Source organism: Vibrio hangzhouensis (assembly GCF_900107935.1).
Lineage (GTDB): Bacteria > Pseudomonadota > Gammaproteobacteria > Enterobacterales > Vibrionaceae > Vibrio > Vibrio hangzhouensis.
Genome location: NZ_FNVG01000025.1, coordinates 1 through 57671, shown reverse-complemented (window position 1 = coordinate 57671; position 57671 = coordinate 1). Strand labels below are relative to the sequence as shown.

The 57671-nt window shown below is 48.5% G+C and carries 55 protein-coding genes, 1 tRNA gene and 1 rRNA gene (1 of these 57 running past the window's edge); 44 read left to right on the top strand and 13 right to left on the bottom strand.

From position 1 onward, the window contains the following. Positions 1-349, top strand: partial view of a RidA family protein gene (locus C4S60_RS19395; protein WP_103881991.1) — the 3' portion only. 8 nt of this gene lie to the left of the window's left edge; 349 of the gene's 357 nt are visible here — the last part of the coding sequence; the start codon falls outside the window, past its left edge; the stop codon is at positions 347-349. 167 nt (positions 350-516) lie between these two features. On the opposite strand, the gene C4S60_RS19390 is transcribed toward C4S60_RS19395, so the two are convergent. Further along, a complete protein-coding gene (locus C4S60_RS19390) occupies positions 517-1245 on the bottom strand; it encodes a redoxin family protein (RefSeq protein ID WP_103881990.1) in 729 nt (242 codons plus the stop codon). A gap of 142 nt (positions 1246-1387) precedes the next feature. Here C4S60_RS19390 and oxyR point away from each other — a divergent pair, with 142 nt between their 5' ends. Next, the gene (gene oxyR, locus C4S60_RS19385; RefSeq protein ID WP_103881989.1) at positions 1388-2275 is read left to right on the top strand and encodes a DNA-binding transcriptional regulator OxyR; all 888 of its coding nucleotides are present in this window, start codon (positions 1388-1390) and stop codon (positions 2273-2275) included. Between the two features lie 63 nt (positions 2276-2338). On the opposite strand, the gene C4S60_RS19380 is transcribed toward oxyR, so the two are convergent. Further along, positions 2339-4984, bottom strand: a complete 2646-nt coding sequence (locus tag C4S60_RS19380) for a penicillin-binding protein 1A (RefSeq protein WP_103881988.1) — start codon at positions 4982-4984, stop codon at positions 2339-2341. A gap of 146 nt (positions 4985-5130) precedes the next feature. Here C4S60_RS19380 and pilM point away from each other — a divergent pair, with 146 nt between their 5' ends. The 18 genes from pilM (at position 5131) to C4S60_RS19290 (ending at position 25204) form a co-directional block, all read left to right on the top strand. Next, positions 5131-6123 carry a pilus assembly protein PilM gene (pilM, locus tag C4S60_RS19375; RefSeq protein ID WP_103881987.1) on the top strand — a complete coding sequence of 331 codons (993 nt, stop codon included), beginning with the start codon at positions 5131-5133 and terminating at the stop codon, positions 6121-6123. Beyond that, on the top strand, positions 6110-6697 hold the full coding sequence (locus tag C4S60_RS19370; RefSeq protein WP_160111388.1) for a PilN domain-containing protein: 588 nt from the start codon (positions 6110-6112) through the stop codon (positions 6695-6697). Before pilM ends, C4S60_RS19370 begins: the two co-directional genes overlap by 14 nt. Then, the gene (locus C4S60_RS19365) at positions 6698-7300 is read left to right on the top strand and encodes a type IV pilus inner membrane component PilO (protein ID WP_103881985.1); all 603 of its coding nucleotides are present in this window, start codon (positions 6698-6700) and stop codon (positions 7298-7300) included. Beyond that, complete coding sequence (locus C4S60_RS19360; RefSeq protein WP_103881984.1) at positions 7287-7787, top strand: pilus assembly protein PilP; 501 nt, start codon at positions 7287-7289, stop codon at positions 7785-7787. The genes C4S60_RS19365 and C4S60_RS19360 overlap by 14 nt, the downstream gene beginning before the upstream one ends. Before the next feature lie 14 nt (positions 7788-7801). Beyond that, positions 7802-9490, top strand: a complete 1689-nt coding sequence (locus tag C4S60_RS19355) for a type IV pilus secretin PilQ (protein WP_425275146.1) — start codon at positions 7802-7804, stop codon at positions 9488-9490. Positions 9491-9684: 194 nt separating this feature from the next. Next, positions 9685-10203 (top strand): shikimate kinase AroK, encoded by a 519-nt coding sequence (gene aroK, locus C4S60_RS19350; protein WP_103882003.1) that lies wholly within the window; start codon positions 9685-9687, stop codon positions 10201-10203. 31 nt (positions 10204-10234) lie between these two features. Next, a complete protein-coding gene (gene aroB / locus C4S60_RS19345) occupies positions 10235-11320 on the top strand; it encodes a 3-dehydroquinate synthase (protein WP_103881983.1) in 1086 nt (361 codons plus the stop codon). A gap of 97 nt (positions 11321-11417) precedes the next feature. Then, positions 11418-12869, top strand: coding sequence for an SPOR domain-containing protein (locus C4S60_RS19340; protein WP_103881982.1), 1452 nt, complete (start codon positions 11418-11420; stop codon positions 12867-12869). Between the two features lie 131 nt (positions 12870-13000). Next, a complete protein-coding gene (locus C4S60_RS19335) occupies positions 13001-13825 on the top strand; it encodes a Dam family site-specific DNA-(adenine-N6)-methyltransferase (RefSeq protein WP_103881981.1) in 825 nt (274 codons plus the stop codon). 102 nt (positions 13826-13927) lie between these two features. Beyond that, positions 13928-14605, top strand: coding sequence for a ribulose-phosphate 3-epimerase (rpe, locus tag C4S60_RS19330; protein WP_103881980.1), 678 nt, complete (start codon positions 13928-13930; stop codon positions 14603-14605). Positions 14606-14619: 14 nt separating this feature from the next. Then, entirely contained in the window at positions 14620-15300 is a 681-nt protein-coding gene (locus C4S60_RS19325) for a phosphoglycolate phosphatase (RefSeq protein WP_103881979.1), read from the top strand. A 158-nt stretch (positions 15301-15458) separates the two neighbouring features. Further along, positions 15459-16475 (top strand): tryptophan--tRNA ligase, encoded by a 1017-nt coding sequence (gene trpS / locus C4S60_RS19320; protein ID WP_103881978.1) that lies wholly within the window; start codon positions 15459-15461, stop codon positions 16473-16475. 303 nt (positions 16476-16778) lie between these two features. Beyond that, entirely contained in the window at positions 16779-19394 is a 2616-nt protein-coding gene (locus C4S60_RS19315; protein WP_103881977.1) for an ExeM/NucH family extracellular endonuclease, read from the top strand. 183 nt (positions 19395-19577) lie between these two features. Then, positions 19578-20159 carry an aminodeoxychorismate/anthranilate synthase component II gene (locus C4S60_RS19310; RefSeq protein ID WP_103881976.1) on the top strand — a complete coding sequence of 194 codons (582 nt, stop codon included), beginning with the start codon at positions 19578-19580 and terminating at the stop codon, positions 20157-20159. 385 nt (positions 20160-20544) lie between these two features. Beyond that, positions 20545-21756, top strand: a complete 1212-nt coding sequence (locus tag C4S60_RS19305; protein ID WP_103881975.1) for an aspartate aminotransferase family protein — start codon at positions 20545-20547, stop codon at positions 21754-21756. Positions 21757-21832: 76 nt separating this feature from the next. Continuing rightward, entirely contained in the window at positions 21833-22852 is a 1020-nt protein-coding gene (astA, locus tag C4S60_RS19300) for an arginine N-succinyltransferase (RefSeq protein ID WP_103881974.1), read from the top strand. A gap of 92 nt (positions 22853-22944) precedes the next feature. After that, positions 22945-24402, top strand: coding sequence for a succinylglutamate-semialdehyde dehydrogenase (astD, locus tag C4S60_RS19295; protein ID WP_103881973.1), 1458 nt, complete (start codon positions 22945-22947; stop codon positions 24400-24402). A gap of 10 nt (positions 24403-24412) precedes the next feature. Further along, positions 24413-25204, top strand: coding sequence for a DUF1338 domain-containing protein (locus C4S60_RS19290; RefSeq protein WP_103881972.1), 792 nt, complete (start codon positions 24413-24415; stop codon positions 25202-25204). A gap of 70 nt (positions 25205-25274) precedes the next feature. On the opposite strand, the gene crp is transcribed toward C4S60_RS19290, so the two are convergent. From crp to C4S60_RS19265, 5 genes are all read right to left on the bottom strand, one after another. Beyond that, positions 25275-25907 (bottom strand): cAMP-activated global transcriptional regulator CRP, encoded by a 633-nt coding sequence (gene crp / locus C4S60_RS19285; RefSeq protein WP_004410522.1) that lies wholly within the window; start codon positions 25905-25907, stop codon positions 25275-25277. A 243-nt stretch (positions 25908-26150) separates the two neighbouring features. After that, positions 26151-27020: a phosphoribulokinase gene (locus C4S60_RS19280; protein ID WP_103881971.1), complete on the bottom strand. Its 870-nt coding sequence runs from the start codon at positions 27018-27020 to the stop codon at positions 26151-26153. Positions 27021-27141: 121 nt separating this feature from the next. Then, positions 27142-27354, bottom strand: a complete 213-nt coding sequence (locus C4S60_RS19275) for a YheU family protein (RefSeq protein ID WP_103881970.1) — start codon at positions 27352-27354, stop codon at positions 27142-27144. Positions 27355-27401: 47 nt separating this feature from the next. Continuing rightward, positions 27402-28379: a hydrolase gene (locus C4S60_RS19270; protein ID WP_103881969.1), complete on the bottom strand. Its 978-nt coding sequence runs from the start codon at positions 28377-28379 to the stop codon at positions 27402-27404. Then, entirely contained in the window at positions 28376-29764 is a 1389-nt protein-coding gene (locus C4S60_RS19265; protein WP_103881968.1) for an aminotransferase-like domain-containing protein, read from the bottom strand. Before C4S60_RS19265 ends, C4S60_RS19270 begins: the two co-directional genes overlap by 4 nt. A gap of 118 nt (positions 29765-29882) precedes the next feature. Between C4S60_RS19265 and C4S60_RS19260 the strand changes: the two genes are divergently transcribed. Further along, positions 29883-30479 carry a LysE family translocator gene (locus tag C4S60_RS19260; RefSeq protein WP_103881967.1) on the top strand — a complete coding sequence of 199 codons (597 nt, stop codon included), beginning with the start codon at positions 29883-29885 and terminating at the stop codon, positions 30477-30479. Here C4S60_RS19260 and C4S60_RS19255 read toward each other — a convergent pair. Then, a complete protein-coding gene (locus C4S60_RS19255; protein WP_103881966.1) occupies positions 30469-30948 on the bottom strand; it encodes a TIGR02444 family protein in 480 nt (159 codons plus the stop codon). The genes C4S60_RS19260 and C4S60_RS19255 overlap by 11 nt on opposite strands. Further along, positions 30948-32867, bottom strand: coding sequence for an ABC transporter ATP-binding protein (locus C4S60_RS19250; RefSeq protein ID WP_103881965.1), 1920 nt, complete (start codon positions 32865-32867; stop codon positions 30948-30950). The genes C4S60_RS19255 and C4S60_RS19250 overlap by 1 nt, the downstream gene beginning before the upstream one ends. 199 nt (positions 32868-33066) lie before the next feature. Here C4S60_RS19250 and kefG point away from each other — a divergent pair, with 199 nt between their 5' ends. The 8 genes from kefG (at position 33067) to rplI (ending at position 38754) form a co-directional block, all read left to right on the top strand. Continuing rightward, a complete protein-coding gene (kefG, locus tag C4S60_RS19245) occupies positions 33067-33681 on the top strand; it encodes a glutathione-regulated potassium-efflux system ancillary protein KefG (RefSeq protein WP_103881964.1) in 615 nt (204 codons plus the stop codon). Next, positions 33665-35461, top strand: a complete 1797-nt coding sequence (gene kefB, locus C4S60_RS19240; protein ID WP_103881963.1) for a glutathione-regulated potassium-efflux system protein KefB — start codon at positions 33665-33667, stop codon at positions 35459-35461. Before kefG ends, kefB begins: the two co-directional genes overlap by 17 nt. A 24-nt stretch (positions 35462-35485) precedes the next feature. Next, positions 35486-35689, top strand: coding sequence for a YheV family putative zinc ribbon protein (locus C4S60_RS19235; protein WP_103881962.1), 204 nt, complete (start codon positions 35486-35488; stop codon positions 35687-35689). Positions 35690-35823: 134 nt separating this feature from the next. Further along, complete coding sequence (gene slyD, locus C4S60_RS19230) at positions 35824-36381, top strand: peptidylprolyl isomerase (protein ID WP_103881961.1); 558 nt, start codon at positions 35824-35826, stop codon at positions 36379-36381. Positions 36382-36453: 72 nt separating this feature from the next. Next, complete coding sequence (locus tag C4S60_RS19225) at positions 36454-37395, top strand: isoaspartyl peptidase/L-asparaginase family protein (protein ID WP_103881960.1); 942 nt, start codon at positions 36454-36456, stop codon at positions 37393-37395. Positions 37396-37583: 188 nt separating this feature from the next. Continuing rightward, positions 37584-37964 carry a 30S ribosomal protein S6 gene (gene rpsF / locus C4S60_RS19220; RefSeq protein ID WP_103881959.1) on the top strand — a complete coding sequence of 127 codons (381 nt, stop codon included), beginning with the start codon at positions 37584-37586 and terminating at the stop codon, positions 37962-37964. Between the two features lie 76 nt (positions 37965-38040). Continuing rightward, on the top strand, positions 38041-38268 hold the full coding sequence (rpsR, locus tag C4S60_RS19215; RefSeq protein ID WP_000090472.1) for a 30S ribosomal protein S18: 228 nt from the start codon (positions 38041-38043) through the stop codon (positions 38266-38268). 33 nt (positions 38269-38301) lie between these two features. Continuing rightward, a complete protein-coding gene (gene rplI / locus C4S60_RS19210) occupies positions 38302-38754 on the top strand; it encodes a 50S ribosomal protein L9 (protein ID WP_103881958.1) in 453 nt (150 codons plus the stop codon). Between the two features lie 64 nt (positions 38755-38818). Here the strand turns inward: rplI and C4S60_RS19205 are convergent, their stop codons facing one another. Continuing rightward, positions 38819-39586 carry a DUF481 domain-containing protein gene (locus C4S60_RS19205; protein WP_103882002.1) on the bottom strand — a complete coding sequence of 256 codons (768 nt, stop codon included), beginning with the start codon at positions 39584-39586 and terminating at the stop codon, positions 38819-38821. A 177-nt stretch (positions 39587-39763) separates the two neighbouring features. On the opposite strand from C4S60_RS19205, the gene C4S60_RS19200 reads away from it, so the two are divergent. Both C4S60_RS19200 and alr read left to right on the top strand, forming a co-directional pair. Continuing rightward, positions 39764-41158 carry a replicative DNA helicase gene (locus C4S60_RS19200; RefSeq protein WP_103882001.1) on the top strand — a complete coding sequence of 465 codons (1395 nt, stop codon included), beginning with the start codon at positions 39764-39766 and terminating at the stop codon, positions 41156-41158. Positions 41159-41179: 21 nt separating this feature from the next. Next, positions 41180-42268, top strand: coding sequence for an alanine racemase (gene alr, locus C4S60_RS19195; RefSeq protein ID WP_208623289.1), 1089 nt, complete (start codon positions 41180-41182; stop codon positions 42266-42268). Between the two features lie 42 nt (positions 42269-42310). On the opposite strand, the gene C4S60_RS19190 is transcribed toward alr, so the two are convergent. Next, positions 42311-42733 (bottom strand): secondary thiamine-phosphate synthase enzyme YjbQ, encoded by a 423-nt coding sequence (locus tag C4S60_RS19190; protein ID WP_103881956.1) that lies wholly within the window; start codon positions 42731-42733, stop codon positions 42311-42313. A 305-nt stretch (positions 42734-43038) separates the two neighbouring features. Here C4S60_RS19190 and pgi point away from each other — a divergent pair, with 305 nt between their 5' ends. Beyond that, a complete protein-coding gene (gene pgi / locus C4S60_RS19185; protein ID WP_103881955.1) occupies positions 43039-44691 on the top strand; it encodes a glucose-6-phosphate isomerase in 1653 nt (550 codons plus the stop codon). Between the two features lie 62 nt (positions 44692-44753). Here the strand turns inward: pgi and C4S60_RS19180 are convergent, their stop codons facing one another. Further along, positions 44754-45227, bottom strand: coding sequence for an RDD family protein (locus C4S60_RS19180; RefSeq protein WP_103881954.1), 474 nt, complete (start codon positions 45225-45227; stop codon positions 44754-44756). 190 nt (positions 45228-45417) lie between these two features. Here C4S60_RS19180 and C4S60_RS19175 point away from each other — a divergent pair. From C4S60_RS19175 to C4S60_RS19155, 5 genes are all read left to right on the top strand, one after another. Then, positions 45418-45502 (top strand) — tRNA-Leu (locus C4S60_RS19175). A gap of 546 nt (positions 45503-46048) precedes the next feature. Continuing rightward, entirely contained in the window at positions 46049-46852 is an 804-nt protein-coding gene (locus tag C4S60_RS19170) for a nucleotidyltransferase domain-containing protein (RefSeq protein ID WP_103881953.1), read from the top strand. 201 nt (positions 46853-47053) lie between these two features. Next, positions 47054-48004, top strand: coding sequence for a helix-turn-helix domain-containing protein (locus C4S60_RS19165; protein WP_103881952.1), 951 nt, complete (start codon positions 47054-47056; stop codon positions 48002-48004). Positions 48005-48034: 30 nt separating this feature from the next. Next, positions 48035-48805, top strand: a complete 771-nt coding sequence (locus C4S60_RS19160; protein ID WP_103881951.1) for a hypothetical protein — start codon at positions 48035-48037, stop codon at positions 48803-48805. A 124-nt stretch (positions 48806-48929) separates the two neighbouring features. Then, entirely contained in the window at positions 48930-50183 is a 1254-nt protein-coding gene (locus C4S60_RS19155) for a cyclic di-GMP phosphodiesterase (protein WP_103881950.1), read from the top strand. Positions 50184-50194: 11 nt separating this feature from the next. Here C4S60_RS19155 and C4S60_RS19150 read toward each other — a convergent pair whose 3' ends face one another. Further along, on the bottom strand, positions 50195-51481 hold the full coding sequence (locus tag C4S60_RS19150) for a polysaccharide deacetylase family protein (RefSeq protein WP_425275147.1): 1287 nt from the start codon (positions 51479-51481) through the stop codon (positions 50195-50197). 191 nt (positions 51482-51672) lie between these two features. On the opposite strand from C4S60_RS19150, the gene C4S60_RS19145 reads away from it, so the two are divergent. The 7 genes from C4S60_RS19145 to C4S60_RS19115 all read left to right on the top strand — a co-directional run. After that, positions 51673-51978 (top strand): PTS sugar transporter subunit IIB, encoded by a 306-nt coding sequence (locus C4S60_RS19145; protein WP_103881948.1) that lies wholly within the window; start codon positions 51673-51675, stop codon positions 51976-51978. 38 nt (positions 51979-52016) lie between these two features. Then, positions 52017-53342, top strand: coding sequence for a PTS sugar transporter subunit IIC (locus C4S60_RS19140; protein WP_103881947.1), 1326 nt, complete (start codon positions 52017-52019; stop codon positions 53340-53342). Positions 53343-53372: 30 nt separating this feature from the next. Then, entirely contained in the window at positions 53373-53684 is a 312-nt protein-coding gene (locus tag C4S60_RS19135) for a PTS lactose/cellobiose transporter subunit IIA (RefSeq protein ID WP_103881946.1), read from the top strand. Between the two features lie 4 nt (positions 53685-53688). Continuing rightward, the gene (locus tag C4S60_RS19130; protein WP_103881945.1) at positions 53689-55005 is read left to right on the top strand and encodes a 6-phospho-beta-glucosidase; all 1317 of its coding nucleotides are present in this window, start codon (positions 53689-53691) and stop codon (positions 55003-55005) included. 36 nt (positions 55006-55041) lie between these two features. Then, entirely contained in the window at positions 55042-55761 is a 720-nt protein-coding gene (chbG, locus tag C4S60_RS19125; RefSeq protein ID WP_103881944.1) for a chitin disaccharide deacetylase, read from the top strand. A gap of 139 nt (positions 55762-55900) precedes the next feature. Continuing rightward, positions 55901-56917, top strand: a complete 1017-nt coding sequence (locus C4S60_RS19120) for a LacI family DNA-binding transcriptional regulator (RefSeq protein WP_103881943.1) — start codon at positions 55901-55903, stop codon at positions 56915-56917. Positions 56918-57523: 606 nt separating this feature from the next. After that, positions 57524-57671, top strand: a 16S ribosomal RNA gene (locus C4S60_RS19115); the annotation flags it as partial.

The following is a 57671-nucleotide window of genomic DNA, read 5'->3' as shown; positions in this document are numbered from 1 at the left end:
ACGCCTTCATACCAAAGAGCGCATGAGCCGTATCGTTAAACACAATGGCACCATCTACCTGTGTGGCCAGGTATGCGCCGATGCGACCAAAGACATCACCGAACAAACGCAAACCATGCTGGATAAAGTAGAAGCGCTGCTTCTGGAAGCGGGAAGTGACAAAGAGCACATGCTGTCAGCCACCATCTATCTCAAAGACATGCAGGACTTTCAGGCGATGAATGCGGTGTGGGATGCCTGGGTTCCCCAAGGCCACGCTCCGGCACGCGCCTGTGTCACAGGCGACATGGCCCGTGAAGCTCTGTTGGTGGAGATCTCCGTGATCGCCGCAGAAATCGAAACAAAATAGTCACCGTCATCCCGACCACGAAAAAGCGAGCCCCATATCGGGACTCGCTTTTATTTGATCTAGGGTGACGATTCTCTGGACCAAGAACCTAGTACCCAGAACCATAGAACCATAGAACCATAGAACCATAGAACCATAGAACCATAGAACCATAGAACCTTTTGCTTTTAGCCCAAATACGCTTCAAGCTCCTCACTACCACCAATATGCTTACCGCCAATAAACACCTGAGGTACGGTTGTACGTCCGGTGATAGCGCGCAAAGTTACTGTCGTAGCATCTTTACCCAAAATCACTTCTTCGTATTGCAGATTGTGGTCGATAAGATTTTGCTTTGCCTTCATGCAGAAAGGGCAGCCTGGTTTACTGAACACCGTGATGGATTCTTGTGTTCTGTATTCTGGTGCGATGTAGCTGAGCATTGTATCTGCATCGGAGACCTTAAACGGGTCACCCGGTTCGTCAGCTTCAATGAACATTTTTTCTACGATGCCATTTTTAACCAACATGCTATAACGCCATGAACGTTTGCCAAAACCCAGGTCGTTTTTCTCAACCAGCATGCCCATACCTTCGGTAAAGTCACCATTACCGTCGGGAATGAAGGTGATGTTGTCGGCTTCCTGATCGGCTTTCCAGGCGTTCATGACAAACGTATCGTTGACGGAAACGCAGACAATGTCATCGACGCCATGATCTTTAAATACCGGAAACAGTTCGTTGTAGCGCGGTAAGTGGCTAGAAGAACAGGTTGGTGTAAAGGCACCCGGTAAACTGAATACAATGACCGTTTTGTCTTTAAACACGTCATCACTGGAGACGTTCACCCAGGAATCCCCCTGACGAGTCGGGAATGTTACCTGAGGTACTGCCTGGCCTTCTTTTGATGCAAACATAGTCATGTCCTTCTAAAGTATTTGAAAAGTGTTACTGAGGGTTGCTGCCCTGAGTTGATGGGACCATTATCGAAAAAATGGTTTGATAGTTCTAATCGTTTATTGTTATGGTATCGATAGTTTATTTCTATCGGAGCCGGTAATGAACATTCGTGATTTTGAGTATCTGGTGGCGCTGGCGGAACACAAGCATTTCCGCAAAGCCGCAGAGGCATGTTTTGTCAGTCAGCCAACATTGAGTGGCCAAATCCGCAAGCTGGAAGATGAAATCGGGACATCGTTATTAGAACGCAGCAGTCGTCGGGTGTTGTTTACGGATGCCGGATTGCAGTTGGTGGAACAGGCCAAACGCGTGTTGAAGGAAGTGAAAACATTCCGCGAAATGGCGGCGGGACAAAGTGGTGAAATGACTGGTCCGATGCATATTGGTTTTATTCCGACGGTCGGTCCCTATTTGTTGCCGCGCATCGTACCCAAGCTCAAAGAGGCTTTTCCTGAGTTAGAGCTGTTTCTTCATGAAGCGCAGACGCATCATTTGGTCAGACAGTTAGAAGAGGGAAAGCTGGATTGCCTGGTACTGGCCTCCGTCCCTGAAACTGCCCCATTTAAAGAGATAGAAGTGTACAACGAGCCGATGAGCATCGCCGTGCCTTGCGACCATGAATGGGCGCAGTTGGAGCAGATAGAGATGGCGCAACTGAGTGGTCAGACGGTGTTATCTCTGGGCGATGGGCACTGTTTACGTGATCAGGCTCTGGGCTTTTGTTTTGCTGCCGGAGCTCGGGATGATGAGCGTTTTAAAGCCACCAGTCTGGAAACGTTGCGTAACATGGTTGCGGCTGGAGCCGGGATCACTCTGTTACCACAACTTTCGTTGCCTGAGCAAAAACAGAAAGATGGGGTGTGTTATGTCACGGCGGTCAATCCAACGCCATCGAGAAGTATTGTGCTGGCTTACCGCCCGGGCTCGCCGCTAAGAGCTCGTTTTGAAAAACTGGCACAGGCCATTGCCAGCTATCTACAGCCGTAGCATGGGTATTCAAAATACAAAAAAGGGGCGAAACGCCCCTTTTTCTCTATATAAACCCATGTATCAGAATAGACTGTCACCTTCGGATTCATCGCTGGAATACAAAGTGTCGGTCAGACTTTCCTGAACGTACTCCTTAGGCTCGGTTCCGATCTTGAAGTACTCAAACATCGATGAACTGTCCGTTTTATTGGTCAGCAGCCCGGATTCACGATCGATACGCACACGAGTGATATCATTCGGGATCTGTTTTGAGTGCTGCGGACGATCTTCAAGTGCCACGTGCATAAAGTCGACCCATGCAGGCTGTGCCGTCTTCGCCCCCGCTTCTGCTCCGGTGATTTGGTCATTGCCCAAATTCGAGTTGGCTGTCGTGCGTCCCAGTTTTCTCTGGTGATCATCAAAGCCTACCCAGGCCGTAGCGACGATGCCCGGGCCGTAGCCGTTGTACCAGGCATCTTTGGAATCATTGGTGGTACCGGTTTTACCACCAACATCACGTCGTTCCAGTTTCTGAGCACGCCAACCTGTACCATTCCAGCCAGTGCCATCACGCCAGTTACCGCCACCCCAGACATTGCTGTACAGCATTTCTCGAGTCAGGAACGCCGTTTGTTCTGACAGTACTTTTGGTGCGTAACGCGGTTCATCAGACGTGAGATCCTGCTCCAGGAACTGAGTCATATCCACTGGTGCGAGCTCGGCGGCACTGGTGGCTTCTTCAATACTTGGTGCAGCATCTTCGGTTGTCGCAGACAGCATTTCAGGAGCTTCCATTTGTGGACAGTCCTGATGACAAACTACCTTAGGATTCGCTTCAAACTCCAGTGCGCCAAACGGGTCTTCGACTCTGCTGATGTAATAAGGCTCAACATAGTAACCCCCGTTGGCGAATACCGAGAAACCCTGTGCCATTTGAATCGGTGTCAGGCTGCCTGCACCCAGTGCGATGGTTTCTGAACGTGGCAATTTCGATTTATCAAAACCAAAACGTGTCAGATAATCCCGTGTCTCATCCAGTCCGACATCACGCAGCACTCTCACCGCCATCACGTTCTTGGATTGTGCCAGACCGATACGCAGACGAGTTGGGCCAGTGTAGGTAGGTGGTGAGTTCTTCGGACGCCATGCGGTACCTGCACTCTGGTCCCACTTGTTGATTGGCGCGTCATTGACCAGGCTGGCCAGAGTCATGTCTTTATCCAGCGCTGCCGCGTAAATAAAAGGTTTGATGCTCGAACCCACTTGTCGAACAGACTGAGTGGCACGGTTGAATTTACTGTGTACGAAGTTAAATCCACCAACCAGTGACAGAACCGCGCCGTTTTCCGGATTGATAGCCACGAATGCGGTATTGGCATTCGGAACCTGGCTCAAACGCCAGATGACGGCTACTTCGTCTACAGGCTTGTCTTCTTCGGTCTGGACTTCTTTGTCTTCTGGAGCCACATCTGGTGTCACGTCGAGATCGGCAGCGCGAACCCAGACTTGCTCACCGACGACAACAATCTCATCGGCCACTTTAGGAGCAGGGCCTTGACGATCATCATTTCGGAATGGGCGAGCCCACTTCATGTTGTCCCAGTTGATGCTCTGCAGGCCATACCCTTTGACGTATACCGTTGCAGACTGACCTTCTACCTGGGTGACAACCGCTGGACGCAGCTCACCGTAGGTTGGTTCGCGACGCAGGTGCTGGGCAATCTCTTCATCATTCAGAGCCGTTTGTCCCGGTTTCCACAGTACTTTTTCCGCACCACGATAGCCATGTCGTTCGTCATAGCTGAGCAGGTTTTTAATCGCGGCGATGTGCGCGGCTTTCTGCAGCTTGGAGTCGATAGTGGTGGTAATACGCATGCCAGACTCGTAGGCCTCTTCACCGTAACGACTTACCATCCAGGCGCGGGCAATTTCAGCGATATAAGGCGCGCTTAACTCGATTTCAGCACCATGATACTGGGAAATAATCGGCTCACTACGGGCTTCATCAAACTGTGCCTGCGAGATGTATTTCTCTGACAGCATACGCGACAGTACGACATTACGGCGTTGTGTCGCTCGTTCTATCGAATAGATAGGGTTCATGGTTGAAGGTGCTTTTGGCAAACCCGCCAACACGGCGATCTCGCTCAACGTCAACTCGTTGAGGTTGCGACCGAAGTAGGCTTGGGCGGCGGCACCAAAACCGTAGGAACGATAGCCAAGGAAGATCTTGTTGACATACAGCTCCATGATCTCCTGCTTACTAAGCAGCTGTTCGATATGGACCGCAATAAAGATCTCTTTGATCTTACGCATGATCTTCTTCTCATTGGATAAGAAGAAGTTACGTGCTAACTGCTGAGTAATGGTACTTGCACCCTGTGATGCGCTGCCCGATGCAATGACTGCCACTGCAGCACGGGTAATGCCAATTGGGTCAAAACCAAAATGATCGTAGAAACGACTGTCTTCAGTAGCAATAAGTGCGTCGATAAGTTCTTGTGGGATCTCATCGTAGGAAATTGGAATACGTCGCTTTTCACCGAACTGTGCGATCAGCTTCCCGTCCTGGCTAAACACCTGCATAGGCGTTTGCAGTTGAACATCTTTTAATGTGGCAACGTCGGGTAATTCTGGTTTCACGTAGTAGTAAAACCCGAAAATAGTACCGACTCCAAAGAGGATGCAAATCAATGCAAAAACCAACAGTCTCTTTATGAACTTCACCGGAGATTCCCTGATTAATTGAGGTTATGGGTAGGCAATTACTTGTACTCTAGGCCAAAAAATTACCTATAGGGTTAATTAACGCTTATTTGAGCGTCGATCTCAACCTTTTCGCGTTGTTATTGTATTTGCTGAGGTTATTTTTAATGGCAAGAAAATGGATTACTGGTATCGATATAGGACACTTCAGTGCCAAAGCGGTCGTGCTGGCTTACGAGGGAACTGATATCACGTTAGTAAACCACCTAGAGCTTCATGATTGCGATGCTATTTTCACCGATCCTCATACACTCAAGCATCAGGAAACTGTTAAGAAACTTAAAAATCTTGGAAAAGTAGCGCCGATATTCCGTAAAAACGCTGCCATTGCACTGCCTGACAGTACGGTGATGAGCAAAGTTGTCACATTAGAAAAGGGGTTGAGTGACCTGGAGCAGGAGTATGCCATTCATCAGCTAATGGGACATCAGACCCCCTATCCGAATCAAGCGCTGGCAATCGACTTTATCAAAGTGTCCGATACCCGTGAGAGCAGCAGCGAGGCTTTTCGGGTGCAGGTGACTCGACAAAGTATCGTTGATAAATGGAGTGCAGTAACCGCCAGAATAGGGCTACGGCCCTGTTTGATGGATACTCAGTTGAGTGCCTTGCGTGGACTGCAGTCGCGTCTGGTGCTGCGTCATTCCGAGTTCCGTGACTGGGCGGTTCTCGAGTTTGGTGCCACCCATGTTTCATTGGTGCCGCCACTCAGTTTGTCTGCCGATCAGGGCAAGACATGGTCTACGGCCAGTCATCAATACCAGCTGTCATCGTCTGCTACAGAATTTAAATCCGAAGCCGAACGGATTTTTGCCTCGGTAGCCAGCAAAGTCAGTTCACAGCTGCAACTCTACCGCTCCATGCTCGGAGACAATGCAGCGCCAGGCATTATTGTCACCGGCGGTCATGCCCATGATGACAGCGTGTGTGACATGGTGAGCCGCTATACTGGCAAAGCGGCGCAATGTTTTGATGCCCGTCAGGGGGTCCTTATAGAAAGTCAGGGTATAGGGATGGTGTCAGCGACATTCGCCTGTGCCATTGGCATTGCACTCAATGGCGTGCATTGGCTCAGAGAGCACGGTCATGGTTTGCGCTAACCTTCTTCCCTGGCGAGAAGGTCAACGCCGTCGACACAAACATCGCTTTCTTGTTCTGTTAATGTTGGCGCTTGTCATCGCTGGTGGGATAACGGCCATTTTGACATGGTATGCACAGCAACAAGCGCATCTTCAATGGCAGAGAACCCAGTACCTAAAACAGACCATCAGCGAATACCGTCAGCAGATCGCTGAGCTTTCCGACATCACCAAAGCCCATGATCGGCTTGAAGCCCGGCTCGAGCATGTGCGTACCCTGCAGGCTCAGCGCAGTAAGACCACCGCTATGATGAATTTACTGCCTTCCTTAATGCCGCCAGGAGTGTACATCGATAAGATCCGCATGGAGGGGACCCGCTTTAAGTTATCAGGCGTCAGTGACAGTACCGCTAGGCTGGCAACGATGCTGAAACATTTCGAAAACTCGCCAGCACTGGAACAGGTCGAAATGCACTCCATTGTCCATGGTCAGCTCCGTTTTGGGCGAAGCTATCAGGCTTTTGAACTCTCTTTTCAGGTGGTGGTTTCACAACTGCTGGAACTTGAACCTCAACCTCAACAAGGAGAGCATTGAATGGCATTCGCGGATCTTGAACTTGATGAAATGATGAGCTGGCCCCTCGGGGCTCAGCTCATCGTTGCGACTGTGCTGATGTTGGGCGCGCTCGGGGCAGGGTTGTGGCTGACGGGAAAACCGGCCTGGGAAGATTTGCAGTTTTATCAGCAGCAGGAAGGGCAATTAAAGCAGGAGTTACGCATCGTTGCGAAGCAGGCGGCGCTATTGCCCCAGATGCAACAGCAATATTCAGATTTGTCGAGCCACTATCAGCACCTTATCGAGCAACTTCCGGCTCAGAAAGAACTGGCCAGTTTGTTGGCCGCAGTCAATGAACAGGGGTTGAATAACGCTCTGACCTTCACTCGTATTGACTGGGGCAAAAAGCAGAGCCAACAGTTTCTTTACCGCTTGCCCCTAGATATTGAGCTGACGGGCAGTTACAACGATATTGGTCGCTACACGCAGGCGATTGCTCACCTGCCACGCATCGTATTGATCGACAATGCCGAGTGGCAGCGAGTGAGTCAGGAGAGCAGCATACTGCACTTTCGGGTCATGGCTTCGACGTTTCAATTCAAGCCCGGTGAGGTAAAGGAGGGAGGCGATGGAAAGAACTAGCCTGCTTTGTCTCTTGCTGCTGATGGGATGCAAAGCGAACCGCGAATCACTGCCGGATTTTGTCGCGGAAACGGTTCGGGACACGCAAAAGGAGGTGCAGAGTACGGCACCATCCCCCGAGTATAACGCCATCCCTTTTCAGGAAGTGATGGTGACCCCGTTTGATCTGCCAATGGTGTCTGCAGCGACTCAACCCTCTCAAACCCCTCGTGCCTGTTGGCAACCTGAGATGAGAAACAAACAGCCTCTCGAGCAATATCGCCTCAATGAACTGACCCTGAAAGGGTTGATGAGCCGTGGCGAGGGGTTGACCGGCCTGATTGAGTTGCCTGATAAGCGCATTGTGACAGTTCGTACCGGACAATATCTGGGAGAGAATAACGGACAAATTAAGCGAGTGACAGAGCAGGCGTTGGTCATCCATGAAACGCTGTCTGACGGACTGGGTTGCTGGTATCAGCGGCAGACCAGATTATCATTGAAGTAACGGAGAGAGTGCGTGTGACAGGGATAGCAAGAAAAGCGGGATGGCCGATACTGCTGTGGTGTCTGTGGGTTAACGCGGTATTGGCCAGTGTGGTAAGCAACTCGGTTACGGGGGTGACGTTTGAGCTTGATGCACACAGGCAGGGAGTCGTGGTGATTGATCTGTCTGAACCGGGTAGCGTGGTAAAACTGGAGGCGCTAGAGAAGGGGATTGGCATCGTCTTTAAACAGACCCGCATCGCCCCGGAGCAGGTAGCCATTCTGGACGTCAAAGACTTTGCTACCGCGGTGAATCAGATTGAAGTGTTTGATGATGCCCCGGACGTGCGCCTGTTAGTGGGCACCAAACAGACGGTGGATTATCGCTATGATCTCGTTGGGCAGCAATTGAGGGTGACCATCATTCCGTTGACACAGCAACAGAGCGATGAGCAGCGCCTGCTGGATAACAATAGCGGTAAGTTGACCTCTATTAACTTCCAGGACATCCCGGTACGTAACGTATTGCAATTGCTGGCGGACTACAATGATTTCAATCTGGTGGTTTCTGATAGTGTTCAGGGAAATCTGACACTGCGCCTCGACCGTGTGCCCTGGACAGAAGTGTTGGACATCATTTTGCGGGTCAAAGGCTTGGATAAGCGTGTTCGTGGCAATGTGGTACTGGTGGCACCAAAGGCCGAGTTAGATCAGCAGGAGCAATTGGCTCTGGAAAAACAGCAACTGACGCAGCAAATAGGAAGGTTGAAGTCGGAAATTATCAAAATCAACTACGCTAAGGCTGCGGATATGGCACAGATGGTTGGTGGCGAGAGCGCAGTGAGTATGTTGTCAGAGCGCGGGTCTGTGGCCATTGATGAGCGGACCAACTCGCTATTGCTGCGTGACTTGCCTGATAACATAGAGGTGATTAAGCAGATCATTGCCAAGTTGGATATTCCGGTCAAGCAGGTACAAATCGAGGCTCGCGTGGTCGCCATTAAAGAGGGCAACATTGAGGAGCTTGGAGTGCGCTGGGGGTTTACATCAACCAATGGCAACACGACTGTTGGTGGTTCGATTGAGAATAATCTGGCGGTGGCCGGGATTTATGATGACAACGTTAGCATTGATGACTTTCTCAATGTTAATCTCGCCGCAGTATCGGATAACGCATCGAGCATCGCTTTTCAAATCGCCAAACTGGGCTCGAATACCTTGTTGGATCTTGAACTGTCTGCACTGCAGAATGAATCGAAGGCCGAAATTATCTCCAGCCCCAGACTGATCACCACCAACAAAAAATCAGCGTATATCGAGCAGGGCACGGAAATCCCTTATCTCAAATCGACCTCCAGCGGTGCCACTGCGGTCGAATTTAAAAAAGCGGTTTTGTCACTCACGGTAACACCGCAAATTACCCCGGACAATCGGTTGATCCTCGACCTGAACGTGACACAGGACAGGGTTGGCGAGGTGTTGAAAACACTGGAAGGTGAAACGGTAGCCATCGACACGCAACGCATTGGAACGCAAGTCCTGGTCAACAATGGGGAAACGGTTGTGCTGGGTGGGATTTTCCAGCATTCCCTGGCAAACAAAGTGGATAAGGTACCGCTGCTGGGGGATATTCCGTTGCTTGGGGCATTATTCAGGCGAACCTATGAAAACATGGGTAAGAATGAGTTACTTATCTTTGTGACTCCCGAGATAATTGCTCAATAAGCGGCTGTAAACTCTCGAATAATTGAAATGGATCAAAAATAAAGTTGCATTCAAGGCACCTTACCTTGATAATTTCGGGTCTTATCACGACTTATCTGTGAGGAATTGGTGCCACAAGCCCTTTTTCCGAGGCTCCTTTTCGGTCTTTTCTTGTGGCGATGTCATTGAATTAACGTTGTAAATTAATGCTAAACATGGCTGAGAAACGCAATATTTTTCTTGTTGGCCCAATGGGTGCCGGCAAAAGTACAATCGGTAGACACCTGGCTCAACAACTTCATATGGAGTTTGTTGACTCTGATACCGTAATTGAAGAACGCACTGGCGCAGACATCGCATGGGTGTTTGACGTTGAAGGTGAAGACGGCTTCCGTAAGCGCGAAGAAGCTGTAATTAATGATCTAACAGAACAGCAAGGTATTGTTCTGGCAACAGGTGGTGGCTCTGTTAAGAGCAAGGACAACCGTAACCGTCTGTCTGCACGAGGCATCGTTGTTTATTTGGAAACTACCATTGAAAAACAACTGGCTCGTACAAACCGCGATAAAAAGCGTCCGCTACTTCAAACGGATAACCCGCGTGAAGTTCTAGAATCTCTGGCGGATGAGCGCAATGATCTATACAAAGAAGTGGCGGACTATGTGGTTCGTACTGATGATCAAAGTGCAAAAGTGGTAGCCAACCAGATCGTAAAAATGCTAGAAGAAGGTTAAAAGAAACCTTCTTCAATTAGGAGAGCATACCATGGAACGGATTACGGTCGAACTTGGTGAGCGCAGCTACCCAATTTCAATTGGTGCCGGGTTGTTTAATGACTCGGCTCAATTTTCCCAAATTCCAGACGGAAAATCGGTGGTGGTGATTTCCAACACCACAGTTTCCCCCCTCTACGCGAAAGCCATTCTTGAACAGCTGGATAAAAAAGGCTGTAAAACCTCATTGTTGGAACTTCCTGACGGTGAGCAGTACAAGACACTCGATACTTTCAATACCGTGATGACCCATCTGCTGTCAGGCAATTATGGTCGTGATGTTGTTGTCGTTGCCCTCGGTGGCGGCGTAATTGGTGATCTGGTGGGCTTTTCGGCATCGTGTTATCAACGTGGTGTGGATTTCGTACAAATCCCGACGACGTTATTGTCTCAGGTGGACTCGTCGGTCGGTGGAAAAACCGCGGTGAACCATCCTCTGGGTAAAAACATGATCGGCGCGTTTTATCAGCCACAATCAGTCATCATTGATACTGACTGTCTGAAAACACTGCCAGAGCGAGAGTTTGCGGCAGGCATTGCTGAAGTCATTAAGTACGGCATTATTTACGATGAAGCGTTTTTTGACTGGCTTGAACAAAACCTGGATCGACTCTATGCACTTGATCAGCAAGCGCTGACCTATGCCATTGCCCGCTGTTGTCAGATTAAGGCGGAAGTCGTGGCGCAGGACGAAAAAGAGTCAGGTATTCGTGCGTTATTGAATCTAGGTCATACATTTGGTCATGCGATTGAAGCAGAACTAGGGTATGGTAAATGGTTACATGGAGAGGCCGTTTCCTCAGGCACAGCAATGGCAGCGCATACTGCCCAGCTTCTGGGGGACATCAGCAGCGAACAGGTAGCACGTATTATAGCACTCCTAGAGCGAGCGAAATTGCCAGTACACACTCCTGAGTCGATGAGCTTTGACGACTTCATGAAGCATATGATGCGTGATAAAAAAGTATTGTCAGGTAAGCTACGCCTTGTGTTGCCAACCTCAATTGGTACTGCTCAGGTTGTGTCGGATGTACCTGGTGATATTATCGAGCAAGCGATTGATTTGTGTCGACAATAAATCAAATGCGCGACGGTTAGCGCTTTGAATGCTTGTTAATTGAGAGGCTCCGTGATGGGGCCTTTTTTAGTTCAGTGAGTATCGGAATAGGTTCGGGATGAGTTTGTCCTACGAATTGCGAGTATTGGAATTGGACTCGCAGACCCAGTTATTAGAACGTGTGCAGTTGCTGACTCAGTTTGCAGCTAACTTCGTCGTGGTTCGCGGAGAGAGCGGAAGCGGCAAGACCTGGCTGGCGCATCGTTACCTGGAGACCTGGTCACATGACAAAAACCAGTCTCTGGTCACTTGTTTGGCAAATCAGGGTGACGAGGTTAACCGGGGCAATATCTTGCGTCAGCTGTTTCCGCAGTCAATGTACAGTACCACAGATTCTTTGAATGACAGTGTTGAACGCATCCTTGAGGGAGAGGCGTGCAACATTGTGATAGTGGTTGATGATGCTCAACACATCTCTCAGGCCTTGTTGGCGGAGCTTTGGTTGCTGTATATCGCTTCCCAGAGTGTTGCCAAGCAGAATATCAGTGTGGTGATGTTCAGTTCGAGTGACAGTTTGCTGTCACGGTTGTCCCGCCTGAGTCATGGTCTGGAGCAGAAGCCGGTTGAACTGGAAGTCGACGAACTGTCGGCTTCTGAATCAAAGCGTTTTTTCGAGACCATGGTGCTGCGCTATATGGATGAAAGCGTTGAAAAAAAACTCAAAAGCGCGTTTACTAACACGAGACCGTATCCGGGAGACATTTTGGCGTTAGGAGAACAAAAGATGGAAAAGAAAGTGATCATTCGCTCGCTGGTTGGTTCACCTGCCAAAATAGCGGTCACGGTGGCTGTTATTGTATTGTTGCTGTTCCTGGGATACAGCTGGTTACTTAAGTCACCGAAACCGACCTCAGATAACACCATTGATTTACAGCTAGAGCAGACGGCCATTCCAACCCTTGGCCAATCTGGAGATGACGCAAGTGCGTCTCAGGCTCAGAAAGCCAACCAGGATATGCCTGGCGATCTTGAGGCCAGCGATGATTCGACGTCACTACCGCCAGCGGTAACGTCAGAAACCGCCAGTGTCGGAGTGTCTGAAACTGGTGAGCGTGTTGTGATCACCTCAGATGTGGTGGATGCGTTACTGGATGACAGAACCGAGATCGCAGCCCAAAAGGCCCCTGAAATTGAACAGGTTGTTGAGGCCCATAAGGCGGTTGAGCCTGCGGACACAACAGCGAGACTGAAAACGGCGATCACCTTCTCGTTTGCACGTGATGAGCTGAATGCTCTGCCGTCAAACAGCTATACCCTGCAGATCGCTGCAATGACAGCGCTGGAAGATGTACAGTATTTCCTAAATCAGCATAATTTCGATAAACCGGTGCGTGTGTACCCGACATTGCGTGGTGAAGAGAAATGGTACATTGTGACTTACGATCACTATCCAAGCATTCAGGCGGCCCGCGATGCCACTGAGAATTTGCCTGACGATATTCAGTCGCTTGGACCATGGGCTAAATCGATGAGTCAGGTGCAGCGTGAGATTGCCCGTTGGCAAGAGTAATGAGCTTGGGCGAAGTCACGCGCCTTATTGGGTTTTGACTGACCTTTCTGCCAGAAAGGTCAACATAACAAATTGAATTATGATATATTCCCCAGCCTTAATTTTTGGGGTGGCAGTAAATAGAGCAAGTAATGAAAAAGCAACGCGCCTTTCTTAAATGGGCTGGTGGAAAATATGGCTTGGTCGAAGACATTCAAAAGCATTTGCCAGACGCAAGAAAGCTGGTAGAACCGTTCGTTGGTGCTGGCTCTATTTTTCTTAATACGGATTATGAGCACTATCTGCTTGCCGATATCAACCCCGATCTTATCAATCTATACAACTTGCTAAAGACGCAGCCAGAGCAATACATTGCTGAAGCAAAGCGTTTCTTTACCCCAGAGCACAACCGTAAAGAGGTTTATCTGGACATTCGCGCTGAGTTTAATCAAAGCGACGACGTGATGTTCCGCTCGGTTGCGTTTCTCTACATGAATCGGTTTGGCTTTAATGGCCTGTGTCGTTACAACAAGAAAGGCGGCTTCAACGTGCCTTTCGGCTCGTACAAAAAACCGTACTTTCCGGAAAGTGAAATGGAGTTTTTTGCAGAGAAAGCCAAGAAGGCGACTTTTGTCTGCGAGGGCTACCACGATACCTTTAAGCGTGCACGTAAGGGCAGTGTGATTTACTGTGACCCGCCTTATGCTCCGCTGTCCAACACCGCGAATTTTACCTCTTATGCTGGTAACGGGTTTACCCTTGACGATCAGGCGGCTCTTGCTGATGTAGCTGAGCATGCTGCGTTTGACCGAGGGATCCCTGTACTGATATCAAACCACGATACGACATTGACCCGCCGCCTTTATCACGGTGCTCAGCTCAATGTGGTGAAGGTGAAACGTACCATCAGTCGAAATGGTGCTGGTCGTAATAAGGTTGACGAATTATTGGCATTATTTGAGCCGCGAGACCAATAACTCGCGCTCAAGGGCTAGGATTTAAGCAACCGCTTCGGTAGAATTGCGCGCACTGTTACTTTATTGTAAACACGCTTGCAAACCATTTCACTGAGGTTAGGTATGAAAGACTTTCTTATTGCTCCATCCATTCTCTCTGCAGACTTTGCTCGTTTGGGTGAAGACGTTGAAAAAGTACTCGCTGCGGGTGCTGACGTTGTTCACTTTGACGTGATGGATAACCACTACGTCCCTAACCTGACGTTTGGTGCTCCTATCTGTAAAGCGCTTCGCGATTATGGCATTACCGCACCTATCGATGTGCACCTGATGGTTAAACCTGTGGACAGTATTGTTCCGGACTTCGCGAAAGCAGGTGCAAGCATGATTACCTTCCACGTGGAAGCGTCTGAACACATTGACCGTACACTGCAACTGATCAAAGAACACGGTTGTCAGGCCGGTGTTGTCCTCAATCCAGCGACGCCATTGTCTTGCCTTGATTACATCATGGATAAGGTTGATCTGATTCTGCTGATGTCGGTTAACCCGGGCTTTGGTGGTCAGTCGTTTATCCCATCGACATTGGATAAACTGCGTGAAGTTCGTAAGCGTATCGATGCCTCTGGCCGCGACATTCGTCTGGAAATCGATGGCGGCGTTAAAGTGGATAATATTCGTGAAATCGCCGAAGCCGGTGCAGACATGTTCGTTGCAGGTAGTGCTATCTTCAATCGCCCTGATTACAAAGAGGTGATTGATGAGATGCGCGCAGAACTGGCAAAAGTAACAAACAAGTAAGTTGGATGCAGTTAATGAGCGCAATTAAACTCGTCGTTTTTGATTTGGATGGGACGCTTCTCGATAGTGTGCCGGACCTGGCTCAGGCTGCCGATCAGGCGGTTCAGGAACTGGGTTACCCGAGTGTGTCGGAGCTGCAGGTGCGAGATTACGTCGGCAATGGCGCCGATATCTTGATCGGTCGTTCACTCAGTCAGAGTATCGAGGTTGATCCATCGTTATCTCCTGAATTATTGACTCAGGCGCGCACGCTGTTTGATGACTTTTACAAGGCGAGTGGCCATAAACTGAGCCATCTGTACCCTGCGGTCCATCAAACACTGGATACCCTGGTCGCCCATGGCTTTACCCTGGCGTTACTAACCAATAAACCGTCGAAATTTGTCCCGGAGCTGCTTGAGCAGCACAAACTGGACAAGTACTTTAAGCATGTTCTGGGCGGAGATGCGTTCCCGAAACGCAAGCCGGATCCTATTGCGCTGCACTGGTTGATGGAGCAAGAGCAGCTGTCGGCGCAGCAGGTGCTGATGGTGGGCGATTCCAAAAACGACATTCTCGCGGCTCGCAATGCGGGTTGCCAGGCATTTGGTTTGACCTATGGATATAACCATGGTGAGCCTATCGCTAATGCGAACCCAGATTTTGTCGCAGACATTGTCTCTGATGTGCTAACTGCGGTTGGAATTGATGCCTGACGGTCTTCCATTCCACAAAATGTCTTAAGCAGCACGAAAAGCGCTGCAAAGGACTAGAAAAATACTCGCCAATGAGTACACTGCTAAAACCGCGTAAGATATTACGCGGTTTTTCATTATCCTAATTATCTCGTCAAGAAGTCGAAGGAATCATAATCATGAGCAAACCCATTGTATTAAGTGGTGTTCAGCCGTCAGGTGAACTAAGTATCGGTAACTACTTGGGTGCTCTACGTCAATGGCATCATATGCAAGACGACTATGACTGCCAGTACTGCGTTGTTGACCTTCATGCCATCACGGTTCGTCAGGATCCAAAAGCCTTGCATGAAGCGACACTAGACGCACTGGCAATCTGCCTTGCGGTTGGTGTTGATCCGAAGAAGAGCACGCTATTTGTTCAGTCACACGTACCAGAGCATGCTCAACTTGGTTGGCTTCTTAACTGCTACACCCAAATGGGCGAACTGAATCGTATGACTCAGTTTAAAGACAAATCACAGCGTTATGCCAACGATGTTAACGTGGGGCTGTACGATTACCCTGTACTGATGGCCGCGGATATCCTGCTTTACGGTGCGCATCAAGTGCCTGTAGGTAGTGATCAGAAGCAACACCTTGAGTTGGCACGTGATATTGCGACTCGCTTCAATAACATCTATAGCCCGGAAGCACCGATCTTCACCGTTCCTGAGCCGTACATTCCTACGGTCAACGCGCGCGTAATGAGCCTGCAGGATGCGACCAAGAAGATGTCTAAATCGGATGACAACCGTAAGAACGTTATCACGTTGCTGGAAGAGCCAAAGTCTATCATCAAGAAGATCAATAAGGCGCAAACAGACACCGAGACTCCGCCACGTATTGCTCACGACTGGGACAACAAAGCGGGTATCTCGAACCTGATGGGACTGTATTCTGCCGCTACAGGTAAGACGTTTGAAGAGATTGAAGCGCAGTACGCTGGTGTTGAGATGTATGGCCCATTCAAGAAAGATGTGGGTGAAGCTTTGGTTGCGATGCTTGAACCAATCCAGGCAGAATACCACCGTATCCGTGAAGATCGTGCCTATATGGATGAAGTGATGCGTCAGGGTGCTGAAAAAGCCTCCGCTCGTGCTGCAGAGACGTTGGCAGCAGCCTATAAGGCCGTTGGTTTTGTGACTCGCCCATAATGGCCTAACCACTGACTAAAATACTGCTAAGCCCTCAGATTTTTCTGGGGGCTTTTTTTTGTTTCTGGCCGCGCTTTATTGGCCAGTTTTCCATTTCTCACCCTCACTAACGGTTCCTGTTGAATATTTGGCACATGCTGGATTGTACCAAATTCAAATTAGATCTATCTCTCATTTAACTGAATAGTCATTTTTCATTTACATACTAAATGACAACACTCGTCTCGAAAATAACAACTCTTATATTCAATCATGTGCAATAAAAGGCAAGGAGTATCATTGCCTGTGAATTCGAGGTGAACAATGACACGCACAAATCCAAAGCAGTGGTTAGCGTTAGCCATATCCTCCATCCTAGCCGGAGGCGCCAACGCCGAGATCTTCCTCTCACAATATGTTGAAGGAGGGGGCTACAACAAAGCCATCGAAATTGCCAATTCAGGAGACAGCGAGGTCTCGCTGGCCGGTTACCACTTGGCGAAATCACCTAATGGTAACGGAAGTTGGGATACGTTGGATCTCTCTGGCTACAGCATCCCGGCTCAATCAGTACTGGTTTTCGCAAATTCTCAGGCAAGCGAGACGATTCAGTCTATCGCTGCGGTCACAACTTCTCACCAGGTACTGAATTTTAATGGCGATGATCCGGTCGCATTACTGAATGGCAATGAGGAGGTCATAGACGTCATCGGTGCCATGGGTGAGCTGTTTGGAAAAGACAAAACGCTGGTTCGTTATCAGCCGTACTATCAGCCGTCTTCCTCGTTTCAGCCGAATCAGTGGGCAACACTAGCGAAAGATGACATAACGGGCTTAGGTCAATTAGATAGTTTGACTCCACCACAGGCATTTCAGTGTCTGGATAATGGTGAGGCTCCGACCTTTACTGAGATCCAGACCATTCAGGGAGAAGGTAATCGTTCACCATTTATCAGTGGTTACCCCTACATCACCAGTGAGTACTTCTTTGTCCAGGGTGTGGTCTCCGCAGTCAGTTCTGGAATCAATCAGGGCTTCTATCTGCAGGCGCTGCAAGATGACCATAATCCACTGACGTCAAATGGGCTGTTTGTCTATACCCAGTCCAACCCCGATTTGGTGGCTGGCGATGTGGTGTGTGTCAAAGGGCAAGTGCAGGAGTACTACGGTCAGACTCAGCTCAAACTGAACGACAGTGACTGGCATAAACAAGGTGAACAAGCCGCGCCTGAAGCGACTCCGGTCGAAGTGATTGAGTCGGATGAGAACTTTGAGCAAACACTGGAGCGCTATGAGGGCATGCTGGTGAGTTTGCCAAAAACGCTGGACATGCGTGTCACCCGCACTTTTGGTTATGACTATGCTGCACGTCGCAACAATATGGTGCTTGCTCACCAGCGTGTTAACTTGCATCCCAATCAGCAGTTTGCTGCAGGATCGGCGCAGGCAGTGGCACAAAGTGAAGATAACGGGCTAAGGCGCCTGTTTGTAGAGAGTTTCAAGCCAGCCGCTAACGGCACGGTACCTTATTACCCGCAATTTGGTCGCACCGACGTGGATCAGGATGGCAGCACAGACGATTACATCCGTATCAACGATACGCTGTTCGACATCGAAGGGGTGATTGGTTACAGCTACGGTGATTACCGCTTGTTTGTGACTAATACCATTTCAGCCGAGAATTTTGTTCGCAACACGCTTCGCACAGACCTGCCTGAACTGTTTGATCAGCCATGGAATAAAAAAGATCTGCGTGTCGCCACATTCAATGTACTGAACTATTTCACCTCTCCTTTTGGTGGTGATGAAAATCGCTTCGGTGGCAACCGCGGGGCAAGCAACCTGGCAGAGTTTGAAGTTCAGCAAGAGAAGATCCTCAATGCACTCATCAGACTGGATGCCGATATCATCGGTTTGATGGAAATCGAAAACAACGGCTTTGGCGACAATGGGGCTATCGCTCAGTTGGTGCGAGAGTTGAACGCTCGCATCGATAACAAGAAACACCATTATGCGTTTGTGGCGCTAGACAGTAATCAGGATGGCGTGACCGACCAACTGGACGCGGTGGGCACCGATGCGATCACAACCGGAGTGATCTATCGTGCTAAGAGTGTCAAGCTCATGCAAGTGAATCTGTTTGAGATGCCGCGTCAGGTGGCACCAGAGGTATTGGATGATAAAGGCAAAGTGATTGAAGATGGTAAGAATTATCAGCGCAACACACTGGCACCAACCTTCAAGGTAAAAGGCAGCAAACAACCACTCACGGTCGCCGTGAACCACTTCAAGTCGAAAGGCTCTAAGTGCTGGGAAGACGCTGCACCGGTCTCGGAGGGCGGTCAAGCCGGAAAAGACCTGGATCAACAAGGTTCTTGTGAGCAGTTCCGAGTTGCCGCTGCGGTGGCGCTAGGGCAGGCACTACAGGACATCGAAGGGCATAAAGTGGTATTGGGTGACTTCAATGCTTACGGCAAAGAAGATCCGCTACTGGTGCTGACGGACTACAGCCCGGAAAAATATGGCAAAACGATTCGCGCAGCGCGCAATACTTTCATCGGTGAGCAAGAGCAGTTTGGTGATGAGGGCGCTGCAATCACTCACAGCTATGGCTACGTCAATGTATTAGGTGAAATGCATCCTCAGGGATGGAGCTACTCGTATAACGATGAGGTGGGAGCGCTCGACCATATTCTGATCAGTCCAAGCCTGTCAACGCGAGTGGTGGATGCAACGGAATGGCACATCAATGCCGCGGAGTCGACCTTGTTTGATTACAACGATGAGTACAAGAATGGCTTCCCGAAATATCATGATCACTATCGTTCTTCCGATCACGATCCTGCGGTCATTGATTTAAACATGAAAGGTGGCTCGATTGGTGTGTTAGGGCTTTCGGCAATGATGCTTATCGGCTTACGCCGACGCAGACAGGGCTAATTTGTCGGTTCTTTTCGGCTCAGAACTCGTCGTGAACGTCATGTTCTGAGAGGCAGAGAGCAATGAACAGCAGAGTCATTCCAGGCTCTGCTGTTGTTTACAGCGCTTTTTTGCTTGCCTTTCTGCTGTCTTGTTGCAAAATACCGCCTTATTTTTCGCAAACTCAATACCATTTCGAGCGCCATGTTACTCATTATTGATAATTACGACTCTTTTACCTTTAATCTGTATCAGTATTTTTCTGAATTGGGTGCAGAAGTGAAGGTTGTGCGTAATGATGAGATTGACGTTGCAGGTATTGAAGCGTTAAACCCCTCTCACTTGGTCATCTCACCCGGACCCTGTACGCCGAATGAAGCCGGGATCTCTCTTGAGGTTATTGAGCATTTTGCCGGCAAGCGCCCTCTTTTAGGGGTCTGTCTGGGTCATCAGGCTATTGCGCAGGTGTTTGGCGGCAAAGTCATCCGTGCCCGCCAGGTGATGCATGGCAAAACCTCTCCGATAAAGCATAACAACCGCAGTGTGTTCGAGGGGCTCAACAACCCACTAACGGTAACGCGTTACCACTCTTTGATCGTCGAAAAACAGAGCTTGCCAGAGTGTTTTGAAATTACCGCCTGGACGCAGCGAGACAACGGTGAATTTGATGAGATCATGGGTTACCGCCATAAAACGTTGAACATCCATGCGGTGCAATTCCACCCGGAATCTATCAAAACAGAGCAAGGACATGAGTTATTACGCAACTTCCTGTTGCAACAATAGTCGATCCAGATCACTCTTTTCTGTTTTCTTATCCTTCATAAGTTTAACTTATGATGTTGCAAGTTTATTCGTAATAACTGATGAAAGCCCCGTCAACACCTTGTCTGTGAACTTTCTTTGCCGACAGGGCAAAAAACACTTCATTTAAATTCATTTCTGATGCATAAACAATCACAGGGCAGTGATGAGTTTGGTGCTAAGCACCAGGAAAAAGTATTTTTCACTATTGCTATGGTTAAATAATTGTAAATACAATGCTGCATCTGTGGGAAAGCGATAGAAAATATTTTTTTGCTATCAGTGTTCGACGGTTAACTCTATTGTCGAAGATCGAGACGAGGAAGTGAGACACCTCTCCACAAGCAGTAATGATAAGGAATGTGTTATGACAACGGAAAAAGCGGTAACTCGTGAGTGGTTTGATGAGGTAATGGTGCCTTGTTATAACCCGATGGAGATGATTCCTGTAAAAGGTGAGGGTGCTCGAGTTTGGGACCAGCAAGGGAATGAATATATCGATTTTGCTGGGGGGATTGCGGTGAGCTGTCTGGGTCATTGTCACCCGGCGATGGTGAATGCAGTCACTGAGCAGGCCAACAAGATTTGGCATCTGAGTAACGTAATGACCAACGAGCCAGCACTACGTCTGGCGAAAAAACTAACGGAAGTCAGCTTCGCAGAACGTGTGTTTTTTGCTAACTCCGGTGCGGAAGCCAACGAAGCGGCACTTAAGCTGGCACGTCGTTGGGCAGCCGATGTATATGGTCCGGAAAAATCGGAAATCATCGCGTTCAATCAGGGCTTCCATGGTCGTACGTTCTTTACAGTGACGGTTGGTGGTCAGGCTGCTTATTCTGATGGTTTTGGTCCAAAGCCGGGCGATGTTAGTCATATTCCTTATAACGATATTGCCGCGCTAGAAGCGCAAATGTCGGAAAAAACCTGCGCTGTGATGATGGAGCCGCTGCAAGGTGAGGGCGGCATTGTTTCTCCTCAGCCTGAATTTGTGCAAGCGGTACGTGAATTGTGTGATAAATACAATGCACTGCTGATTTTCGATGAAGTGCAAACGGGTAATGGTCGTACGGGTCATTTCTATGCCTATCAGGGACTGGGTGTGACCCCGGATATCCTGAGTACAGCAAAATCACTGGGTGGTGGTTTCCCAATCGGCGCGATGCTGACAACCGCCGAACTGGCTGAGCACCTGAAAGTGGGTACGCACGGTTCGACCTACGGTGGTAATCCGCTGGCGTGTGCTGTGGCAGAAGCCGTTGTCGATGTGGTTTCCAGCCCAGAGGTGTTGGCGGGCGTTGCGGAACGTGAACAGTGGTTCCGTGAAGGTCTACAAAAAATAAACGAAAAATACGGCATTTTCAGCGAAATTCGCGGAAAAGGCCTGCTTCTTGGTGCTGCTCTTACGGAAGAGTGGCAAGGTCGAGCTCGCGATGTATTGGTTGCAGCGGGTAAGCAAGGTTTGATGGTACTGGTTGCGGGCGCGAATGTTGTGCGCTTTACGCCGTCTCTGGTCATCACTCAGCAAGAAGTTGAAGAAGGATTAGCGAAGTTAGATAAAGCGATTGGCACTCTGGTGTAACGCGATCTAACCGCTCTCTAGTACTCTCCCGGATGTTTGGATGTGCCGGGAGAGTTTGCGTCAGGAGGGATTATTGATGCTTGTTGTTCGTCCTATCTCTATGGCTGACTATGATGCGCTGCATACTTGCGCAGTAGAATCAGGCCACGGTTTCACTTCTCTTCCCGTTAACGAAGAGTTGCTCACTAACCGAATTACTCACTCTGAATACAGTTTTGCGAAACAAGACGTGACTGCGCCGACCGATGAAGGTTATCTGATGGTGGGTGTGGACAGCGAAACCGGTGATGTCGCGGGTACAACCGGCATTGAAGGTGCGATTGGCTGGGATGTGCCGTTTTATTCTTATCACATCAGTACGGTGGTCCACTCTTCGCCAAAGCTCAACGTAAACAACGTGGTTAAGCTGCTGACATTTGGCAATAACTACACTGGTTGCAGCGAGATCTGTACTCTGTTCCTGCGCCCGGAGTTTCGCGGCGGTCTCAATGGCCGTTTGATGTCCAAATGCCGCTTCCTTATGATGGCGGAGCACCCGGAACGATTCTCGAAGACCATATTTGCCGAGATGCGCGGGGTTTCTGATGCCGAAGGCAACTCACCGTTCTGGAAGTGGTTACAGGAACATTTCTTCTCTATTGATTTTACCTTAGCGGATTACCTGACTGGCATCGGCAAAAAAGGCTTCATTGCCGATTTGATGCCTAAGCTGCCGATTTACATCAACCTGCTGAGTCAAGAGGCACAGGATGTGATTGGTCAGGTGCATGACAATACCCGTCCAGCGTTAAAGCTGCTTGAAAACGAAGGCTTTACCTGTCGTAACTATGTCGATATTTTCGATGCAGGCCCGACGGTAGAGTGTGATCTTCGCAATATTCAGGCGGTACGAGACTCATTCCGCGCCAAGGTGGCGGTATCAGAGCACACCAGTTCACAAGATTATCTGATTGCTAACACTTCGTTTGAGCACTTCAGAGCGACGGCAGCGAAAGCCGCTTATGACGTAGAAAGCGGGACGGTATTGCTGTCACCAGAAGCAGCAAACGCTTTGAATGTTGCTGAAGGCGACATGGTTCGAATGCTCGCCCAATAATAACAGAGCAGCGCTACGCTGCCAGCTAAGTCTGGAGCGTGCCGGTATAGCCTGGTACGCCTCTTTGCCAATTCAATGTAAGGAACTTCACTATGACTCAATGGATCGCAGGTAACTGGGTTGCCGGTCAGGGTGTCACTTTTCAGTCACTTTCCCCCTACAACAACGAAACTATCTGGGAAGGGCAGTCTGCTACCGCTGAGCAGGTAGAGAGCGCCGTTTCCGCAGCGCGCTGCGCCTTCATCGAATGGAAAAAACGCCCGTTTGAAGAACGTGAAGCGATCGTGCTGGCTTTTGCTGACAAAGTGAAAGAGCGTAGTGAAGATATCGCCATAGCGATTGCTAAAGAAACCGGTAAGCCACTGTGGGAAACCCGAACGGAAGCCGGTGCGATGGCAGGGAAAATTGCGATTTCTATTCGCGCCTATCATCAGCGTACCGGGGAAACCCAAAGAGAAGCGGCTGGCAACCAGATTGTCCTTCGTCACAGGCCTCTCGGCGTGATGGCGGTATTCGGCCCTTACAACTTTCCTGGACACCTTCCAAATGGCCATATCGTACCGGCACTACTGGCTGGGAACACCGTCGTATTTAAGCCCTCGGAACAAACTCCGCTGGTTGGCGAGTTGGCGATGAAGCTTTGGGAAGAAGTGGGCCTGCCTGCCGGAGTGATCAATCTGGTGCAAGGTGGCAAAGAGACGGGCATTGCCCTTGCGGATGCAAAAGGCATCGATGGCGTTCTGTTTACGGGTAGCGCCAATACTGGTCATATTCTGCATCGTCAGTTTGCCGGACAACCAGGAAAAATGCTGGCACTGGAAATGGGCGGCAATAACCCCCTTGTTGTCAGCGAAGCATACGGTGATATCGATGCTGCAGTGTACACCATTTTGCAATCGGCCTACATCAGTGCCGGACAGCGGTGTACCTGCGCTAGACGCCTTTATGTGCCATTTGGGGAAAAAGGTGATCAATTAGTCGAACGCTTAGTAGCTGCAATTAACAAGATCCAAATTGATGAACCGTTTGCCGAGCCTGCGCCGTTTATGGGGCCTCAAATCTCTGAACAAGCCGCTGACCATATTATTGCAGCTCAGGCGGAACTGGTAAAACTGGGCGGTAAGAGTCTGGTAGCAGCCAAGCGAGGGCATGCAGCTTTCGTGACGCCAGCACTGCTGGATGCGACCGGGATTGAACAGCTTCCCGATGAAGAATATTTTGGACCTTTGCTGCAATTGGTGCGTTACGAGACGTTTTCGCAAGCGGTTGAGTTGGCGAATGACACGCGTTTTGGCCTGTCGGCAGGTCTGATTTCACAAAGTGATGACGAATGGCAGTACTTCGTTGACCACATTCGTGCGGGTATTGTAAACCGCAACAGACAGCTCACCGGAGCCAGTGGTGATGCGCCATTTGGCGGTCCGGGTGCCTCTGGTAATTTGCGCCCGAGTGCGTTTTACGCTGCGGATTATTGTGCCTACCCAATGGCGTCCATGGAAGGAAACGAAACCGTGCTTCCGGCAACGCTCAGCCCTGGAATAGAACTATAAGGATTCTGTAATGACAGTAGAAGCTTTGTTTGACCACCTTTGGCAAGACTATATCACCAGACTGTGCCCTTCTGCTGAGAAGGTTCACACTTTGCTCAAAGAAGATGAAGCGTTGATCAATGACCACATTGCACTGCGCACTTTCAATGTCGCACCTCTGGGAATCGAGACTCTGGCAAAGCCATTTCTCGATCTTGGTTACCAGGTGTCCGGTGACTACGTTTTCGAGGCCAAAAAACTGGCCGCGATCCATCTGGAACACAGCAATTCACTGTTGCCGAAAGTGTTTATCAGTGAATTGAGAGTCGAGCTGTGTTCTGAGGCGTTGCAAAACATCGTAGCGAAACTGGTCGCGCAAGTTGATGAAACTAAACTTTCTTCAGCTGAGTTTTTGTATGGTGGACGTTTATGGGACGTCAGCCATGAAGACTTCCAAACGCTGGCGGAAGAGAGTGAATATGCGTCATGGTTAGCAGCGCACGGGTACGGGGCCAACCACTTTACCGTAAGTGTGAACCAGCTTGAGCGTTTCCAGGAGGTGGTTGACGTCAACCAACACTTGCGTGAGGCCGGATTTGCCATTAATGAGTCTGGTGGTGAAGTGAAAGGCTCCCCTGACGTACTGTTGGAGCAGTCGTCGACCATGGCCGATAAAGTGGCCGTGATGTTCAGTGGCGGAGAACACGTGGTTCCTGGTGGCTTCTACGAGTTTGCTAAGCGCTACCAGCTTGAAGATGGCACCTACTATCAGGGGTTTGTTGCTGCCTCTGCTGACAAAATTTTTGAGAGCACGCATCAGTAAACGTTACTGAAGTTTTCGCATAATAAAAAAGCCACCCTGAGGTGGCTTTTTAAATTTTGTTTGCGATTACTTAGCGAGTACCGTAAACAACGATAGTCTTACCATGAGCAGAGATAAGGTTCTGCTCTTCCAACATCTTAAGAATACGCCCCACTGTCTCACGAGAACAGCCAACAATCTGGCCAATCTCTTGACGAGTGATCTTGATTTGCATGCCGTCCGGGTGAGTCATAGCATCAGGTTGCTTCGCTAGGTTAAGTAGCGTTTGAGCAATACGGCCCGTTACGTCCAGGAACGCCAGATCACCTACTTTTTGGCTTGTCACTTGTAGACGACTTGCCATCTGAGCGGATAAGCGCATTAGGATGTCTGGGTTCACTTGAATCAGCTGACGGAACTTCTTGAATGAGATTTCCGCTACTTCACAAGGAGATTTCGCTCGTACCCATGCCGTACGTTCCTGGTCCTCTTCGAATAAGCCTAGCTCACCGATGAAGTCACCTTGGTTAAGGTAAGACAAGATCATCTCTTTGCCTTCTTCATCTTTGATCAGTACCGCAACAGAACCTTTTACGATGTAGTAAAGTGTCTCTGCTTTCTCGCCCGCATGGATAAGCGTGCTCTTAGAAGGATACTTGTGAATGTGGCAGTGTGAAAGGAACCACTCTAACGTTGGGTCGGTTTGAGGTTTACCTAGAACCATATATCTTACTTCCTCTGCAGGGTATGCTTGCTGCTTTCCATATTTGTTAGCAAGTCCGTTGGTTAAGACTTACTAGCATAAAAGCACTTTGAAGATGGCGCAAGCGATCTTCTGTTTCCATGAAATAGTATCCTTTTTTGCGCCGATTTTCTTGATTTTAATCGTGTCAAAAGACCATTTTTCTATACAAAACTGTGCACATGATCACGGTATAAAAAATCATCTAAGGTTAAGACAGAAAAGCTAACCTATTTTCCCGGTTTCTATGAGCTGCTGAAGTATCGGTCGGACGATTAATTCCATGGCAAAACTCATCTTACCGCCGGGCACCACGATAGTGTTGTGGCGCGACATAAACGAGCCATCAATCATCGCCAGCAGATACGGAAAATCGACGTTCTTAATACCACGTAGCCGGATCACCACAAAACTTTCATCCAGACTGGGAATGCCTTTGGCATTGAGTGGATTGGAGGTGTCAACGGTCGGTACTCGCTGGAAGTTGATATGGGTACGGGAAAACTGCGGCGTGATGTAGCTCAGATAGTCATCCATGGAGCGAACAATTGAGTCGGTCACGGCCTCACGTGAGTGGCCACGGTCACGGGTATCACGAACGAATTTTTGAATCCATTCCAGGTTGACGATAGGCACCATACCAATCAATAGGTCAACGTGTTGTGCGGCGTTGACGCCGCCATCGACAACGCCCCCATGTAAACCTTCGTAAAACAGGACGTCCGTCTGCTCCGGCAGATCCTGCCAGGGGGTAAAGGTCCCCGGCATTTGGTTATACGGAACGGCTTCATCAAAGGTATGAAGGTAGCGGCGGAACTGGCCTGTGCCATTTTGTCCATAGTTACGGAAGAATTCCTCAAGTGCCGGAAAATCATTGGCCTGAGGTCCAAAGTAACTGATGTGTTTGCCTTGCTCTTTCGCCTTACGGATTTCGATATCCATCTCTGGGCGTGTGAATCGGTGAAAGCTGTCGCCTTCAATAAATGCGGGCTTGATGTCCATCATATTGAACATCTTGCGAAAGGCTTCTGACGTCGTCGTTGTTCCGGCTCCTGAGGAGCCTGTCACAGCAATAATAGGGTGTTTTGCTGACATAACACTTCCTGTGTATTTTTTTAATAGATTTTTGTTAACCCAATTAACGGGTTAGACTGACTGATTCAATTTAGGTTCAATAGCGTTTTACTATAGCACTTGTTTGTCAGTACGAGGTTAATTACAGCGATCGGCGTTGCTTGATGTCGACCGTTTCATGCAATTCAGAGAACACGATCACGGCTTCACCCGTCTCCAGTTGTTGACGTACATGACGTACTTTGTCGTCGAGCGACACCTCTTGCTCACCATAGTCGGTACCTTCTCTGAGTACGAACTCTTTGATCAGATTATCGAGTGTGTCAGGGGCAATCTGCTGCCAGGGAATGATCATAAATACCTCTCAATGTTATGACGGGCTGAGTATACCATCGCTCGTCGCTAACCTTTAAGGTGTTGATAGTCGTTTGGCAGAGTTTCTTCTAGCCAGAATCTGGGTTTTCGCAAAGAACCGGTCATAAAGCCTACATGCCCCCCTCGCTCCTGCAGCCGGTAATTGATGTGTGCGGGAAGGGCGAAATTGGGGATGACATCGTGAGTCATAAATGGGTCGTCTTTGGCATGAATAAATTGGGTAGGAATGGTGATGTCACACACCCTTTGCAGGCCTGAACAGCGCTGGTAGTAATCGTCGGCATCACGAAAACCGTGCAGAGGAGCCGTGATGAGATCATCAAATTCGTACAATCGCTGCATGTTGCGAATCCGCTCTTCTGTCAGCCCCAGTGCGTCCCTCAATAGGTGAAGTTTATTCAGGGCGTTCTTTTTCATTGAACTGAGTAAATAAGAGCGATAGACCCGAGAGAAGCCTTGCTCAATGCGTTGCGCACACGCGGCCAGATTGAGGGGCGCAGAGACCACTGTGGCTGCGTCAAGTTTACTATCATCGCCAAAGTGGGCGAGATAATTGGTGAGCATATTGCCACCCAGAGAGATGCCGACGGCCACCTTTTTAGCATTTGGGTAACGATGATCCAAAAGCTCAATGAATTGCCGCGCATCCCAGATTTCACCCGAATGGTATGCCCGGGCGAGTCGGTTAGGCGTGGGTCCGCAGCCGCGAAAGTGCATCATCACCGACAACCAGCCGTGTTGAGCAAAGGCATGCATGAGTCCATTGGCGTAAGGACTGTCAAAGCTGCCCTCCAGACCATGAAATAAAATGAACACGGGTTTGCTTTGAGCCGAAAGTGAGTGTGGTGCTTCACTCCACGCCAGCTCGACAAAATCCCCATCAGGCGTATCCAGAGTTTCCCACACAGGTTCAAACAGAGTGCGGCGGCGCACGAAACGGGGGATTAGGGTCTGCAGGTGAGGATTGGCAAGCCCCTTGGCAGCGATAAAGCGATAGGTACTCATAACGTATAGGTACTCACAGTATTCGACAGTAACAGTGTTTTAAGTTTATCTACGCCTAATTGTAGTTGCTCGATCGTTTGTGGTGAACTGAGCGACAGTCTTATTGCTGGCGCAACGGAGCCACCCGGCGGTGCAAACAGCTCCCCTGACTTGACGGTAATTCCCATCGCATCGGCCTGAGAGACGAATTCACTCAGACGCCAGTGTTCTGGCAGAGTGAGCCAGATATGAAGCCCGCCCTGTTGATAGCGAACGTCAAACTGCTTCAGTGATCCTAACGCAACATCGATGCGCTTTTTCATCTCTTGTTGGATCAGAGTCAGATTACGCTCAGCATCGCCTGAAGCGAGCATTTCGCAGGTCAGAGCCGTCAATATCGGACTGATCATCCAGCTGTGGGTTTGCAGAGTCACAACCAGTTTTTGATGCAGTTTTTCCGGTGCACTGAGATAACCAACGCGTAATCCGGGAGCCAGACATTTAGAGAAGGCACCTATGTGGATCACTCGCTCCGGTGCATAGTTGACCATAGGTTCTGGTGGGCAGGGTAACAACAGACTGTTGATCTCATCCTCAATAACATATACGTCGTGTTTCTCACATACTCTTAAGATCTCCAGACGGCGTTCTTCAGGCATGATGGCGGTCGTGGGATTTTGCAGAGTCGGCGTTAGGTAGACAAAACGGGGCGAGTATCGCTGACAGCAGACATCCAGAGATTCGGGCGTAATGCCCAGTTCATCCATCTCTACACCTTTAAGCGTCAGTTGATTTTGTCTGGCCAGACTGATCATACCCGGGTAGGTGTACTTCTCCACCAGTACGGTATCCCCGGCACGGGTAAAGGTATCCAGCACCATCTGAATGGCGTGCTGAGCCCCCGAACTGAACAGTAATCGGTGGCTGTGAAGCTTGATCCCTTTAGTCTTTAGCCAGTCTGCGACGACATTACGATGAGCCTCCAGCCCGCTGGGTGGTTGATACAGCATCAGTTGATTGAGATGTGAAGGCGAACTGGCGATCCTTTGCATGGCTTGCTTGACCATGTTGCTGCGATCCAGCAGAGGCGGAATGTTGTAGCCAAAATTGTACTCGTTCGGATCGATACTGCTTTGTTCAAAGGCCCAGCTTGGTTTGCTGTTATCGGCAACGTAGGTGCCGGCGCCGACGCGTGCTTCGACCAATCCGCGGCGCTCGATTTCCGCGTAAGCACGTGTGATGGTGCCTACGGTGACATTAAGCTTATCAGCCAACCATCGGTGCGTTGGCAGCTTAGTGTTGCTGGCCAGCTCACCTGATTCGATCCTCGTGGCGATCTGATCGGCGATTTGTTTGTAGATCGGTGTGGGATCTTGTTTGTACACCGTCATTGTCTCGATTGTCATGGTGACAATAAATCCTTTGCGTCAATTATAGCGGTTTGATAGGGTTATTTTGTCGGCTAATTAACAATAAATCAACGTAAATATTAAAATTGTATCGGTACAATTTTGGAGGGAGTACATGGACTGGTCATTTTTCGTATCGGTGGCGTTATTCGCGGTTGTGATGACGGGCACCCCAGGGCCCAACAATGTGATGCTAACCGCATCAGGGGCCAACTTTGGCTATCTGCGTTCTATTCCTCATTTTCTCGGCATCGGCATGGGATTGATCAGTTTGATCTTGCTGAACGGAATTGGACTGGGAGTGGTGTTCAAAACCTATCCCGTGGTTCAGGAGGTACTGAAATGGTTAGGGAGCGGGTATCTGTTGTATCTGGCGTGGCGCATTCTCACTGCAGGTATCAATAAAGGGGAGAGCGATACACAAGCGACACCGATGACCTGCCTGGAGGCGATGTTGTTCCAGTACCTCAATCCAAAGGCCTGGGTGATGTCGGTAACGGCGGTCAGTTCTTTTGCGGTTGCCGGGGAATTTTATTGGTGGTCTCTGATTGGGATTTCGGTGATTTTTCTGGTGGTACAAATCCAGACGTCTTCGGTGTGGGTTGGGTTTGGCACACTGATCAGGCGTTGGCTGTCTACCCCTATCGCCTGGCGCCGGTTTAATTCCAGCATGGCTGCCCTGACGGCATCTTGTGTGGTGTTTATCTGGTAGGAAATTCGCTGAAGGGTCTGGCAAAAATAACCCCAAGATGCTCGGCGCCTAGCTGACGACAGTAAAGCATAACCAGGGGATCGGATCCGGGTTCGACCAGTGTCAGCTGATTGATGCAGTCAACCAAATCGGACTGTTGCTGTTTCTCTAAGCTGAGTTCAAATTCAAGCGCTTCACGATACAAGCTGTCGACGACGGCATGTTTGAGCTGACGACGTATCTCGCGATATTGATGTAACAACTTTTCGGTACGACCCAGGCAGGCTTGAACTAAATGCCAGTCTTCTGCCTGAAAACGCAGGCGTTGCTCATCGAGCCATTTGAGCAGCAGCAATAGATTGACGTTGCCGTGAAACTGATTCTGCAGGTTCAGGCACGCTTCCTTCACTTCACGCACACTGTAGTATTGCAGGCTAAACTGCCAGAGGTGCTCCAGGGTGAGTGAGGAAGAAGCGTGCGCTGTGCTCATTACTGATTAAATTCCTGTTCCATCTGCTCAAGGACTTCTTGCTGAGCCATCCATTCCATTTCGACGTCTTCGAGTTCGGATTTACTGCTGGCCTGTTTGGCAAGTACTTCATTGAGTTTAGCTTTATTTTCCGCATCATACAGAGAAGAATCTGACAACTGTTCTTCTGCTTCGGCGACAAGGGCGGATAACTTATCCATTTTTTCTTCGAGTTTTGTCAGTGTTTTGCGAATTGGTGCCGTTTGCTTTCTGAACTCCGCCTCTTTGCGTTTCTGTTCTTTTTTCGCCGCAGCACTGTTGTTGGAGGACTTGTCCGGTTCGCTCTCTTGTGCTTCTTTTCGTTCCAGCTTTTGCTGTTCAGTCAGCCATTTATAGTAATCCACCAGATCACCGTTGAATGGCGCAACCTGACGATCATGCACCAGATAGAGATCGTCGGTGGTGGCGCGAAGCAAGTAGCGATCGTGACTGACAATGACCATCGCACCTTCGAAGGTCTGCAATGCCAGCGTCAGAGCCTGACGCATGTCCAGATCCAGGTGGTTGGTCGGTTCGTCGAGAAGCAGCAGGTTTGGTTTTTGCCAAACGATGAGAGCCAGCACCAGGCGAGCTTTTTCCCCCCCGGAAAACGGCGCCACTTTCTCCAGAGCCTTATCGCCCTGAAAGCCAAAGCTGCCTAAATAGTCACGTAACTGTTGTTCCGTATGCTGCGGCGCGATCTGCATCATGTGCTGCAGTGGGGTTTCTTCTGGGTGCAGGGTTTCCAGTTGATGCTGGGCAAAATAACCAATCTTGACACCTTGAGAGTAGTTAAGATCGCCACCTTTGGCGCTTAGTTCACCGGACAGCAGTTTAATCAGCGTCGATTTACCGGCACCATTGCGTCCTAGAAGGCCGATACGGCTTCCTGGCACCAGGTTGAGACGGATTTTCTCAAGGATCATGTTGTCATCGTAGCCTGCTGACACATCGTCCATCATGATGATGGGATTGGGCAGCGCGGCAGGCTCTCTGAATTCAAAGCTAAATGGGTTATCAAATTGAGCCGGCAGCACTTTTTCCATGCGTTCCAGAGCCTTGATTCGGCTCTGTGCCTGACGTGCTTTTGAGGCTTTGTAGCGGAAGCGATCGATATACTTCTGCATGTGGGCCATTTGCTTTTGCTGCTTCTGAAACTGGGCTTGTTGTAGGATCAGTTTTTGAGCGCGCTGATCTTCAAACGAAGAGTAGTTGCCGGTGTATTCGTTGAGTAGCTGGTTTTCAATATGGATAATACGTCCGACGATCGGATCCAAAAAATCTCGGTCGTGAGAAATCAGGATCAGAGTCCCCGGGTAGTTTTGTAGCCAGCGCTCCAGCCACATCACCGCATCCAAGTCCAAGTGGTTGGTCGGTTCATCAAGCAGCAGCAAATCTGAGCGACACAATAGGGCCTGAGCCAGATTCAGACGCATACGCCAGCCCCCGGAAAACTGAGTCAGATTCCAGGTCATTTGCTCCTGGCTAAATCCCAGACCATCAAGAAGCTCAGCAGCGCGGGCGCGGATGCTGTAACCTCCAATGACTTCGATTTTACCGTGCAATTCAGCAACGAGCGTGCCGTTGTCTTGCTGTTCGGCTGTTAGCAGTTCTCGCTCCAGTGCGCGATACTCTCGATCACCGTCGATCACATATTCAATCGCACTGCGCTCTAGTGCCGGGGTCTCCTGTGCTACCCAGGCCAGCTCCCAATGAGAAGGTTGATTGAACGTACCGGCATCGATGGACAGTTCGTCTTTTAACAGCGCAAACAGAGTGGATTTACCACAGCCGTTTTTGCCGACTAAACCTACTTTATCACCTGGGTGAATAGTCGCAGAGGCTTGATCGAGGAGTGGTTTACCACCTCGAAGCAATTGAATGTCGGAGAAGGTGATCATATGAATTACAGCTAGCTAGTTATTGAGTTTTTGACCCCCGAATACTAGGGGCAAAGTGGATAAATGTCGATCATTATCCGATTTGGGTTATGATGGATCAAACTGATAACAAAAATAGAATGCTTTAGTTGCGAATCATTTTGATTGCCCCTGATCATGACAGGGGGTAGCTAGGTTGTATAAGGACAGATTTCAGGGAATGACTTCAGGAATTAAAAGCTCTGCCCAATCTCCGCGAGTCCTGGTGATTTATGCCCACCCGGAGCCACAGAACTCGATTGCAAATCAGGTGATGCTCAAGAGGATTCAATCACTTGATAATGTCACGCTCAGAGATCTCTACGCGCTGTATCCCGACTTTTTCATTGATGTTAACGCTGAGCATCAGTTGCTGTTAGAGCATGATGTGATCGTGTTCCAGCATCCACTTTATATGTACTCGTGTCCATCGCTGCTCAAAGAGTGGATAGACCGGGTGCTGGGTAAAGGCTTTGCGTTTGGGGATGATTGTGCGCTTGAAGGCCGACATTGGCGCAGCGTGATTACCACCGGGGGTAAGGAGTCGGCGTTCAGTCAGTCTGGCTACAATAAATATCCGTTGGAGCAAATTCTTCAGCCTTTTGAGCTGACCGCTGCGCTATGCAAAATGCACTGGATAGAGCCTCTGGTGCTGTATTGGTCCCGACGTGTGGATGATTTGGAGCGTTACCAGCACGCGGAACTGTATCGTCAGTGGTTAATGAATCCGTACGATGAATCCCTGATTGCCGCGACACTCAACGTTCAGGAGGTGTCCCATGGCAATGACGAGTGATTTTCTGCAAAGCAGCGTTATTTTCCTGTCTGCGGCGGTTGTTGCGGTACCCATTGCCCAACGATTCGGACTGGGCAGTGTGCTGGGGTATTTACTGGCCGGTGTGGCGATAGGTCCGTGGGGGTTGGGGCTGATAAGTGATGTGGATGAAATCCTGCACTTTGCTGAATTTGGTGTGGTGTTGCTGCTGTTTTTGATTGGACTGGAGCTGAATCCGAAAAAACTGTGGCAGATGCGCGTGCCGATCCTCGGGTTGGGCGGTGCTCAGGTTGTCATTACCACTTTAGCCCTGTCTTCCATTGCTTATCTGTTCAATCTTTCCTGGCAAACGAGCCTGGCCATCGGCATGGGTCTGGCCCTTTCTTCAACCGCTATTGCGCTGCGGGTGATAGAGGAGCAGGGGCTGGCTGGTGGAGAGACCGGACAGTCAGGGTTTGCGGTGCTGCTGTTCCAGGATATCGCCGTGATTCCTATGTTAGCGCTGCTACCAGTGCTGGCGGGTAATACCACAGGTAACTGGGCGGACATACTCTGGATGCTGGCAGGGATCCTGGGACTGTTGGTGGCTGGTCACTATTTGATTCGCCCCTTGTTCCGTTACGTGGTGATGAGCGGTGTGCGTGAACTTTTCACCGTAGCAGCGCTGCTGCTGGTCGTTGGCATCGCGGCATTTATGCAGAAACTCGGACTGTCGATGGCGTTAGGAACCTTTCTGGCTGGCGTGCTACTTGCGGAGAGCGAGTATCGTCATGAGCTCGAGATCGCGATCGAACCTTTCAAAGGGCTGCTTTTGGGGCTGTTCTTTATTGCGGTCGGGATGGCGGTAAACCTTGGGCTGTTGATCTCTGAGCCGTTTAAAGTGCTTATGGCTGTGGTGTCTTTGGTGATCATCAAGGGGCTGTTGCTGTATGTACTGGCGCGCCTATTTGGCATTCGCCCGAAAGCTCGCAGCAAAATGGCGGCGATACTCAGTCAGGGCGGTGAATTTGCTTTCGTTATCTTTACTGCTGCCAGCAATCAAGGTTTGTTACCTGCTGAGGAGTCGGCATTTCTGCTGGTTGTGGTCAGTTTGTCGATGGTGACGACCCCACTGTTATTAATGGCGCAGAAAAAGTGGTTTGAGAAGTCGCTTAATCAGGAACAAGAAACGTCGATAAAAACCGATGTGAAAGACCGCCAGCCGCGTGTCATCATCGCCGGATTTGGCCGTTTTGGCCAGATTGTCGGTCGATTGATGTACGCTAACAAGGTGAAAATTACCGTATTAGAGAGTGATGCGAGCCAAATCCATCTGTTAAGGAAATATGGATATAAAGTGTTTTATGGCGATGCTACGCAGGTCGATTTACTGCGGGCAGCGGGGGCTGATAAAGCGGAGGCGATCATCGTGTGCACTGACTCGCCGGAAGAGATTATGGAAGTGGTGGATCTGTGCCATAAGCATTTTCCGAAACTGAAAGTGCTGGCGCGAGCACGAAGTCGGGTTGAGGCCTACCAGCTGATGAACCATGGGGTTAACTGTTATTCTCGTGAGACGTTTTTGGGAGCACTCGACCTTGGTCGTCAGGCGTTAGTTGAGCTCGGTTTTCACCCTTATGAGGCCAAGCGCGCAGAAGCGCACTTCAGAAAGCTGGATAATGCGATGCTCAAAGAGTTGTTACCTCAGCACAGTGAGGACAAACAGCTGGCGCAAAGAGCGAAAGAAGCGCGCAAAGAACTCGAAGAGATTTTTGGCCGCGAAATGGAAAATGATCGCCAGTCTCGAAATTTCTGGGACTGAAGGTCCCGAATCATAGGAAGTAGCATGAGCAGTATTAAAAAGCGATTTATTGCCGGGGCCAGTTGCCCTGGCTGCGCCACCCAGGACAGTCTGCGCTGGTGGATTGAAAACAATATTGAGTGGGTGGAGTGTGTCGATTGTGAGTTTACCGAGCAGCGCACGCCCAAGACTGTAGAAAAAACTGAACGCAGTGATGAGGAATTAATCGGAATTTTTAAGCCTGAATGATTGAGTTTCTTATTTCTGTCCCCATAATATGCGGACACGCCGCTTAAAGGCGGATTTATTTTTTAGAGGTGGTGGCGCACTAAGCGCTTGTCGTACTAGCCCCGTTGCCTCGATGCCAATCCTTTGGAGTGCACATGAAAGTTACTAAGAACGCTGTAGTAAGCCTAGCGTACCAAGTAAAAACTGAAGATGGTGTTGTTGTTGATCAATCAACAGTTGAAGCACCTCTAGATTACCTACACGGTCACAACAACCTAATCGTTGGCCTGGAAAAGGAACTTGAAGGCAAAGAAGCTGGTGACAAGTTCACGGCGACAGTTTCTCCAGAGGACGCATACGGCGAGCACAACGATGCGCTTGTTCAACGTGTACCTGCTAACGTATTCCAGGGTGTGGATACCATCGAAGTGGGCATGCGCTTCCTGGCGGATACGGATCAGGGTCCAATCCCTGTTGAAGTAACAGAAGTCGACGGTGACGAAGTGGTGGTTGATGGTAACCACATGCTTGCTGGTCAAACCCTGACTTTTGACGTTGAAGTGGTTGCACTTCGTGAAGCGACAGCAGAAGAAATCGAGCACGGTCACATTCATCAGGCTGGTCACGACCATGAAGGCGGTTGCTGTGGTGGCGAAGGCCACGGTGAGAAAGAAGAAGGCTGCTGCGGTGGCGGCGGTTGCGGCTCTCACTAATCGCAATTGATACAAAGGCCTCCCAATGGGAGGTCTTTGTCGTTTTATAAGACTAAGAAAAGGACAGGGTGTATGACTAAGCCTTTCGCCATCGCAATTCATGGCGGTGCAGGCACGATACTTCGTGAGCAAATGAGCGAGTCGCTGAAACAAGAGATTCTGGATGCGCTAACGCGCTCGGTGCAGGCCGGCGCCGATATTCTGGGCTCAGGTGGTGATGCACTGGAGGCGGCCGTGGCAGCGGTTAAGGTGATGGAAGACTCGCCTCATTTTAATGCCGGTAAAGGCTCGGTGCTGACCCATTGTGAAATGGTGGAAATGGATGCGTCAGTGATGCATGGGGCAAGCATGAATGCCGGCGCCGTTGCCGGGGTTCGTCATATTCGCAATCCTGTTGAGCTGGCAAAAGATGTCATGCTGGACAGTGACCATGTGATGTTGATAGGTGAAGGTGCAGAGACGTTTGCCTTTGAGCGTGGCTATGACTACACCGAACAGGATTATTTCTTCACAGAGCGGCGTTATGAGCAGTTGCAGTCCATGAAACAAAAAGGACTGTTTGCCTTGTCTGAGTCCAAATACCCGGATGACAAAAAATACGGTACGGTGGGTGCGGTAGCACTCGATAGTCACGGTAACCTGGCGGCTGCGACCAGCACTGGTGGCGTGACCAACAAAAAGTATGGCCGGGTAGGTGACACGGCCATCATTGGCGCGGGAACTTACGCAGAAAACGATAACGTTGCGGTGTCGACGACCGGAATGGGTGAGTACTTTATCCGTAAAACCGTGGCGGGGGATGTGGCGGCGCGTATGCGTTATCTGCAAGAAGACGTGCGCACGGCATCTGAGTCTGTCATTCAGGGTGAGCTAAAAGATATGGGCGGAGAAGGCGGTTTGATTGCTATCGACGCCAACGGTGAGGTGCATTTTGCGATGAACAGCACCGGTATGTATCGTGCGTCAATAGACGTCAGTGGAGACTTGTGCGTCAAAATCTATGCTGATGAATAGTAAGGAATTTCGGTTCTTAGGTCCTGGGTCCTAGGTTCTCGGCTCTGAAGTTATTAAAACTGCTTGCTTATTTTGCGTCCTTTCTGTAACATTCGCGGTCCTTAATTCTCGGTCTTTTTTATTAGTTCCTTGCTTCCTCTGGACGACCGAGCCAAACGTGGAAGCTAATAATCCGTAAGGAGCAACCAATGCGTCATTACGAAATCGTATTCATGGTGCACCCTGATCAAAGCGAGCAAGTTGCTGGCATGATCGAGCGTTACACTGGTTCTATCACTGAAGCTAACGGTACTATCCACCGTCTAGAAGACTGGGGTCGTCGTCAACTGGCTTACCCAATCAACAAGCTTCACAAAGCTCACTACGTTCTAATGAACGTTGAAGCGCCACAAGAAGCTATTGATGAGCTAGAAACTGCTTTCCGTTTTAACGATGCAGTTCTACGTAACATGATTATGCGTACTAAAACAGCAATCACTGAGCCTTCTATCATGCTTAAGCAGAAAGAAGAGCGTGCTCCACGTCGCGAAGAGCGTACTGAAGCTAAGCCAGAAGCAGCTGCAGAGTAATTTATTACTCATTTAGTACTTGGTAATTGATTCAATTACCGACAACAAGACTTTAAATTAGATCAGGAGATAGCCCATGGCTCGTTTCTTCCGTCGTCGTAAATTCTGCCGTTTCACTGCAGAAGGCGTTCAAGAGATTGATTACAAAGACGTAGCAACTCTTAAAAACTACATCACTGAAGCTGGTAAAATCGTACCTAGCCGTATCACTGGTACAAGCGCTAAATATCAGCGTCAGCTAGCGCGCGCTATCAAGCGTTCACGCTACCTAGCTCTACTGCCATACACTGATAAGCATCAGTAATCGGCACCGTTTATTAAGAAAGAGGATTAAACAATGCAAGTTATTCTACTTGATAAAATCGGTAACCTAGGTGGTCTTGGCGATACAGTTAACGTTAAATCTGGTTACGCTCGTAACTTCCTTATCCCTCAAGGTAAGGCTGTAATGGCAACTAAATCTAACGTTGAAATGTTCGAAGCTCGTCGCGCTGAACTAGAAGCTAAAGTAGCTGAGCAACTATCTGCTGCTGAAGCTCGTGCTGAAAAAGTTAACGCTCTAGAAGCAGTTGTTATCGCTTCTAAAGCTGGTGACGAAGGCAAACTATTCGGTTCTATCGGTACTCGTGACATCGCTGATGCAATCACTGCAGCTGGCGTTGAAGTAGCTAAGAGCGAAGTTCGCCTACCTGAAGGTGCTCTACGCACAACTGGTGAGTTCGAAATCAGCGTTCAACTTCACTCTGAAGTATTCGCTACTGTGAACCTACAAGTTGTTGCTGCTGAGTAATTTCAGTCAGAAGAACAATGAAAAACACCAGCTTCGGCTGGTGTTTTTTTTTGGAATTTTCTAACTAAAAGCTAAACAACAGATTCACGGTAAAAATCGAATCGCGTTTGCTCAAAGTGCCTGGCACCTTGCTGTGATACTGACTGTCGTAGGCTACTTTGAGAGCGATGGTTTCGGTAATGGCGTTGGTAACATTGACCTCGGTATCAAAACGCGTATTACTTTTACCACTGGTGGTGGTGAGTTTTGTCCCCAGTGTCAGATTGTTTAAAGGCTTCCAAAGCAGATTGATGTTGCCCCGCACAATGGCTTCCCTGACGATATTTGGAAAGATAATGTCTTTATCGTCGATCTCATCCACGTTGGGCTCCTGATAACGGTAACCCGGACCGACTTCTACCTCAAACAGCAAAGTTTTGGTATTGGCTATCTGATAACCCAAACCACCAGAAACGGTGTGATCCTCATAGTAAGAGCTATAGAGCGATGAAAAGCCGTTGTAGTTGCCGTACAGGTACGCCTTAGGGCCTAACTTATAGTCCGTTTGCAGCAGGTAGTTTTGCTGGTTTTTGTCCTCATCGCCGTTTTTGTACAATTGATAGTACTTCCATTCACCACTGGTACGGTGACGCCCCTGGGTGTATTCCGCTGCCACTCGAGCGTTGAGCGATTGAGAATCGGTGTTCCCAGAGTGAGCTTGGTAGCCAAATTCCACTTCGGTCTGGAGAGGAGATGGAGGTGCATCATCGCTATCGCTGGAAGGGAGAAACTCTTCAGCATAGATCGCAGGTGAGGCAAGCAATGCTAGGCTAACAAGCAGTTTCTTTGACACAAAAACCTCACGATATGCAAATGGGGCTGGGATTATATGTGTGGCATATTCGTCCATCGTCAGCAATAGGTCAAATATTGATTGAGGATTTATCGTTTTAGTCGCGTTTTCTTTACTTTAGCCCTAACTTATTTTGAGTATATAATGGTGGGTCATAGTGTGTTGTCGAGTAGAGTCATGGCGGATATCCGAAATCAAAAAACTAAAGATGCTCAAGTAGACGCGGTGAAGGTCCCGCCTCACTCGCTGGAGGCAGAGCAATCGGTACTCGGTGGGTTGTTATTAGATAATGAGCGCTGGGACACGGTAGCGGAAAAGGTCCTCAGTAGTGACTTTTACAGTCGACCACATCGTTTGATTTTTGAAGGTATCAAATCACTGCTTGAAGAGAGCAAACCGCTCGACCTGATTACCCTGTCAGAGTTTCTCGAACTGCGTGAGCAGTTGGATGATGTCGGAGGCTTCGCTTATCTGGCCGATCTGGCCAAAAACACCCCAAGCGCAGCAAACATTAACGCCTACGCCGATATCGTGGCGGAACGGGCGCTGGTGCGCAATCTGATTGGAGTTGCGAATGAAATAGCGGACGCCGGTTATGATCCGCAGGGTCGGTCATCGGAAGATCTGCTGGACATGGCAGAGAGTAAGGTTTTCAAGATTGCTGAAGAACGCACCAGCGAAAATGAAGGCCCGCAGAATGTCGATAACATTCTTGAAAAAACACTAGAGCGTATTGAAATCCTTTACAAAACACCGCAAGACGGTGTAACGGGCGTGACCACCGGCTTTAATGATCTGAATAAGAAAACGGCTGGTTTACAGGGCTCAGATTTGGTGATTGTGGCGGCACGTCCGTCGATGGGTAAAACCACGTTTGCGATGAACTTGTGTGAAAATGCTGCGATGTCACAAGACAAACCGGTACTTATCTTTTCACTGGAGATGCCGGCCGAACAGATCATGATGCGTATGCTGGCGTCCTTATCACGTGTCGATCAAACCAAAATACGTACTGGTCAGCTGGATGATGAGGATTGGGCCAAGATCTCCACCACCATGGGCATGCTCATGGAAAAGAAGAACATGTACATAGACGACAGTTCTGGTCTGACACCGACCGAAGTTCGCTCCCGAGCTCGCCGTATTGCCCGTGAGCATGGTGGTCTGAGTCTGATCATGGTCGACTACCTTCAGTTGATGCGCGTGCCTTCCTTGTCCGACAACCGCACGCTGGAGATTGCTGAGATTTCGCGCTCATTGAAAGCGCTCGCCAAAGAGCTGAACGTCCCTGTTGTGGCACTATCGCAGCTTAACCGCTCGCTTGAACAACGTGCCGATAAACGCCCGGTGAACTCAGACCTTCGTGAATCAGGCTCTATCGAGCAGGATGCCGACTTGATCATGTTTATCTATCGTGACGAGGTGTATCACCCAGACAGTGCGCTGAAAGGGATTGCCGAGATCATCATTGGTAAGCAGCGTAACGGTCCTATCGGTTCGGTGCGACTGACTTTCCAGGGGCAATATTCCCGCTTTGATAATTACGCAGGTCCTGCGTTTGATGAAGAATAGTAGGGCAGACGTATGAGTTATATGAAGGCGGCGACGGCGCACATCAACCTGGAGGCGCTTGCCCACAATTTACAACGTATTAAACAAAAAGCCCCACAAAGCAAAGTCATGGCCGTTGTTAAGGCTAATGGCTACGGGCACGGCTTAAGGCACATAGCTAAGCATGCACTGGGTGCAGATGCGTTTGGCGTTGCCCGTATTGAAGAGGCGCTGCAGCTTAGAGCCTGCGGCGTGGTAAAGCCGATTCTTTTGCTTGAGGGTTTTTACTCCCCTAATGATTTACCGGTGCTGGTCACCAATAATATTCAGACCGTCGTGCATTGCTACGAACAGCTGGAGGCGTTGGAACAGGCAGATTTGGAAACCCCAGTAGTTGTCTGGCTGAAAGTCGACAGTGGCATGCATCGCCTTGGTGTTCGTGAAGAGCAGTACCAAGAGTTTGTCGAACGCTTGCATCACTGCAACAATGTCGCAAAACCGCTGCGTTACATGAGCCATTTTGGCTGTGCCGATGAATTGGAAAACCCAATGACGCAGCTGCAAATCGAACGGTTTATGTCGTTGACTGAAGGGTGCAATGGCGAACGTTCCATGGCGGCATCGGCGGGACTGCTCGAATGGCAGTCCAGTCGCATGGACTGGGTTCGTCCCGGTATTATCATGTACGGCGTTTCTCCCTTTGGAGATAAGACAGCTGCGGAGATGGGTTTTCAGCCTGTCATGACGCTAAAGTCACATTTGATCGCTGTTCGTGATGTGAAAAAGGGCGAAAGTGTCGGCTATGGGGCAGCCTGGACCAGTCAGCGTGACACCAAAGTGGGCGTGATTGCGATTGGTTATGGTGATGGATACCCGCGTACCGCACCGAATGGAACTCCTGTGTTGGTGAATGGCCGCAAAGTGCCTATCTCTGGTCGTGTTTCCATGGATATGCTGACGGTCGATCTGGGACCCGAGGCCACCGAGCGTGTTGGTGATGAGGCTATATTGTGGGGCGAGGCCTTGCCATCTGAAGAGGTCGCCAGGCACATAGGCACGATTGCCTACGAGTTGGTGACGAAACTGACTTCCCGCGTGGAAATGAGTTATAGTCCAGTCGATAACATCTGAAAATAAAGAGCCCGGTTTGGGCTCTTTTTTATTGTTCGCCGTCTAGCCATTGCCCTGTAAGGTGGCAATCACCCTTCTCTCACCACCAAAATCTCGGTGCTCTCCCAGATAGATGCCCTGCCATGTTCCCAAAGCTAAACGACCGTTGCTGATCGGAATCGTCACACTTGAACCTAGTAAGGAACTTTTGATGTGGGCAGGCATGTCATCGCTGCCTTCGTAGGTATGTTTGTAGTATGGGGCGTTTTCTGGCACGTAGCGATTAAAATGACTTTCCATGTCGGCTCTGACAGTCGGATCGGCATTCTCATTTAAGGTCAGACTGGCCGAGGTATGTTGGATGAACAGGTGTAGTAAACCTACAGAGTAGTGTTTGATTTGTGGCAGTTGTTGTTCAATTTCATCAGTGATCAGGTGAAATCCGCGTTTTCTTGCATTCAGATGCAATGTCTTTTGTTGCCACATGCTGGCTCCTCTGTATTATTGTGCTGCTTAATGATAGGGTGTTCACCTATTTTGTTTATATTGTGAACCGTTACGTGACCTAACTCAAGGTGAGCGTAATGGCTCTGGTTCATAATTGGGCCTGAAAATTTATTACCAAATCAGAGCCACGGCTTTGTGAACCAACTACAAATTTTAACACCTAGTGGTGCCGAAAAGCCTACTAGGCTGTATTTAGAATATACTGTTTATTATTCGCTAAACTGGGGTTTCCTTTTCCTTGGGGGGAATGGGAATAAAACCGACTAAAAATTGGGATAGAGACCATGTTGAAAAACATCAATCCAACGCAAACTGAAGCTTGGAAAGCACTGACTGCGCACTTTGAGTCTGCGCAAGATATGGATTTAGCAGAACTATTTGCTCAAGACGCTGATCGTTTTGGCAAATTCTCTACGCGCTTCGGCTCTGACATTCTTGTTGATTACTCTAAAAACTTAATCAACGACGAAACAATGAAAAACCTGTTTGCTCTGGCTAATGAGACTGAGCTTAAAGGCGCAATCAAGGCGATGTTTGCGGGCGATACCATCAACCAAACAGAAGGTCGCTCTGTTCTTCACGTTGCACTACGTAACCGTAGCAACACGCCAATCATGGTAAATGGCGAAGACGTCATGCCTGCGGTTAATGCCGTTCTTGAAAAAATGAAAGGCTTCTCAGAGCGTATCATCTCTGGCGACTGGAAAGGCTACACTGGCAAAGCGATCACTGACGTAGTGAACATCGGTATTGGTGGCTCTGACCTTGGTCCATACATGGTGACTGAGGCGTTAGGTCCTTACACTAACCACCTGAACATGCACTTCGTGTCTAACGTCGATGGCACGCACATCGCTGAAACGCTGAAGAAAGTTAACCCAGAAACAACGTTGTTCCTGGTTGCTTCTAAGACATTCACAACTCAAGAAACAATGACGAACGCGCACTCAGCTCGTGATTGGTTCCTGGCATCTGCTATCGATGAAGCACACGTGGCTAAGCACTTCGCTGCGCTATCAACCAACGCGACAGCAGTTGCTGAGTTTGGTATCGATACAGACAACATGTTCGAATTCTGGGACTGGGTCGGCGGTCGTTACTCACTATGGTCAGCAATCGGTCTTTCTATCATTCTGGCCGTTGGTTATGACAACTTCATCGAGTTGCTTGCTGGTGCGCACGAGATGGATAAGCACTTTGCGGAAACAGATCTGGAAAGCAACATCCCAGTTCTTCTGGCACTGATCGGTATCTGGTACAACAACTTCCACGGCGCTGAGTCTGAAGCGATTCTGCCATACGACCAGTACATGCACCGCTTTGCGGCTTACTTCCAACAAGGCAACATGGAATCAAACGGTAAGTTCACTGATCGCAACGGTGAAGCGGTTGACTACCAAACTGGCCCAATCATCTGGGGTGAACCAGGCACGAATGGTCAACATGCTTTCTATCAGCTAATCCACCAAGGCACTAAGCTGATCCCTTGTGACTTTATTGCTCCTGCCATTTCTCACAACCAGGTGAGCGATCATCACCAGAAACTGATGTCTAACTTCTTCGCACAGACAGAAGCATTGGCATTCGGTAAATCGAAAGAGACAGTTGAAGCAGAATTTGCTGCGGCAGGTAAGAGCGCAGAAGAAGTGAAAGACCTTGTACCATTCAAGATCTTCGAAGGCAACCGCCCAACTAACTCAATCCTAGTGAAGCAAATCACGCCACGTACATTGGGTAATCTAATCGCGATGTACGAGCACAAGATCTTCACTCAGGGTGTTATCTGGAACATCTTCAGCTTCGATCAATGGGGTGTAGAGCTTGGTAAGCAACTGGCAAACCAAATCCTTCCTGAGCTGGCAGATGACAGTGAAGTAAGCTCACACGACAGCTCGACTAATGGCCTAATCAACGCATTTAAAGCGTTTCAGGCATAATGAGCCCATCGTGAGATGACAATAAAAAAAGGTGCCAGTAGGCACCTTTTTTTTGTTAGCCGTTATTTTGCCTTTGGCAGTACAACTACTTGGGTCTTTGCCCAGATATCGTGGAAACCCCGCTTTTTAGGGTCGATAGGCACGGAGAGGTTAGAAAGCCCAAACGCCGACGTTGCAAGACGGATGAGGGCTTGCGTGACGGTAATGCGTCCCCCCTCCAGGTTCTGTATTTCGATTTTCCAGGCACGCATACCCAGAGTTTGACCAGCACGAGTCCAGAAAAACACGATAAAGTAAATCCACACAAAAGCCAGATAGGCAGTGTACACCAGACTCCAGAACGGATGCTTACCCAAGAAGTCGCTAGCGTCAGCATAAGGGGCGTAGCTCAGCAGACCGGCTGCCACCAACGCTTCTAGCACGGCCACCACAATGCCGCCAGCCATCATGACTACCGCAAGAATAATTAAACTGTCATAAAACAGTGCGCCAAGCCTGCGAAATAGCCCGGCAGGGGGAAGAGATTGTGTTTCCATAGTACATCATTCAATAATCAAAACTGGCCACAGGATAGCGATTATGGCGCTGTGAAGAAAGCCTCTTGGTCCGCATTTCATCACATTGTGGCGAAAATAACAGCAAACAATAGAATATTCAGCGTTTTGCTCTTGCGCGATCCGAATGCTTACGTATAATGCCAAGCATCAAAGGACATCAGTCCAAGATGCCGGTGTGGTGAAATTGGTATACACGACGGATTCAAAATCCGTTGCCTTCGGGCGTGGCGGTTCAAGTCCGCCCACCGGTACCATATTTAAACGATAAAGCCTCGACGAAAGTCGGGGCTTTGTTGTATCTGGAGTTTGTAAATTCAGAATCGCGTGGCGTCAGGAATGCCTGCCCAGTCAGTCCGCCCACCGGTACCATATTTAAACGATAAAGCCTCGATGAAAGTCGGGGCTTTGTTGTATCTAAAGTTTGTAAATTCAGAATCGCGTGGCGTCAGGAATGCCTGCTCAGTCAGTCCGCCCACCGGTACCATTTTTAAACGATAAAGCCTCGACGAAAGTCGGGGCTTTGTTGTATCTAAGGTTTGTAAATTCAGAATCGCGTGGCGTCAGGAATGCCTGCTCAGTCAGTCCGCCCACCGGTACCATTATTTAGAAAGGTCGCTTTTATTGCGGCCTTTCGTCGTTTCTGACTCTGCGAAATCTCTTTTGTTTATTTTTCTGGCATGTTCGCTTTAGCGATATCAAACGATAAACGTCTCTGTGAATGAAATCGCCAATTATGTGTGTACGCACACATATTGTGTAGGTCTTCTTCGGGTAGGGTGGAGTATTTACGAGGTCAGAAAATGTCTACACAGTCGTTGAACAGTCTTACCGAGGCGTTTGGACAGTTACCAGAGGTGCTAGCGGTGGTATTGGGAGGCTCGCGTGCCAGTGATTCAAACGATGCGTTGTCCGATTTTGATTTGTATATCTATTGTGAGTCTCCGATTAGCCGACAGGTACGTAAACAGATCATCAGCGAACATTGCGCCTACCTGGAGCTGGCCAATCGGTTCTGGGAAGAAGAAGATGACTTTGTGCTAAATGATGGTACTGTTGTTGAGCTGATTTACCGTCAAATGGATGAGTTTGCTCAGGGTATTGATGCGACGGTAAGGCAAGGGCAGGCGACAGTTGGCTACAGTACCTGCTTCTGGTTTAGCTTATTGAACGCTAAGGTGTTGTATGAGCGTGGCGAATGTATCAGTCAATTGCAGCAAAAATACAGAGTGGTTTATCCGTCTATTCTACGCCAGAGTATCATTGATAAGAATCTGCCTTTACTGCTGAGTGTTATCCCTGCTTATCCGGACCAAATTAACAAGGCCGTACAACGAGGTGACAGAGTGAGTGTGCAACACCGTATCACCGCCTACTTAGCCAGTTATTTTGATGTTTTGTTCGCTGTCAATGAGCTGCCTCATCCGGGCGAAAAACGTTTGTTATCGTTCGCGCTGCAGCACTGTCAGCACCTTCCTGTGGAGTTTGAAGCGTCTCTCTGCAAACTATTGTCTCCCAAATCTGATGATGAGCTGTCCAGCGCTTTGCGTTTCATGTCAGAGCAGATTGAGACGCTGGTATTGTCGCAAATGAAAGACATGAAATGAGGCCCGGTAATTCATTGCCAAGGGTTCCGCGTTAATTCCCGAAAAGGTTGTCTTTTGCAATTCACCAATAGGCAATTAATATCAAACTCAGCGGTTTCACTGTTTGTTTATCAACATGTGAAGCGCTAGAATCTAGGTATGCCCAAGTGTTCTCAGAATGAGCAATGAGCTGACTTGGACATAACAGATAGGAGAATTACTGTGAGTGCAAAATTTACCCATGTTGCCTGGCAACAGACTGATCTCAACGCCAGTGAGAAGTTAGTATTATTGAAGTTGGCGGATCTGTCGGGCAATGATGGTTCGGTGGCCATTGCACTTGCAGAGATTGCGAAAGAGTGTTTATTAGGTGAATTTGCGTTGGCGGATTTACTGACATCCTTGGCCAGCAAAGGGTTAGTTGAAAAGGGACACGTAGAATCCAGAGGGCGGGAGCAGATCCATCACTTCCGACTCATGCTATCTGAAGGCCATCGCTTACCCGTGATTGAGACAACCAACCGTCCAGCGCCGGCTAGTCAGCCTTCACGTGTCACCACATTACAGCAGTCCAGTGCACCCGGGTGGTCTGTCCCTTCATTTGACATATACAAAGTTCCGCCAGCCAGTCGTAACACCGTCTGGCAAAATTTCGTGCGTGAGAATGGTACCAATACTACCAACATCACACGTCTGGCACGACAACTGGAGGACTGGCTGGAGTATGCAAAACGCTCTGGGAGTCTACAAGCAGTCATCGGCGAGCAGCCGGGTTATCGTAAAGAGTCCAAAGTGGTATCCACCTCGGCTCAGGATGGCAATGCTTCAACCAGCAGCCAGTATCTGTCTACTCATGAGCTGAACGAATTTGAAATACCGGACTGGGCAGCCCAAACCATTGCTTTTTCCCGGCTGAAAATCGACCCAAACTTATTTTGGGAAAAGTTTGTGGTTTACTACAAAGCACGGGCTAACGAGTACACCAATGTCACGCAAATGTTGAATAAACTAAGACTTTGGATCGTAAACGAAAAGCAGGCTGAAGATCGCCGCAAACAAGCGGAAGAGAGAAGACGCCAGTCTTACCAAAGCAGCAGTAAATCGGCAGATGTCAGCCCTTCAGAAGAATTCAGGGAGTATTTACGTGGACAAGGTAAGAATCCGAACTTTTAACACTGTGTGTCGCTGAAATAGGTAACAAATATGAGTAACGGCAACAAACCCAAAAATCTGGACTTTGGTGCAATGGAGAAAAAGCTGAGAGAAATGGGTGTAAACGGCAATCTCGACCATCTCAAAGCCTCGCAAGACCGTGCCGTAGCGGCAAAGGTAGAACCGGAGAACGAAATAAGCTCAACTCAGGTTGCTCCAGCTACTTCTTCACAGCAACTGGTCAACAGTGAATCCGAGTCAGAACGGCAGCCCAGTGACTGGTGCAACTACATCTTCGGCACCTTGTTAAGTATTTATGAGTCGACCTGGATAAAATCCTACGGTCGCAGACCAACGGGGCGCTTTCTGGATTTTGCGGATAGCCTGACGGAAGCTGAACTGATGCGCGTTATCCAGCATTGCCGGGAGCGATTGCAAGCGGGTGAGAAGTGGCCACCGATAATGGGCGAACTTGCGCTGTTGAAAAATCAACTGACTGAATCTGAATCTTTGGAAGCCATGAACCGGGTGATCAACAAAGAACCTCAAAATCAGCTGGAAAAGTGGATCATGCAGAACAAAGGTTATGAGCTGCGCCGTCTGCCACAATCTATCATAGTTCGTCGCTTTAAAGAGTTTTATCGGGAAGCAATGAGCTTGCAGGAGAAGGGTAAGCTGGTCACCGAACTTCCGAAGGGAATTGCTCAACATTCCGTGAAAAATTTAGTGGATTTAAAGCGGGAAGAGTTTGAGCAAAAGCACGGTAAAACGCTGGATCCTCGTATTGACGCCATATTAAAGAATCGCCAGACCGAGCAATAACGTTTGGCGACAACTCACAATTAATAATTATGTTAACTGGTCACATTTTACTAATAATTAGGTGAATTAAAGAACGAAGTTCTTTAAAATTTGCGCTAGTTTTTCAAATAGTTGCAGTGGAATTGTGGCCAGTATCAAAATTTCAGTGGATCGACTCCAACCGGGACTGCATGTCCGGCTCCCGGTCAAATGGAACGATCACCCATTTCTGTTTAATGTTTTCAAGATCAAATCTCAGGAACAAGTGCGCATTATCAGGCAGCTTGGGATTAAGTTTGTCCATATTAACCCAGATCTGAGTGATGTCGCACCGCTACCCGCTCAGCAACAACCTCCTGTGATCATCGCAGATGCGAACACAAGATCGGAATCAGAACGGCTTTGGGATGAAAAGCAGCAGCGAATCGAAGAGTTGAGCGCGTACCGCCGAAGGGTTTCTCGTTGTGAGAAAGAGTTCGATCGCTCACTGGCCCGTATTCGTAATGTGATGACGAAACTCAGAAGTCGCCCAGAACTGGCGACCAAGGAGGCTAAGTTACTGGTCGATGACATTGTAGAGTCTCTACTCTCTGAAGAGGAAGTCACCCTTCATCTGATGGGCAGCAAAAGTGAGTTTGAAGATATCTATTTTCATAGTCTGAACGTTTCGGTACTGTCGATGATCATCGCTAAGGCCAAAGGCCTGGATGCGGCAGCCATTAAGTCAGTGGCCATGGCGGCGCTATTTCATGACATAGGTAAAATCAAAATCCCTTCCTCGATTCTGCGAAAAACCACACCACTGACAGAGCCAGAAACCAACTACCTGAAGCTGCATACCAAGTACGGCAGTGACATAGTACAGTCAATTGGGACCTTACCCGAAGAGGTCACGGTCGTGATTGAACAACATCATGAGTTGTTGGATGGTTCGGGGTATCCAGCTGGACTTCAAGGAGATGAAATTAATTCGGTTGCTCAGATCATTTCCGTCGCGAACGCATTCGATAACCTTTGTCATCATCAGAATCCTCAGGAGAAGAAAATCCCTTACACCGCATTGTCATACTTGTATAAGCATGCCAAGAGTCTCTATAACCAGGAAAACCTGAGCATTCTGATTAAGTACATGGGCGTCTATCCTCCGGGTACAGTGGTCAAACTGTCTAATGAAATGATAGGGCTGGTGGTGTCGATCAACAGCGCGAATTTATTGTGTCCCAACGTCTTGATTTACGATCCAACGGTACCAAAACTGCAAGCACCCATTGTGACTTTAGATCCTAATGAGCTGAAAGTGGAATCGGTGATTCACCCGGAGCGTTTGCCGGAGGAGATCCGCGAGTATTTAAACCCGAGAGCCAGGATCTCCTACTATCTTGAAGACAATAAAGTCTAGTGACCGAAATCTCAATTTACCGTGCTAAACAGAGTGGGTTCTTTGTCTGGTGTCCAGTCGACCTGTGAAACGTGAGCGGTAATCACTTCATAGATCACACCGTTATAAACCACGATATCACCTAACTGGTAATCAACGTTGAGTTGCCAGTTGGTCGCAGGATCTGCATTGCTCCACAGTGTAGAGTATAGTGATGGAGCCCAGTCGCTTTGAGAGAAGTGGTCTTTTTGTGCCACGTACACGGTACCTTGATGGTCAACATGATCGCCTGTGGTGTATTGCGTGTCAGGTTGCCACTGAGGAATATAATTATCCAGAGTATCAAACACATAACCTGCTTCTAGAGCGAGGGCTAAGAATTTGTCCAGCTTTGGAATATTCTGGGTTTCCCCCATTCCGCGTCGGCCATCTTCAAATAAAAATTCGTGGGTTAATACGATGACTTTGTCTTTGTGTAAGGGGGTATCGCAAGGGAAATTCTGAGCTTTGGAATTAACCGGCTCAATAGTTACCGGAGCACAACTATTTTGTGCCGCTTTAACGTAGGTTAGGAAGGCTTCAGGTTCGGTCAGGCTATTAGCTGGCATCGCAATGCCCCAGTTTTCCGGGGCCCAATCTAAATCCCAGCCAAACAATTGGTAACTATCGTTAGTCAACATGTCAGAAAGTACCATGGCGTTATTTGCACTGTTGGATGGATTCTCCGGGTCACATACATAGTTGGGATCCCAAGGGAGATAATCATCTGAGGTCGCACAAAGCCCATCGGCCTTGAGGTCCTTCGTCACGCGCCAGCCATTGGTATAAGGGAGTCGGGCAAATTGATCGGCGACATAGTTAGGATAACTGGTGATGTTGGGTACATGTTGCTCAAGTTTCGCTAAATTGAGAGGGAAAAACGTGTAATCGTAGCTAGGGTTTCGATAGGAGTTGACGTTGTGCATGCCCGTTGCATTGCAAGCCTCCGCCGTATTTTCTCCGTTGGCACCGTCGCAGTTGTGCACCATATGATCATAGCTGTGGTTACCGATCATATGTCCAGTATTGAGTGCCAATAGCAGAGCCTCCAGAGCGTGATCCTCATTTTCATCGCCGATGCCATCTAAATGCCAGGCATTAAAAAAGAATGATCCTTTCACATTGTGCTTGTTCAGCGTTTCGATCACTTTGATAGACGCATTGATTGGGCCGTCATCAAAGGTGAGATATATCGTGCCCTTAGGTTCGTTTGCGGAAACGCCAAATGAGAGAGGGATAAGCAAACTACTGACGATGCTAGTGATTTTTTTCATAATTATTCCTGATTTTATATTGAGTTAAATATTAAATAAACATACCAACACTCAGTAAGTAATCTATCTAAATAATATTTCTTAATAAGTTGGTTTTATTATTTTTGCGATCCATTTCATACAAAAACGCAACCGGTTGCGCTTTAATGTTAATGATGTTTTTGTTAGGGTATTTAGTATCAATGAAAGGAGGTTGTATGAAGAAAATATTACTTTGCTGCAGCGCTGGAATGTCGACCAGTATGCTAGTAAAAAAAATGCAACAATCGGCGCAAACTCGTGGTATCGAGTGTGATATCCAAGCTAAGTCTGTATCAGACTTTAACGACGCGATCGGTGAGTACGATGTCTGTCTGCTGGGGCCTCAAGTGAGGTTTCAGTTAGAAGAGTTGAGGAAAGTTGCCGCCGAGCATGGCAAAAATATCGATGCTATATCACCACAAGACTATGGAATGATGAAAGGGGCGGAAGTGTTAGATCAAGCGCTGGCCCTTATAGATTAGTCAATTACTAACGTTAACGTGAAATAAAGGAATATGTTATGAAGCTTTATGATGCGATTATAAATGTCGTCGAAAAGCACATCGCGCCAATAGCAACAAAAGTAGGTAATCAACCCCATGTTCGCGCAATGAGAGATGGCTTTATTGTGGCAATGCCGTTTATTATTGTTGGTAGTTTTTTACTTGTTTTTGCTTTTCCCCCATTTTCTGAAGACACCACCAATAGTTTTGGCCGAGTTTGGCTAGATTTTGCCACCACACATTTTGATACCATTATGATGCCATTTAGTATGTCCATGGGCATCATGACGATCTTCGTTTCTCTTGGGGTCGCCTATAGTCTTGCTAAGTCCTACAAGATGGATGGGATCACCAGTGCAACTCTGTCATTGATGAGTTTCTTGTTGGTGGCAGCGCCCGCAACGGATGGTGGCCTGCCAACAGGCCATATGGGCGGGACTGGTATCTTTACTGCGGTGATCTGTGCATTTTTTGCCGTCGAACTTTATCGCTTCATGAAAAAGCACAATATCACCATCCGTATGCCAGAGCAGGTTCCTCCAGCGATTGCCCGCTCTTTTGAAGTCTTGCTACCAGTATTGGCGGTCTTCTTTACCTTGTACCCACTGAGCATTTTTGTACAAACCCAATATGACATGTTGATCCCAGATGCGGTGATGGCCATGTTCAAACCATTGGTCAGCGCGTCTAATACACTGCCAGCCATTATTGGTGCACTGCTGGTATGTCAGTTGCTTTGGTTTGCAGGGATTCACGGTGCGGCGATTGTTGTTGGTCTACTGTCTCCAATCTTTCTTACCAACATCAGTGCCAACATCGATGCGTTTGTGGCAGGAGAGCCTGTACAAAATATCTTTACTCAGCCGTTCTGGGATTTCTATATCTTCATCGGTGGTTCCGGTGCAACGTTCGCACTTGTTCTACTTATGATGTTCAGCCGTTCAATTCACTTAAAGAGTTTAGGACGCATGAGTGTGGTACCTGGTTTTTTCCAAATCAACGAGCCAGTGATTTTTGGTAGCCCTGTAGTCCTGAACCCAATTTTGTTCATTCCGTTTGTGTTCACTCCAGTCATTAACGCGACGATTGCCTATTTTGCCGTGCATGCAGGCTTGGTCGGAATGGGGGTTGCGACAACACCGTGGACGGCACCAGCTCTCATCGGCGCATCTTGGGGTTCAGGCTGGACACTGTCCCCTGTTCTTTTGGTACTAGCGCTCTTGGTAATTGACCTATTTATTTACCTACCGTTCTTCAAGATGTTTGAAAAGCAACTGCTTGAGCAAGAGCAATCAAAACAAGAGAGCGAAGTAGCACAACCTGGCAAAGCGGCAACCGCATAACGACTAAGTCATATTGAGGAGGAAAGTATCATGGAACAAGAATTGGTAGTGATGGAGATCATCTGCAATGCAGGTGAGGCGAGAAGCTTGTGTTTTGAAGCGCTGCAAGCTGCGAGAAAGCAGGACTTAGCCACCGCAGATGCGTCGCTTGCAAAGGCAAAACAGTGCCTGAACAAAGCACACTTGATTCAGACTCAGCTCATCGAGCTGGATCAAGGTGAAGGCAAAGTACCGATGACATTAGTGATGGTGCATGCCCAAGACCATTTGATGACTACCATTCTTGCCCATGAGCTTGCAACAGAGTTGGTTGAGCTGAGAAAAGCATTAGTAAAGGAGTGATCCTATGACAGCACAATCACTGAAAATTGCTGTTATTGGTGGGGGGAGCAGTTATACCCCAGAGCTAATTGAAGGTATTTTACTTAGGCAAGATTCATTACCAGTTCGTGAAATCTGTTTAACCGATATCGAGGCGGGCAAAGAAAAATTGGAGATTATTACCGCGCTTACCCAGCGTATGGTGGCAAAGGCTAAAGCCGATATCGTGGTTTCTCAAACGTTAGATCGACGAAAGGCGATAAAAGGTGCGGATTTTGTTATGACCCAATTTCGTGTTGGAGGGCTCAAAGCTCGCCAGCGTGATGAGGCGATTCCTCTGAAATATAATCGAATTGGACAAGAAACCACGGGGTCGGGTGGCTTTGCTAAAGCGCTACGTACTATCCCTGTCGTTCTTGATATTTGTCGAGATATTGAAGAGCTTGCTCCGAATGCGTGGATGTTAAATTTTACCAACCCTGCGGGTCTCGTGACGGAAGCTATCCAGAAATACAGTAATGTGAAGACCATTGGCCTTTGTAACGTTCCGGTCTCGATGCAAATGATGGCCTCAGAGATGCTCGATTGCGAGCCAAGTGCTTTGCAAATGAAGTACGCGGGTCTTAACCATCTCGTTTGGGTAACCAGCGCTTACCTTAATGGTAGAGAGGTCACCAAAGAGCTGCTTGAAAAAGTAGGCGATGGCGCTAATTTCTCGATGAAAAACATTTTTGAAGAGCCTTGGGATGCTGATTTTCTTAACGCATTAGGTGTGATTCCTTGTCCTTATCATCGCTACTACTATCAAACGGAAGCGATGCTGGCAGAAGAACAGTTGTCCTTTAAAGAAAAGGGCAGCCGTGCTACGCAAGTTATGACAACGGAAGCCGCGTTGTTTGAGTTGTATAAACAAGCCTCTCTAGACAGTAAACCTAAAGAGCTGGAAGAGCGTGGTGGGGCTTATTATTCGGATGCGTCATTGAATCTTGTTGATGCCATCCATAATAATCGTAATGACATCCACGTGGTCAACGTCCGTAATGCTGGCGTGATCAGAGCCTTGCCAGATGATGCGGTCATTGAATGTTCAGCCGTGATTGGTAATAACGGTGCAACGCCACTTGCCGTGGATCCGCTGCCTCATTTCGTTGAAAGCCTGATCTCTCGGGTGAAAAGTTATGAAATGCTGACCGTGGAAGCCGCTGTGTATGGAGATAAGGAAAAAGCGCTACTGGCATTGGCCACTCATCCTCTGGTGGGTGATATTCAAGTTGCAAAGTCGCTGCTTGACGACATCCTTGAACAAAACGAGGATCACTTGCCACAGTTTGTATCACATTAGGAAAGGCGTGATTAAGTAATAATAGAGGGAAATAGCGTGAAGATAATTTTTAATGCTGACGACTATGGGCTGTGCCAAGCGGTGAATCAAGGAATCATTGCCAGCCATCTTAATGGCGTGGTGACGTCGACGACTATGATGGTTGGAATGCCTGGGGAGCAAGATGCCTTGGAGCGTTTATTGTTGGCACCAAGTCTCAGCGTAGGTGTGCATTTGCGCCTTACCGCAGGTAAACCATTATCTTCTGATTTCCCTATTGTGAACTCAGAGGGGCGGTTTCCTAAATACGATGCACTCATGGCACAGTTGGAGTCAGTGCATGAAGCGTCTATTTATGAGGAGTTTCACGCTCAAATCGAACACTTTCTGAGTTTTGGTATTCCTCTTAGTCACTTAGACAGTCATCATCATGTTCATCTTCACCCAATAGTCACTAAGGTGGTCGCTCGGTTAAGCCATGAATTTGATGTTCCTTATCGCGCAACTCCAACCCTAGCTGGTTATCAATTTAGTGATGGCTTTTATGATGACAATATTTCGTTGGAGTGGCTCAAATCGCAACTCTCTTCTTGGTCAGAGCGTTATGATGTGGTCGAAGTCATGTGTCATCCTGCTATTGTGGATGAAGGACTGTCCTCAATGAGTTCGTATGTCGATAAAAGAGAGCAGGAACTTGGCGTCCTAAGCTCGCAAGAATTGAAACAATATATACAAGAGCATCAGATTGAGCTAACCCGTTACAGTGCTGTTATTTAGTCGATACTTTTATCGATAACCATGAGTGCCTTCCCAAAAATTCACCTTGCGCTCATGGTTACTTCTTTCCCTACTTCACTCGGTTACGTACTATTGAGAGCAGCGATTCATTTTCACAACATTCAAGGAATCTTAGTCAATGGCGAGTATTAAGGAAGTTGCTGCATTGGCGGGTGTCAACCGCTCGACAGTCTCACGGATCATTAATGGTGAAGGTAGCTTTCGAGCCGATACAAAACGTAAAGTCGAAAAGGCGATGGCGGAATTGGATTACAGACCAAGTGCCATCGCCAGAAGTTTGGCAAAGTCAAATTCCAACATGATTGGCCTGATGGTGACCTATTATACCGGTGGTTTCTTTGGTCAAATGATGAATCAGGTTCAACTGGAATTGGATGAACAGCAAAAATTCTTAATTACGGCTCAGGGACACCATAGTTCCGAAGGAGAACGTAAAGCGGTGGAGAAGTTTCGGGATCTTCGCTGCGATGGTTTTATTCTTCACAGCCGATATCTGAGTGATGAAGAGTTGCTCAAGCTCTCTCAGTCGAAAACGCCTTTTGTGTTACTCGATAGAACTGTGATAGGACTTGAAGATAAATGCGTCGTATTCGATCATCTTCGGGCGTCTGAATTGGCAACGTCCTATTTATTAGATCATGGACATCGACGAATTGCGTGTATTGGTGGTCCAACGATGCGCCACAGTTCCCAAGTGCGGGTGGAAGGTTTCAAGCAAGCGATGCAGGCTCGAAATTTAGAGATTCCGCCTGAGTATATCGCAGTAGGGGATTACGAATTGGAAAGTGGATATGAGGCAATGAAGCAACTCATGGCATTATCCGAGAAGCCGACGGCTATCTTTTCTACAGGTGAAGAAATGACCCGTGGGGTGATGAAGTATTGTTATGAGCATGGCATTCGTTGTCCGGATGATATTTCTATTGTGAGTTACGACAGCGTTAATAGCTGCAGAGGACTGTTTCCTCATGTGACCACTGTTGATTTTCCGATTACTCAAATGGCTCACAAAGCAGTGCAATTGTTAGTGAGTCAGATCGATGCTGGCTATTCTGCACCAGATAAGCGTTATCTTGAGGCCACTATCCAGCAAGGTAATAGCGTAAAGCGTATATCTGAGTCGTTTCAGAACTAAGTGGACACCCTTAATCGAGAGCCTGATGGTAATAGAGATTCCACTTTCCAAAGCTACTTGGGAATGTATAGCTCAAAATATCATCGAAAACTTAGTGTTTTGCTGGCTATCGTTCAATAAAGAGTCAAACAGCGTGTTTTTCTGTTTTTTTAATAAAAAACGCTTGCCAACGTGATCCGGATCTCTATAATGCGTCCTCACTGACACGGCAGAGCCCATAAGGGTTTGAGCGCAGAGTCAGTCAGGCAGCTAGCCAAAAGGACAATCTGAAATTTGTTTTTGAAAACTTCAAAAAATAAATTAAAAAAGTGTTTGACACTGAAGATTATCCCGCTAGAATGGCTGCCTCTTCAAACGGAAAGCGAAACGCAGCGTTGTGAAGAGAATGTTCTTTAACAATATAGACCTATCAATCTGTGTGGGCACTCGTTGATGATAATCAAAATTAGATTCTTCGGAATCAAATTTGGTTTCAATGAACTGAGTGACCAATTCAAGTCGTAAGACTTGGCACAGTCAATTCATTATCGTTCTGTTGGAACGATAATAGCTTTAAAATTACATTAGTAGTTTTGAAGTCAGTATTCATTGAGCCGACAAAATCTTAAATTGAAGAGTTTGATCATGGCTCAGATTGAACGCTGGCGGCAGGCCTAACACATGCAAGTCGAGCGGAAACGAGTTAACTGACCCTTCGGGTAACGTTAACGGCGTCGAGCGGCGGACGGGTGAGTAATGCCTGGGAATATGCCTT

What these genes read in the sequence shown, in the direction of transcription:
- C4S60_RS19140 (WP_103881947.1), top strand. Translation starts at nt 52,017, where the DNA reads ATGAAGCTTTATGATGCGATTATAAATGTCGTCGAAAAGCACATCGCG.
- C4S60_RS19310 (WP_103881976.1), top strand. Translation starts at nt 19,578, where the DNA reads ATGTTACTCATTATTGATAATTACGACTCTTTTACCTTTAATCTGTAT.
- slyD (WP_103881961.1), top strand. Translation starts at nt 35,824, where the DNA reads ATGAAAGTTACTAAGAACGCTGTAGTAAGCCTAGCGTACCAAGTAAAA.
- C4S60_RS19365 (WP_103881985.1), top strand. Translation starts at nt 6,698, where the DNA reads ATGGCATTCGCGGATCTTGAACTTGATGAAATGATGAGCTGGCCCCTC.
- C4S60_RS19280 (WP_103881971.1), bottom strand. Translation starts at nt 27,020, where the DNA reads ATGTCAGCAAAACACCCTATTATTGCTGTGACAGGCTCCTCAGGAGCC.
- C4S60_RS19290 (WP_103881972.1), top strand. Translation starts at nt 24,413, where the DNA reads ATGACAGTAGAAGCTTTGTTTGACCACCTTTGGCAAGACTATATCACC.
- alr (WP_208623289.1), top strand. Translation starts at nt 41,180, where the DNA reads ATGAAGGCGGCGACGGCGCACATCAACCTGGAGGCGCTTGCCCACAAT.
- C4S60_RS19335 (WP_103881981.1), top strand. Translation starts at nt 13,001, where the DNA reads ATGAAAAAGCAACGCGCCTTTCTTAAATGGGCTGGTGGAAAATATGGC.
- crp (WP_004410522.1), bottom strand. Translation starts at nt 25,907, where the DNA reads ATGGTTCTAGGTAAACCTCAAACCGACCCAACGTTAGAGTGGTTCCTT.
- rpe (WP_103881980.1), top strand. Translation starts at nt 13,928, where the DNA reads ATGAAAGACTTTCTTATTGCTCCATCCATTCTCTCTGCAGACTTTGCT.
- C4S60_RS19180 (WP_103881954.1), bottom strand. Translation starts at nt 45,227, where the DNA reads ATGGAAACACAATCTCTTCCCCCTGCCGGGCTATTTCGCAGGCTTGGC.
- C4S60_RS19225 (WP_103881960.1), top strand. Translation starts at nt 36,454, where the DNA reads ATGACTAAGCCTTTCGCCATCGCAATTCATGGCGGTGCAGGCACGATA.
- C4S60_RS19135 (WP_103881946.1), top strand. Translation starts at nt 53,373, where the DNA reads ATGGAACAAGAATTGGTAGTGATGGAGATCATCTGCAATGCAGGTGAG.
- C4S60_RS19325 (WP_103881979.1), top strand. Translation starts at nt 14,620, where the DNA reads ATGAGCGCAATTAAACTCGTCGTTTTTGATTTGGATGGGACGCTTCTC.
- C4S60_RS19250 (WP_103881965.1), bottom strand. Translation starts at nt 32,867, where the DNA reads ATGATCACCTTCTCCGACATTCAATTGCTTCGAGGTGGTAAACCACTC.
- aroB (WP_103881983.1), top strand. Translation starts at nt 10,235, where the DNA reads ATGGAACGGATTACGGTCGAACTTGGTGAGCGCAGCTACCCAATTTCA.
- C4S60_RS19305 (WP_103881975.1), top strand. Translation starts at nt 20,545, where the DNA reads ATGACAACGGAAAAAGCGGTAACTCGTGAGTGGTTTGATGAGGTAATG.
- C4S60_RS19235 (WP_103881962.1), top strand. Translation starts at nt 35,486, where the DNA reads ATGAGCAGTATTAAAAAGCGATTTATTGCCGGGGCCAGTTGCCCTGGC.
- C4S60_RS19270 (WP_103881969.1), bottom strand. Translation starts at nt 28,379, where the DNA reads ATGAGTACCTATCGCTTTATCGCTGCCAAGGGGCTTGCCAATCCTCAC.
- C4S60_RS19255 (WP_103881966.1), bottom strand. Translation starts at nt 30,948, where the DNA reads ATGAGCACAGCGCACGCTTCTTCCTCACTCACCCTGGAGCACCTCTGG.
- rpsR (WP_000090472.1), top strand. Translation starts at nt 38,041, where the DNA reads ATGGCTCGTTTCTTCCGTCGTCGTAAATTCTGCCGTTTCACTGCAGAA.
- C4S60_RS19260 (WP_103881967.1), top strand. Translation starts at nt 29,883, where the DNA reads ATGGACTGGTCATTTTTCGTATCGGTGGCGTTATTCGCGGTTGTGATG.
- C4S60_RS19160 (WP_103881951.1), top strand. Translation starts at nt 48,035, where the DNA reads ATGAGTAACGGCAACAAACCCAAAAATCTGGACTTTGGTGCAATGGAG.
- C4S60_RS19370 (WP_160111388.1), top strand. Translation starts at nt 6,110, where the DNA reads ATGGTTTGCGCTAACCTTCTTCCCTGGCGAGAAGGTCAACGCCGTCGA.
- oxyR (WP_103881989.1), top strand. Translation starts at nt 1,388, where the DNA reads ATGAACATTCGTGATTTTGAGTATCTGGTGGCGCTGGCGGAACACAAG.
- C4S60_RS19145 (WP_103881948.1), top strand. Translation starts at nt 51,673, where the DNA reads ATGAAGAAAATATTACTTTGCTGCAGCGCTGGAATGTCGACCAGTATG.
- C4S60_RS19200 (WP_103882001.1), top strand. Translation starts at nt 39,764, where the DNA reads ATGGCGGATATCCGAAATCAAAAAACTAAAGATGCTCAAGTAGACGCG.
- pgi (WP_103881955.1), top strand. Translation starts at nt 43,039, where the DNA reads ATGTTGAAAAACATCAATCCAACGCAAACTGAAGCTTGGAAAGCACTG.
- kefG (WP_103881964.1), top strand. Translation starts at nt 33,067, where the DNA reads ATGACTTCAGGAATTAAAAGCTCTGCCCAATCTCCGCGAGTCCTGGTG.
- pilM (WP_103881987.1), top strand. Translation starts at nt 5,131, where the DNA reads ATGGCAAGAAAATGGATTACTGGTATCGATATAGGACACTTCAGTGCC.
- trpS (WP_103881978.1), top strand. Translation starts at nt 15,459, where the DNA reads ATGAGCAAACCCATTGTATTAAGTGGTGTTCAGCCGTCAGGTGAACTA.
- C4S60_RS19275 (WP_103881970.1), bottom strand. Translation starts at nt 27,354, where the DNA reads ATGATCATTCCCTGGCAGCAGATTGCCCCTGACACACTCGATAATCTG.
- C4S60_RS19130 (WP_103881945.1), top strand. Translation starts at nt 53,689, where the DNA reads ATGACAGCACAATCACTGAAAATTGCTGTTATTGGTGGGGGGAGCAGT.
- C4S60_RS19120 (WP_103881943.1), top strand. Translation starts at nt 55,901, where the DNA reads ATGGCGAGTATTAAGGAAGTTGCTGCATTGGCGGGTGTCAACCGCTCG.
- rpsF (WP_103881959.1), top strand. Translation starts at nt 37,584, where the DNA reads ATGCGTCATTACGAAATCGTATTCATGGTGCACCCTGATCAAAGCGAG.
- aroK (WP_103882003.1), top strand. Translation starts at nt 9,685, where the DNA reads ATGGCTGAGAAACGCAATATTTTTCTTGTTGGCCCAATGGGTGCCGGC.
- C4S60_RS19190 (WP_103881956.1), bottom strand. Translation starts at nt 42,733, where the DNA reads ATGTGGCAACAAAAGACATTGCATCTGAATGCAAGAAAACGCGGATTT.
- C4S60_RS19265 (WP_103881968.1), bottom strand. Translation starts at nt 29,764, where the DNA reads ATGACAATCGAGACAATGACGGTGTACAAACAAGATCCCACACCGATC.
- C4S60_RS19390 (WP_103881990.1), bottom strand. Translation starts at nt 1,245, where the DNA reads ATGTTTGCATCAAAAGAAGGCCAGGCAGTACCTCAGGTAACATTCCCG.
- C4S60_RS19315 (WP_103881977.1), top strand. Translation starts at nt 16,779, where the DNA reads ATGACACGCACAAATCCAAAGCAGTGGTTAGCGTTAGCCATATCCTCC.
- astA (WP_103881974.1), top strand. Translation starts at nt 21,833, where the DNA reads ATGCTTGTTGTTCGTCCTATCTCTATGGCTGACTATGATGCGCTGCAT.
- C4S60_RS19170 (WP_103881953.1), top strand. Translation starts at nt 46,049, where the DNA reads ATGTCTACACAGTCGTTGAACAGTCTTACCGAGGCGTTTGGACAGTTA.
- astD (WP_103881973.1), top strand. Translation starts at nt 22,945, where the DNA reads ATGACTCAATGGATCGCAGGTAACTGGGTTGCCGGTCAGGGTGTCACT.
- rplI (WP_103881958.1), top strand. Translation starts at nt 38,302, where the DNA reads ATGCAAGTTATTCTACTTGATAAAATCGGTAACCTAGGTGGTCTTGGC.
- C4S60_RS19340 (WP_103881982.1), top strand. Translation starts at nt 11,418, where the DNA reads ATGAGTTTGTCCTACGAATTGCGAGTATTGGAATTGGACTCGCAGACC.
- C4S60_RS19360 (WP_103881984.1), top strand. Translation starts at nt 7,287, where the DNA reads ATGGAAAGAACTAGCCTGCTTTGTCTCTTGCTGCTGATGGGATGCAAA.
- kefB (WP_103881963.1), top strand. Translation starts at nt 33,665, where the DNA reads ATGGCAATGACGAGTGATTTTCTGCAAAGCAGCGTTATTTTCCTGTCT.